The 54,749-nt window shown below is 62.9% G+C and carries 57 protein-coding genes and 1 tRNA gene (2 of these 58 running past the window's edge); 26 read left to right on the top strand and 32 right to left on the bottom strand.

The genetic code is table 11. The features are described from left to right. Nucleotides 1–768: the 3' portion of a hypothetical protein gene (locus tag AC1D0O_RS00825; protein ID WP_477651657.1), read on the top strand. 36 nt of this gene lie to the left of the window's left edge; 768 of the gene's 804 nt are visible here — the last part of the coding sequence; its start codon lies beyond the left edge, outside the window; the stop codon is at nt 766–768. Nucleotides 769–850: 82 nt separating this feature from the next. Next, the gene (locus tag AC1D0O_RS00820) at nt 851–1,810 is read left to right on the top strand and encodes a ComEC/Rec2 family competence protein (RefSeq protein ID WP_477651656.1); all 960 of its coding nucleotides are present in this window, start codon (nt 851–853) and stop codon (nt 1,808–1,810) included. Nucleotides 1,811–1,889: 79 nt separating this feature from the next. On the opposite strand, the gene AC1D0O_RS00815 is transcribed toward AC1D0O_RS00820, so the two are convergent. The 6 genes from AC1D0O_RS00815 to AC1D0O_RS00790 all read right to left on the bottom strand — a co-directional run bounded on the left by AC1D0O_RS00815 (nt 1,890) and on the right by AC1D0O_RS00790 (nt 4,900). Continuing rightward, the gene (locus tag AC1D0O_RS00815) at nt 1,890–2,435 is read right to left on the bottom strand and encodes a CcdC protein domain-containing protein (RefSeq protein ID WP_477651655.1); all 546 of its coding nucleotides are present in this window, start codon (nt 2,433–2,435) and stop codon (nt 1,890–1,892) included. A 67-nt stretch (nt 2,436–2,502) separates the two neighbouring features. Further along, nucleotides 2,503–2,916, bottom strand: a complete 414-nt coding sequence (locus tag AC1D0O_RS00810) for a type II toxin-antitoxin system PemK/MazF family toxin (protein ID WP_477651654.1) — start codon at nt 2,914–2,916, stop codon at nt 2,503–2,505. Between the two features lie 37 nt (nt 2,917–2,953). Next, nucleotides 2,954–3,439 carry an ankyrin repeat domain-containing protein gene (locus AC1D0O_RS00805; RefSeq protein ID WP_477651653.1) on the bottom strand — a complete coding sequence of 162 codons (486 nt, stop codon included), beginning with the start codon at nt 3,437–3,439 and terminating at the stop codon, nt 2,954–2,956. A gap of 24 nt (nt 3,440–3,463) precedes the next feature. Next, entirely contained in the window at nt 3,464–3,928 is a 465-nt protein-coding gene (locus AC1D0O_RS00800; RefSeq protein ID WP_477651652.1) for a hypothetical protein, read from the bottom strand. A 142-nt stretch (nt 3,929–4,070) separates the two neighbouring features. Beyond that, nucleotides 4,071–4,574 carry a hypothetical protein gene (locus tag AC1D0O_RS00795; protein WP_477651651.1) on the bottom strand — a complete coding sequence of 168 codons (504 nt, stop codon included), beginning with the start codon at nt 4,572–4,574 and terminating at the stop codon, nt 4,071–4,073. Nucleotides 4,575–4,576: 2 nt separating this feature from the next. Next, complete coding sequence (locus tag AC1D0O_RS00790) at nt 4,577–4,900, bottom strand: DUF6172 family protein (RefSeq protein ID WP_477651650.1); 324 nt, start codon at nt 4,898–4,900, stop codon at nt 4,577–4,579. A 194-nt stretch (nt 4,901–5,094) separates the two neighbouring features. Here AC1D0O_RS00790 and AC1D0O_RS00785 point away from each other — a divergent pair, with 194 nt between their 5' ends. After that, entirely contained in the window at nt 5,095–5,619 is a 525-nt protein-coding gene (locus AC1D0O_RS00785) for a hypothetical protein (protein WP_477651649.1), read from the top strand. Here the strand turns inward: AC1D0O_RS00785 and AC1D0O_RS00780 are convergent. After that, a complete protein-coding gene (locus tag AC1D0O_RS00780) occupies nt 5,616–6,176 on the bottom strand; it encodes a helix-turn-helix domain-containing protein (RefSeq protein WP_477651648.1) in 561 nt (186 codons plus the stop codon). The two genes, AC1D0O_RS00785 and AC1D0O_RS00780, sit on opposite strands and share 4 nt — an antisense overlap. A gap of 96 nt (nt 6,177–6,272) precedes the next feature. Between AC1D0O_RS00780 and AC1D0O_RS00775 the strand changes: the two genes are divergently transcribed. Then, nucleotides 6,273–6,794 carry an N-acetyltransferase family protein gene (locus tag AC1D0O_RS00775; protein ID WP_477651647.1) on the top strand — a complete coding sequence of 174 codons (522 nt, stop codon included), beginning with the start codon at nt 6,273–6,275 and terminating at the stop codon, nt 6,792–6,794. A 6-nt stretch (nt 6,795–6,800) separates the two neighbouring features. On the opposite strand, the gene AC1D0O_RS00770 is transcribed toward AC1D0O_RS00775, so the two are convergent. The 4 genes from AC1D0O_RS00770 to AC1D0O_RS00755 form a co-directional block, all read right to left on the bottom strand. Then, complete coding sequence (locus AC1D0O_RS00770; RefSeq protein WP_477651646.1) at nt 6,801–7,352, bottom strand: DsbA family protein; 552 nt, start codon at nt 7,350–7,352, stop codon at nt 6,801–6,803. A 117-nt stretch (nt 7,353–7,469) separates the two neighbouring features. Continuing rightward, nucleotides 7,470–7,718 (bottom strand): hypothetical protein, encoded by a 249-nt coding sequence (locus tag AC1D0O_RS00765; RefSeq protein ID WP_074574576.1) that lies wholly within the window; start codon nt 7,716–7,718, stop codon nt 7,470–7,472. Next, nucleotides 7,705–8,070 (bottom strand): hypothetical protein, encoded by a 366-nt coding sequence (locus AC1D0O_RS00760; RefSeq protein WP_477651645.1) that lies wholly within the window; start codon nt 8,068–8,070, stop codon nt 7,705–7,707. The genes AC1D0O_RS00765 and AC1D0O_RS00760 overlap by 14 nt, the downstream gene beginning before the upstream one ends. A 230-nt stretch (nt 8,071–8,300) precedes the next feature. After that, entirely contained in the window at nt 8,301–9,203 is a 903-nt protein-coding gene (locus tag AC1D0O_RS00755) for a LysR family transcriptional regulator (protein ID WP_477651644.1), read from the bottom strand. Nucleotides 9,204–9,367: 164 nt separating this feature from the next. Here AC1D0O_RS00755 and AC1D0O_RS00750 point away from each other — a divergent pair, with 164 nt between their 5' ends. The 3 genes from AC1D0O_RS00750 to AC1D0O_RS00740 are packed head-to-tail and all read left to right on the top strand — an operon-like array spanning nt 9,368 to nt 12,663. Then, nucleotides 9,368–10,324 carry a hydroxymethylglutaryl-CoA lyase gene (locus AC1D0O_RS00750; RefSeq protein WP_477651643.1) on the top strand — a complete coding sequence of 319 codons (957 nt, stop codon included), beginning with the start codon at nt 9,368–9,370 and terminating at the stop codon, nt 10,322–10,324. 53 nt (nt 10,325–10,377) lie between these two features. Further along, entirely contained in the window at nt 10,378–11,586 is a 1,209-nt protein-coding gene (locus tag AC1D0O_RS00745) for a CaiB/BaiF CoA transferase family protein (RefSeq protein ID WP_477651642.1), read from the top strand. A gap of 45 nt (nt 11,587–11,631) precedes the next feature. Beyond that, nucleotides 11,632–12,663: a Bug family tripartite tricarboxylate transporter substrate binding protein gene (locus AC1D0O_RS00740; protein WP_477651641.1), complete on the top strand. Its 1,032-nt coding sequence runs from the start codon at nt 11,632–11,634 to the stop codon at nt 12,661–12,663. Nucleotides 12,664–12,739: 76 nt separating this feature from the next. On the opposite strand, the gene AC1D0O_RS00735 is transcribed toward AC1D0O_RS00740, so the two are convergent. Further along, nucleotides 12,740–13,321, bottom strand: coding sequence for a MarR family winged helix-turn-helix transcriptional regulator (locus AC1D0O_RS00735; protein ID WP_477651640.1), 582 nt, complete (start codon nt 13,319–13,321; stop codon nt 12,740–12,742). Nucleotides 13,322–13,376: 55 nt separating this feature from the next. On the opposite strand from AC1D0O_RS00735, the gene AC1D0O_RS00730 reads away from it, so the two are divergent. Continuing rightward, entirely contained in the window at nt 13,377–14,186 is an 810-nt protein-coding gene (locus tag AC1D0O_RS00730) for an SDR family NAD(P)-dependent oxidoreductase (RefSeq protein WP_477651639.1), read from the top strand. A 92-nt stretch (nt 14,187–14,278) separates the two neighbouring features. Continuing rightward, nucleotides 14,279–15,355, top strand: coding sequence for an alkene reductase (locus AC1D0O_RS00725; RefSeq protein WP_477651638.1), 1,077 nt, complete (start codon nt 14,279–14,281; stop codon nt 15,353–15,355). A gap of 69 nt (nt 15,356–15,424) precedes the next feature. On the opposite strand, the gene AC1D0O_RS00720 is transcribed toward AC1D0O_RS00725, so the two are convergent. The 8 genes from AC1D0O_RS00720 to AC1D0O_RS00685 all read right to left on the bottom strand — a co-directional run bounded on the left by AC1D0O_RS00720 (nt 15,425) and on the right by AC1D0O_RS00685 (nt 22,743). Beyond that, the gene (locus AC1D0O_RS00720; RefSeq protein ID WP_007869745.1) at nt 15,425–15,640 is read right to left on the bottom strand and encodes a TOBE domain-containing protein; all 216 of its coding nucleotides are present in this window, start codon (nt 15,638–15,640) and stop codon (nt 15,425–15,427) included. Between the two features lie 49 nt (nt 15,641–15,689). Then, entirely contained in the window at nt 15,690–16,592 is a 903-nt protein-coding gene (locus AC1D0O_RS00715; RefSeq protein ID WP_477651637.1) for an ATP-binding cassette domain-containing protein, read from the bottom strand. An 18-nt stretch (nt 16,593–16,610) separates the two neighbouring features. Continuing rightward, complete coding sequence (gene ssuC / locus AC1D0O_RS00710) at nt 16,611–17,507, bottom strand: aliphatic sulfonate ABC transporter permease SsuC (protein ID WP_477651636.1); 897 nt, start codon at nt 17,505–17,507, stop codon at nt 16,611–16,613. A 15-nt stretch (nt 17,508–17,522) separates the two neighbouring features. After that, nucleotides 17,523–18,686: an FMNH2-dependent alkanesulfonate monooxygenase gene (gene ssuD, locus AC1D0O_RS00705; RefSeq protein WP_477651635.1), complete on the bottom strand. Its 1,164-nt coding sequence runs from the start codon at nt 18,684–18,686 to the stop codon at nt 17,523–17,525. A gap of 43 nt (nt 18,687–18,729) precedes the next feature. Further along, nucleotides 18,730–19,740: a sulfonate ABC transporter substrate-binding protein gene (locus AC1D0O_RS00700; protein ID WP_477651634.1), complete on the bottom strand. Its 1,011-nt coding sequence runs from the start codon at nt 19,738–19,740 to the stop codon at nt 18,730–18,732. Between the two features lie 17 nt (nt 19,741–19,757). After that, complete coding sequence (locus AC1D0O_RS00695; protein WP_477651633.1) at nt 19,758–20,810, bottom strand: sulfonate ABC transporter substrate-binding protein; 1,053 nt, start codon at nt 20,808–20,810, stop codon at nt 19,758–19,760. Between the two features lie 143 nt (nt 20,811–20,953). Continuing rightward, nucleotides 20,954–21,553 carry an NADPH-dependent FMN reductase gene (ssuE, locus tag AC1D0O_RS00690; protein ID WP_477651632.1) on the bottom strand — a complete coding sequence of 200 codons (600 nt, stop codon included), beginning with the start codon at nt 21,551–21,553 and terminating at the stop codon, nt 20,954–20,956. A gap of 140 nt (nt 21,554–21,693) precedes the next feature. Further along, nucleotides 21,694–22,743 (bottom strand): sulfate ABC transporter substrate-binding protein, encoded by a 1,050-nt coding sequence (locus AC1D0O_RS00685; protein WP_477651631.1) that lies wholly within the window; start codon nt 22,741–22,743, stop codon nt 21,694–21,696. A gap of 157 nt (nt 22,744–22,900) precedes the next feature. Between AC1D0O_RS00685 and AC1D0O_RS00680 the strand changes: the two genes are divergently transcribed. Both AC1D0O_RS00680 and mnmC read left to right on the top strand, forming a co-directional pair. Then, a complete protein-coding gene (locus tag AC1D0O_RS00680) occupies nt 22,901–23,179 on the top strand; it encodes an oxidative damage protection protein (protein ID WP_436154848.1) in 279 nt (92 codons plus the stop codon). 9 nt (nt 23,180–23,188) lie between these two features. Further along, entirely contained in the window at nt 23,189–25,078 is a 1,890-nt protein-coding gene (gene mnmC, locus AC1D0O_RS00675; RefSeq protein WP_477651630.1) for a bifunctional tRNA (5-methylaminomethyl-2-thiouridine)(34)-methyltransferase MnmC2/FAD-dependent 5-carboxymethylaminomethyl-2-thiouridine(34) oxidoreductase MnmC1, read from the top strand. 3 nt (nt 25,079–25,081) lie between these two features. Here the strand turns inward: mnmC and AC1D0O_RS00670 are convergent, their stop codons facing one another. Both AC1D0O_RS00670 and AC1D0O_RS00665 read right to left on the bottom strand, forming a co-directional pair. Further along, nucleotides 25,082–25,876, bottom strand: a complete 795-nt coding sequence (locus tag AC1D0O_RS00670) for a response regulator (protein WP_477651629.1) — start codon at nt 25,874–25,876, stop codon at nt 25,082–25,084. A gap of 121 nt (nt 25,877–25,997) precedes the next feature. Beyond that, entirely contained in the window at nt 25,998–27,218 is a 1,221-nt protein-coding gene (locus AC1D0O_RS00665; RefSeq protein WP_477651628.1) for an ABC transporter substrate-binding protein, read from the bottom strand. 261 nt (nt 27,219–27,479) lie between these two features. Here AC1D0O_RS00665 and AC1D0O_RS00660 point away from each other — a divergent pair, with 261 nt between their 5' ends. The 8 genes from AC1D0O_RS00660 (at nt 27,480) to AC1D0O_RS00625 (ending at nt 35,049) form a co-directional block, all read left to right on the top strand. Continuing rightward, nucleotides 27,480–28,271, top strand: a complete 792-nt coding sequence (locus AC1D0O_RS00660) for a sulfite exporter TauE/SafE family protein (RefSeq protein WP_477651627.1) — start codon at nt 27,480–27,482, stop codon at nt 28,269–28,271. A 65-nt stretch (nt 28,272–28,336) separates the two neighbouring features. Next, nucleotides 28,337–30,148 carry a nitrite/sulfite reductase gene (locus AC1D0O_RS00655; protein ID WP_477651626.1) on the top strand — a complete coding sequence of 604 codons (1,812 nt, stop codon included), beginning with the start codon at nt 28,337–28,339 and terminating at the stop codon, nt 30,146–30,148. A gap of 11 nt (nt 30,149–30,159) precedes the next feature. Then, nucleotides 30,160–30,555 (top strand): DUF934 domain-containing protein, encoded by a 396-nt coding sequence (locus tag AC1D0O_RS00650; protein WP_477651625.1) that lies wholly within the window; start codon nt 30,160–30,162, stop codon nt 30,553–30,555. 5 nt (nt 30,556–30,560) lie between these two features. Beyond that, nucleotides 30,561–31,181: a phosphoadenosine phosphosulfate reductase domain-containing protein gene (locus AC1D0O_RS00645; RefSeq protein WP_477651624.1), complete on the top strand. Its 621-nt coding sequence runs from the start codon at nt 30,561–30,563 to the stop codon at nt 31,179–31,181. Nucleotides 31,182–31,188: 7 nt separating this feature from the next. Further along, entirely contained in the window at nt 31,189–32,145 is a 957-nt protein-coding gene (gene cysD, locus AC1D0O_RS00640) for a sulfate adenylyltransferase subunit CysD (protein WP_477651623.1), read from the top strand. Then, nucleotides 32,145–33,458: a sulfate adenylyltransferase subunit 1 gene (locus tag AC1D0O_RS00635; protein ID WP_477651622.1), complete on the top strand. Its 1,314-nt coding sequence runs from the start codon at nt 32,145–32,147 to the stop codon at nt 33,456–33,458. Before cysD ends, AC1D0O_RS00635 begins: the two co-directional genes overlap by 1 nt. 101 nt (nt 33,459–33,559) lie before the next feature. Continuing rightward, nucleotides 33,560–33,889 carry a ferredoxin FdxA gene (gene fdxA, locus AC1D0O_RS00630; RefSeq protein WP_477651621.1) on the top strand — a complete coding sequence of 110 codons (330 nt, stop codon included), beginning with the start codon at nt 33,560–33,562 and terminating at the stop codon, nt 33,887–33,889. A 56-nt stretch (nt 33,890–33,945) separates the two neighbouring features. Then, nucleotides 33,946–35,049, top strand: coding sequence for an NAD(P)/FAD-dependent oxidoreductase (locus tag AC1D0O_RS00625; protein ID WP_477651620.1), 1,104 nt, complete (start codon nt 33,946–33,948; stop codon nt 35,047–35,049). A 51-nt stretch (nt 35,050–35,100) separates the two neighbouring features. Here AC1D0O_RS00625 and AC1D0O_RS00620 read toward each other — a convergent pair whose 3' ends face one another. After that, nucleotides 35,101–37,599: a DEAD/DEAH box helicase gene (locus tag AC1D0O_RS00620; protein WP_477651619.1), complete on the bottom strand. Its 2,499-nt coding sequence runs from the start codon at nt 37,597–37,599 to the stop codon at nt 35,101–35,103. Between the two features lie 282 nt (nt 37,600–37,881). Here AC1D0O_RS00620 and AC1D0O_RS00615 point away from each other — a divergent pair, with 282 nt between their 5' ends. After that, nucleotides 37,882–39,183: a purine-cytosine permease family protein gene (locus tag AC1D0O_RS00615; RefSeq protein ID WP_477651618.1), complete on the top strand. Its 1,302-nt coding sequence runs from the start codon at nt 37,882–37,884 to the stop codon at nt 39,181–39,183. Here the strand turns inward: AC1D0O_RS00615 and thiD are convergent. Continuing rightward, entirely contained in the window at nt 39,167–40,012 is an 846-nt protein-coding gene (thiD, locus tag AC1D0O_RS00610) for a bifunctional hydroxymethylpyrimidine kinase/phosphomethylpyrimidine kinase (protein WP_477651617.1), read from the bottom strand. The two genes, AC1D0O_RS00615 and thiD, sit on opposite strands and share 17 nt — an antisense overlap. Nucleotides 40,013–40,359: 347 nt before the next feature. On the opposite strand from thiD, the gene AC1D0O_RS00605 reads away from it, so the two are divergent. After that, entirely contained in the window at nt 40,360–41,028 is a 669-nt protein-coding gene (locus AC1D0O_RS00605) for a class I SAM-dependent methyltransferase (RefSeq protein ID WP_477651616.1), read from the top strand. A 33-nt stretch (nt 41,029–41,061) separates the two neighbouring features. On the opposite strand, the gene AC1D0O_RS00600 is transcribed toward AC1D0O_RS00605, so the two are convergent. Further along, nucleotides 41,062–42,063 carry a glycosyltransferase gene (locus tag AC1D0O_RS00600; protein WP_477651615.1) on the bottom strand — a complete coding sequence of 334 codons (1,002 nt, stop codon included), beginning with the start codon at nt 42,061–42,063 and terminating at the stop codon, nt 41,062–41,064. Between the two features lie 171 nt (nt 42,064–42,234). On the opposite strand from AC1D0O_RS00600, the gene AC1D0O_RS00595 reads away from it, so the two are divergent. From AC1D0O_RS00595 to AC1D0O_RS00580, 4 genes are all read left to right on the top strand, one after another. Then, nucleotides 42,235–42,310: transfer RNA gene (locus AC1D0O_RS00595), tRNA-Asn, on the top strand. A 176-nt stretch (nt 42,311–42,486) separates the two neighbouring features. Beyond that, a complete protein-coding gene (gene aat / locus AC1D0O_RS00590) occupies nt 42,487–43,254 on the top strand; it encodes a leucyl/phenylalanyl-tRNA--protein transferase (protein ID WP_477651614.1) in 768 nt (255 codons plus the stop codon). Then, nucleotides 43,251–44,030, top strand: coding sequence for an arginyltransferase (locus AC1D0O_RS00585; RefSeq protein ID WP_477651613.1), 780 nt, complete (start codon nt 43,251–43,253; stop codon nt 44,028–44,030). Before aat ends, AC1D0O_RS00585 begins: the two co-directional genes overlap by 4 nt. A gap of 73 nt (nt 44,031–44,103) precedes the next feature. After that, entirely contained in the window at nt 44,104–44,883 is a 780-nt protein-coding gene (locus AC1D0O_RS00580; protein ID WP_436154868.1) for an IclR family transcriptional regulator, read from the top strand. Nucleotides 44,884–44,923: 40 nt separating this feature from the next. Here AC1D0O_RS00580 and pbpG read toward each other — a convergent pair whose 3' ends face one another. From pbpG to AC1D0O_RS00545, 7 genes are all read right to left on the bottom strand, one after another. Further along, nucleotides 44,924–45,991 (bottom strand): D-alanyl-D-alanine endopeptidase, encoded by a 1,068-nt coding sequence (pbpG, locus tag AC1D0O_RS00575; protein ID WP_477651612.1) that lies wholly within the window; start codon nt 45,989–45,991, stop codon nt 44,924–44,926. A 203-nt stretch (nt 45,992–46,194) separates the two neighbouring features. Beyond that, the gene (locus AC1D0O_RS00570) at nt 46,195–47,733 is read right to left on the bottom strand and encodes a 2-isopropylmalate synthase (RefSeq protein WP_477651611.1); all 1,539 of its coding nucleotides are present in this window, start codon (nt 47,731–47,733) and stop codon (nt 46,195–46,197) included. A gap of 20 nt (nt 47,734–47,753) precedes the next feature. Then, entirely contained in the window at nt 47,754–49,454 is a 1,701-nt protein-coding gene (leuA, locus tag AC1D0O_RS00565) for a 2-isopropylmalate synthase (protein WP_477651610.1), read from the bottom strand. A gap of 163 nt (nt 49,455–49,617) precedes the next feature. Beyond that, nucleotides 49,618–50,430 (bottom strand): CDP-diacylglycerol--serine O-phosphatidyltransferase, encoded by an 813-nt coding sequence (pssA, locus tag AC1D0O_RS00560; RefSeq protein ID WP_477651609.1) that lies wholly within the window; start codon nt 50,428–50,430, stop codon nt 49,618–49,620. 255 nt (nt 50,431–50,685) lie between these two features. Then, nucleotides 50,686–51,702 (bottom strand): ketol-acid reductoisomerase, encoded by a 1,017-nt coding sequence (gene ilvC / locus AC1D0O_RS00555; protein ID WP_477651608.1) that lies wholly within the window; start codon nt 51,700–51,702, stop codon nt 50,686–50,688. Between the two features lie 127 nt (nt 51,703–51,829). Then, entirely contained in the window at nt 51,830–52,321 is a 492-nt protein-coding gene (ilvN, locus tag AC1D0O_RS00550) for an acetolactate synthase small subunit (protein WP_007869681.1), read from the bottom strand. 111 nt (nt 52,322–52,432) lie between these two features. Further along, nucleotides 52,433–54,211: an acetolactate synthase 3 catalytic subunit gene (locus AC1D0O_RS00545; RefSeq protein WP_477651607.1), complete on the bottom strand. Its 1,779-nt coding sequence runs from the start codon at nt 54,209–54,211 to the stop codon at nt 52,433–52,435. A 320-nt stretch (nt 54,212–54,531) separates the two neighbouring features. On the opposite strand from AC1D0O_RS00545, the gene AC1D0O_RS00540 reads away from it, so the two are divergent. After that, a protein-coding gene (locus AC1D0O_RS00540; protein WP_477652237.1) for an RNA polymerase sigma factor crosses the window boundary here: on the top strand, nt 54,532–54,749 show its beginning. 349 nt of this gene lie beyond the right edge of the window; the window shows 218 of its 567 coding nt (coding positions 1–218); it begins with the start codon at nt 54,532–54,534; the stop codon falls past the right edge of the window.

The following is a 54,749-nucleotide window of genomic DNA, read 5'->3' as shown; positions in this document are numbered from 1 at the left end:
CCGTATGAGAAAAAAGCCAGAGTTTTTCCGGGGCTTTTGGTTTTGATGCCTCTACTGGTCCCTTTGCTATGGATTTTTGGTCCTAAAAATCCAGTGCTCACGGCCCTACTGGGGCTCATCGGTAGCTGCGGTGTCATTTACGCGCTTGCAAGTATCTCTCGCGGAATGGGCAAACGCCTAGAAGAGAAACTGGTCGCGCAATGGGGAGGAATGCCAACCACATTAATACTGCGGCATCGGGATTCCTTTTTAGACAATCACAGCAAGCGCCGTTACCACGATGAGATAAAACTAAAGCTGGGTATAGAGCTACCCAGCGCCGCAGACGAAGATGCGAATCCGACGGCAGCTGATGACACCTACGCAGGAGTAACGCGCCAACTAAGAGAGCTCACTCGCGATAAATCACATGCGCTTCTGCTCAAAGAGAACATTGCGTATGGATTCCACCGGAATATGCGAGCAATGCGGCCAATTGGCATATTCAGTTGCCTAGTAGGAGGCGCTCTCGGATTGGTGCTGAGTGGGGTCATCCAACTTAAACCAATACTCGTCGATTTTTCCAATCTCGCAGAACCAGGATTGCCTGGTGGAATCACTCTTGCCGTTGCAATTAGCTTATTGGTTGCATGGGTGTATTTCGACGAGTCTGCGGTCAAAAGAATGGGATATGTATACGCCGAAAGATTGTTTGAATCTCTCAAATCCCTGCCCAATAGCCGCAAAGTTACGGCGGCGCGAAACAAAAACAACCAGGACCATAGTTGAGTTTCTGACTAGTTGCGTAGTCAGACTATCAACCAATGTTCAACAAGCACGCCTGTCCTCCATCATTTCAAAAGGGCTTTAAATGCTACGCGTTCATTTTTTAAATGTTGGGCACGGCGATTGCACGATCATTAAGCATCCATCTGGAAACCTCACAGTTATTGACATAAATAATTCTCAAAACTACGACCCTGAAACTATGAAGGAAATCGTTTCAGAGGAACTTCAGAAGACGCCTCGAGCCTCTTTGGGATTGCTAGCGTATATTGCCGCCGAGGCGAGAATAAAAGAAGTTGCAAATAGCGAGTTGACTGACCCTATTGAGTTTCTCAAAGCTCACTATCCAAATGAAACCCCTTTTCGCTTCATCCTCACACATGCAGATCTTGATCACATGCGCGGCATAAAAAAACTATATGAGCATGTTGGATTTACAAATTTTTGGGACACGCGTCATACAAAACCAACACCTACTTTCCAAAGTGAGAGTGACAAGGAGAACTGGGAGTTTTATACAAACCTGCGCGAAGGGAAAATCACAGGTATCTCTCCACGGTTTTATACCCGCGGTGACCGCATGTTTGCATTTGGCACAAATAGCGATGGGCAACCAGGCGGGGATCGGATAGAAATTCTTTCCCCGACTCCTTCCTTAGCAGAGGCTAGCAACATCGCTCAAAACTGGAACAACCATAGCGTCGTAATCAAAGTTTCCCATGGAGGCTGGAGCTGCTTATTACCCGGTGACGCCGAAGACAATGCCTGGGAAATTATGGCTGACCACTACGGAGGAGACTTAAAGTCAAATGTTTTAAAGGCCAGTCATCATGGTCGCGATAGTGGCTTTTTTTTGAAGGCTGTACAGTTGATTTCTCCCGACAGAACCATAGTATCCGTTGGAAAAAAACCTGACACAGACGCTTCAAACAAATACAGACACCACTCTAAGTCCGTGTCTTCAACGAGGTACCACGGCAACATTGAATATCAGGTACAGGATGATGGAAGCAGTAGATGTTTCGTAGATCGAAACTGGGACTAGCTCCGATCTATTGGTTTTTTTGTCGAGATTTTTTCGGTGAAAAGTCATGCCCGAGTCAATCTAGCAAGTTGGTGAGGTCTTAAGCATCTCGCCCCAGCGCTTCACGCACCCTCTTCGCCCGCAGAACACCCAAGCGCCACCGGACAAGGCCGATTGCGTAGCGGATGTAGTAGCCCGCCAGCAAGCCAAAGACAGCCAGTGTGAGCGGGCTCCGTGCGAAATCACCGACGCCGTTCGGCATCCCCGGTGCGATGAGGTAGACCTCGAACAGGCGATAAATAATGCGGCCAACGAACAACAGTGACAGCGCAATGCCCAGGTGCGCATTGGGCGTGTAAAACAGGCCTTCGGGTGTCGGTTCGAAGCGCGTCTTGCGCAGCCCGAAGGTGCCGAGCAAAACGCCAAGGCCCAGGCCGCCCGCAAGCCAGCCCAGCCGGTCAAGATGCGCATGCGCGGCGAAGCCCAGCAGGACGATCAAGACGGGAAAGATTGCCAGCGTGATCCACGGGCGAATCCTCGACAGGCGCTGCCGCCCCACCATGCGGCGAAAACGGGCGTAGACGCGCCACGCGACCAGTGGAAGAAGCACAAGCAACGTGATGGTGGAGGAGCCCGGTGCTGGCATGGTGTTGGCCTTCAGGTGTCAAGCATGGATGCGGACGGCGGGACGTATCTGGAAGATGAGACGGAGGCTAACGATTGAGAAAGGATGCCTGCAAGAAGCGCATCCCCGCCAGTATCTGCTGAACCCGTTCATCCGACAACGACCCTATGTGCGCGCCCAATCGTGTCTTGTAAACCGAAGACAGCTGCGACACCACCACCACGCTCTGTTTCTCGAGGTTCCCTTCGCCGGGCTCCAGCAAGACATTGCCCGGCTCCGTCGCGCGGTTGAGGTTGGAGGTCAGCGCGCAAACAACCACGGTGCTGATGCGCGAGCGGTTGAATACGTCGTCTTGCACGATGACATGGGGATGCGGGGAGCCTGGGATGGAACCGCGCGAGGGGTCGGCTTCAATCCAGAATATGTCGCCCTGCTTGAAGGTGTCGGGGAATGGGCCTGGCGGGGCTTGTGGGTCTCTGTCCATAAGGTCGTAGTTTCTCACCGCGGACGTCCGCCGCTTCAGGCGATGCGGCCCGACATCAAGGAGTCGCTCCCGCCTTAATCAACAGCTTGGCCACTCTACCGTGGCCTGCTTCACGCGCCTGGGCCAAAGCGGTGTCGCCCCACTTCGAAACTTCATTGAGACTCGCACCCGCTTTGACAAGAAGTTTGACAGCACGAATGTGGCCACGGCTGCTTGCCTGCATCAGGGGCGTCTGCGTATCACCATCCGCGCTGTTCACGTCGGCGCCCGCACCCAGAAGAAGCTGAAGTATTTCCGTCCGGTCGTGGGAAGCGGCGAAGGTCATGAAGGTGGGCGATGCGCGGCTGTCCTTGCGCAGGTTGGGATCAATCTTGCCGGCAATCAAGGCTTTGACCTGAACCACGTCATTGCGCTCTATGGCTCGCATCATCAAATCGTAGTTGTCGGCCGCGGCGACTACGGTTGCGAAAAACAGGCCCAACAGAAAAAACACGAATCGCTGCAGGCGCTTTTTTTGGCTACGGCTCAATGGGAGCAACATTTTCTGCTTTCGAGGGTTGGGCGCCTATTGGCTTTTACGTTCCTTGAGCGCGTTCTTTTTGGCGACGATGTCCTTGCACTTCCCGGCGAGCGCCTGCCAGGCAGCGCCGTCACCGGCAACACGCACCCACCTGGCTCCGCGCAGATCGGCCTCGCCGAAAGAGCTCCGGACACGCGCGAAGTCTTCCTTGTGCAGCCGGGCAAACACGGGTGGGTTCTTCTCATCGCATCCGGAAGTAAGCTCACCTGAATAAGAACTGCAGCCGCGAAGTACCAGCACGCCCTTATTCAAGTCCGCGGCGCCGCTGGCAGCGTAAGAAGATCCCCACTCGGCCGTCCATCGATAGCCGCCGCCCTCACGGTCCACCGATAGCAGTGTGTGGCTCCAGGGTGATGCGGGATCACAGGAAATCCACGCACCCGATAAATCCGCCGCGCGTGCAAATGCCGGCAGCATCGCCAGCAAGAGCGCTGCGGCAGTTGCCTTCATGAAACTTGCCTTATTCCCCGTCAACCCAATCATCATCACCCCCCATTGCGTACCCTGGCGACCCGCACCCCACCCTTCACCACCACTTCCACATAAAACTCCGGCCCGTCTTGAGCGGACTTCGCCCTCCTGCGGGAGCGGCTTAGGGACGGGCGTCTTTAGGTGCGTCCGGCTTGGGCACATCCTTCACCCGCACAAAGTATTCACGCAGATGAAGACTCGCCGAGTTGTCTTCGCCTCCTGCGTACACCCACAGCATGTCCGGGCTGATGAAGTTATAGACAATGATGGCGTCCCTGCCGGTCACTGGCGCAACGGTTTTGATGGCAACCGAATCCGAAGCAACGCCCAGGACACGGTAGGGATGGGTTTCGCGAAAGCCTGTCAATGGCCTCTTTCGGCCCTCCTGCGTTCGCGTCTCCAAATCTGGCAGATCAAAAGTAAGGGTATCCGCCGTAAAGGTCAGGGTGAGATGACCCATTATCTGGGAGAGAAACAGGGCCGTCTTGCTCTCAAGCTTTGCGCGTTCTGTATTGAAGCGCATGCTGATATCGGAGTCGGACTTCCACTGGCCGACAAGATTCGGGTCCGCATTCGCCGCCGTGGCAAATGCCATCATCAGCAGGAGTGCAAAGAGCCTGCGCATGCTTATTCGACGTCGGCGAAATCATCCTCACCCTCGTTGCGCGCCCGCGGGACTTTGACCCCGCCCTTGGCCAGCACCTCCACATAAAACTGCTCGCCGCCGTCCTTGACGATCTCGTCAATCGACTTGATCAGGTCGGCCACGGAGACCACAGCCGCAGAGGCTTCGCTATAGCCTGACTTGCAATCGAAGTCCCAGAAGTCGATGCCCGTGGGCAGGGCCTTGGCGCGTTCGCGTTTGAGGTATTTGCGGATGTCGTGTTTGGCGGCTTCGAGCAGGCGCTCGCGGTTCTTGCCTTCGACCTTCAATTGGAAAGTTTTTTTCATAGTACTTTGGTGTCAGTGCGCGGCCTGTTGTGGCCACGCTTGCTACCGATTATCGGGCCGTAGCCACATGGCCCGCAAAACCGTAGGCAAAAGCAGTGCCGCGGGCCACAATTTGCGCGGCATGGCGTTTGCTTGCTGCGAAGGCCTGCTTATTCAACCCACGGCCTGGCCTTGCCGGGCACCAGGAGATTCCGATGATCTATGGTTTGACCTACCTCGGTGTGATCCACACCGCCATCAGCCTGGTGGCCGTCGCGGCCGCGCTGATCGCCTTTTTTCGCGACAAGGAAATCATTGCCGCGTCCACCCTGGGCAAGGTGTATATCTGGACCACGGTGCTGACCTGCCTGACGGCCTTTGGCATCTTCCAGCATGGCGGCTTCGGCAAGCCGCATGCGCTGGGCATCATCACCTTGCTGGTGCTGGGCATTGCCTGGGTGGCGGGCACCACCAAGGTGCTGGGCCGGGCCTCGGCCTATGTGGAGACGCTCAGTTATTCGATCACCTTTCTGTTACACATGATCCCGGCGATCACCGAGACCTCGACGCGCCTGCCACTCGGTGCGCCGCTGCTGGCCAGCCCCGAGGCGCCTGAGCTCAAGGCGGCCACGGGCGTGCTGTTGCTGCTGTACATCATTGGCGGGGCGCTACAGGTGCGGCGCATACGGGCACGGAACGCGGCGCAGGCGGTTTCACTGCCGGGTTCAGCGGCGGTCTAAGCTCCGGGGCTGATGACCAGCAAATAGCGGCAGCCGCTGCGCCCCAAAGTTTTGAAGACCAGCGGGCGGTCCACGCCGAAATCCAGGCAGTCGCCGGGTTCGAGTTCAAAGACCTCGTCGCCGTAGTCAATGCGCAAGCCGCCTTCGACCAGCCAGAGGCGCTGGCGGTAGGGCTGGCCTGTCCAGCGCGGGTAGGCGACGCGGGTGGAACGCGGCAGTTCGACCTCGACCATCTCGGCGCCCTCCCCGGTACCGCGCTCGGCGACCTGGCGGCGCAGGTAGCCGGCTTCGGGGTCCCGCCAGACCTCCTGGTCCGCCTTCTTGCGCAGCCGGCGGCCGGCGTCCTTGTCTTCTTCAGTGAGCAGTTGTGCGAGCGGCACGCCCAGGCCGGCGGCGAGGCGGCCCAAAATCATGGCGGTGGGGCTGCTTTCGGCGCGCTCGACCTTGGAGATCATGGCCTTGCTGACGCCCGAGACCTCGGCCAGTGCAGCCAGGCTCAGGCCCTGGGCCTGGCGCAGGGCCAGCAGCCGGGAGGCGATCAGGGCGTCAATCGTCATGGCGGTCCTTGGGTAAAAATCTAACGTCTATCATAAGGGATTAATAATCTCTTATAGTAGACGAATCCCAATCCCTCCTTCCGAAAGGATTTCCCCATGCATCCCGTCCTGTGCACCGAAGAACGCCATGCCGGCCAGATCCTGGCCATCTTCAACGAGGCCATCGTGAACTCCACGGCGCTCTACGACTACAAGCCGCGCGCGCCCGAAAGCATGGCGGCCTGGTTCGCCACCAAGCGCGCGAACGGCTTTCCGGTGATCGGCATCGAAGACGACGGCGGCAAGCTGCTGGGCTTTGCGAGCTATGGGACCTTCCGCGCGTTTCCGGCCTACAAGTACACGGTCGAGCATTCCGTCTATGTGGAGAAAGACAGCCGCGGCCAGGGGCTGGGGCGCAGGCTGCTGGAGGCGATTGTCGCGAAGGCCGAAGAGCAAGGCATGCACGTGCTGGTGGGCGCGATAGACCTGGACAACACGGCAAGCATGGAGCTGCACAAGCGCCTGGGCTTTGAGCACTGCGGCACGATCAGGCAGGCAGCTTTTAAATTCGGCCGCTGGCTGGATTTGGCGTTTCTGCAGAAGACCTTAAAGACACCTCTACAACCTGTCGACGGTTGAGAGGCTCTAGGCTTGCTGCCCCAGGGCTTTGTCAATCGCCTCATGCAGATGTTGCAGCCCAAAAGACACATCGCAGAACACGCCGTTGACGTAAAACGCCGGCGTTGAGCGCACGCCGAGGTGGCGGCCGGTTTGCATGTGCTCCTGCACGCGCTGCAGGTAGACGTGGTCGCTCATCTCGTTCTGGTAGCGCGCCATGTCGAGGCCGACCTGGGTGGCGTAGTCGAGCAGGTTTTTGTCCTTGAGGTGCTGCTGGTGGGTGAAGAGCAGCTCGTGCATGGGCCAGAACTTGCCCTGGGCGCCGGCGGCCTCGGCCGCTTCGGCGGCGAGCTCGGCGTGCGGGTGCACTTCGCGCAGCGGAAAGTGCCGGAAGACAAAACGCAGTTGCTGGCCGAAGTGCGGCAGCATGACCTTGAGGGCCGAATGGGCCTGGAAGCAGGAGGGGCACTCAAAGTCGCCGTACTCGACCAGCGTGACCGGGGCGGACGCGCGTCCGCGGATGTGGTCTATGGCGTCGTCGGGTTCAAGCACCGGGTCCGGCGTGGGCAGGGAGGCCATGGAATCACCTTTCTTCAACTGTTCAATGGAGTATTGGCACAGTATGGCCCCGGGCCGCGGCGTGATCAAGGCGCCACGCCGGCCAAAGGCAGGAAGCGGTGAAACAGTCTGTGTAGGTCAGCCCTGGTTGGCCGCGTTTTCGAGGGCTTCGTCGAGCGCCTTGCAGGAGGGCGAGCACACGGCCTGGGACTTGCCCAGCACCTTGCGCGTGCCCATCAGGGAACGGGCGCGGTGCTTGCCGCACATAAAGCACGACATGGTGGCCGCGCCGAACGAGGTGGTGGCGGCGAACGGGGAGCCCGAGACCTTGGACTTGTAGCGCAGGCCGTCTGCGAGGACAGCGGTTTTGGCGTCAGCTCTTGCCATGGTGTGGATCTTCCTTCGGTTGGGGGTTTGGACGGTTCATGGCCTTGTCGATGGCCGCTTTGGCCTGCTGCTCGGCGGCGAGCGAGGCATCCAGCGCGGACCGGCACAGGCCGGCGTACTGGTAGTTCACGTTTTCATACAGCTCGGCGGCGGCCGGATGGGTGTCCAGCAGCGCGCCCAGCGCCATACCCGGCTCCACGTCGCCCAGTTCGTTGACGAGGTGCAGCACGACGGAGCGGTATTGCTCGGCGCCTACAGGCACCGCGCTGTGCTCCAGGCGCTCGAGCAACTCGGCCAGCACGTGGGTGACCGTGAGGTCGGTCTTGTGGGGATGGGAATGGGTGGCGTTCATGCAGTGAATTTGGGGCTTCCTTCCCCAAAATCAAGCGCCGTGGCCGGCCAGGACGCCGGCCTTTCGGCGGCTGCCGGACCCGTTTGGGCCTAGCCTGGATCAGCCCTGCACGCTATATTTTCTATAGCTGGTGACGCTTGTCTGCCGTGGGTTGGAGGCTTATTTTAACGCAAAAGGACGGCGGCCGCTTTCACCGCCCCTCGAGAGGGGGTTTTAAGGGCCTGCGCCGCTCAGGCCGTCGAGGTATCCGCCAGGTGCCTGACCAGCAGCCTGGCCGCGGCCGACAGGCCCGCCTCGTCGCGAAAGCAGATGGCGAAACGGCGCCTGGCCCAGGCATCGGTCAGCGGCAGCACGCGCAGGCCGTAGGTGCGGGCATAGGGCTCGGCGACCTCGCGCGGCACCACGCTGATGGCCAGGTTGGCGCGCACCACGCGCAGCGCAGCTTCGAAGTTGGAGACGATGACGCGATGCACGACGGCCTTGCCCTTGAGCGCGGCCGCGCGCTGCAGCAGCACCTGCACCGCGCTGTGCGCTGGCAGGCTCACGTGCTCGTGGTCCAGCGTCTGCTCGAAGCTCAAACTCTCGTGGCCGGCCAGCGGGTGCGAGGGGTGCAACACGATGCCGAGGTGGTCATGGCGATAACCGCAGGATTGCAGGCCCGACAGGTCGGCCGCGTCCCAGCAGATGCCGACCGAGGCCACGCCCTCCTTGATGCCGCGAATCACCTCAGGGCTGACGCGCTCTTCCATGGTGACGCGGATGTCGTGGTGCGCCTGGACCTGCAAAAAAGCCGCCACGTCGTCGGCCAGCGATTCGGCCATGACGGACGCCGTGGCCAGGATGCGCACCTGGCCGCGCACGCCCAGCGCATAGGCGCCCATGTCGCGCTCGATCTGGTCGGCGCTGGCGAGAATGGCGCGTGCATGCTCCAGCAGGCTCTCGCCGGCCGGTGTGGGCTCCACGCCATGGCGGCGGCGCAGCAGCAGCGGCGTGCCGACCGTGTCTTCAAGCTGGGCCAGCCGCTTGCTGATGGCCGAGCCGACGATGTTGGCCTGCTCAGCCGCCCGGGCGATGCTCCGGGCGTCGCAGACGGCGGCAAAGAGGCGCAGGGTGGTCATGTCGAGGTCTCTCATGCCTTGTCTCCTGAGGGTGTTTGTGGTGTTTGCGGTGGCTAGATGTTCCCAACAGGAACACCATAACTTCCAAAATTGCAAAACCAAACGTTTCAGGAAATTCTAAACTGAGGCACAGCCCCCAGAACCCTGCAGAACCCCTGCATTCTTCGGAGACAAGCCCAGTGAATACCGCATCCACCCTGCCCCAGCGCGTCAGCATCCGCGAAGTCGGCCTGCGCGACGGCCTGCAAAGCATTGCCGCCGTCATGCCCACCGCCCGCAAGCTGCAGTGGATCCGGCAAGCCTACGACGCCGGCCAGCGCGAAATCGAGGTCGGCTCTTTTGTGCCCGCGCGGCTGCTGCCGCAACTGGCCGACACCGCCGAACTGGTGGCTTTTGCGAAAACACTGCCCGGCCTCACGGCCTCGGTGCTGGTGCCCAACCTCAAGGGGGCCGAGCGCGCCATCGAATCCGGCGCGCACCTGATGCTGCTGCCGATCTCGGCCAGCCACGCCCACAGCCTGGCCAACCTGCGCAAGACGCCCGATGAGGTGGTTGCGGAGATCGCCCGCATACGCGACCTGCGCGATGCCTCGGGCAGCGCCATTCGTATCGAAGTGGGCTTCAGCACCGCTTTCGGCTGCACGCTGCAAGGCCGCGTCGAGCCCGCCGAGGTGCTGCGGCTGCTGCAAGCGGTGCTGGACGCCGGCGCCGACTGCGTGGGCCTGGCTGACACCGTCGGCTACGCCGACCCGGAAATGGTTCGCGCCTTGTTCGAACAGGCCCTCCCTATCGCCGGCGAACGGCTCAACTGTGGCCACTTTCACGACACGCGCGGCATGGGCATCGCCAATGTGTATGCGGCCCTGCAAAGCGGTATCACGCGTTTTGACGCCTGCCTGGCCGGCATAGGCGGCTGCCCGCACGCGCCCGGCGCCAGCGGCAACGTGGCCAGTGAAGACCTGGCTTATATGTTCGCCAGCATGGGCATTAAAACCGGCATTGCCTTCGACAAACTGATGGCCTTGCGCGGCCAGGTCGCGGGCTGGCTTGAAGGCGAGAGCCTGCACGGCACGCTGTGGCGCGCGGGCCTGCCCAAAACCATGCGGCCGGCTGAAACGGCTTCGGCAACGGCCTAAACTCATTGCTTGCCCACCCGGCCAGCGCCTTGCTTTCCTCACCTGAACACTGCATGCAAAACACCGCTTCCTCCACCCCACCCCAGCCGCTGGCCGGCCTGCGCGTCGTGGAGTTCACCCACATGGTCATGGGCCCGACCTGCGGCATGGTGCTGGCCGACATGGGCGCCGAGGTCATCAAGGTCGAGCCCATAGACGGCGACCGCACGCGCCATCTGCTGGGCGCGGGCTCGGGCTTTTTCCCGCTGTTCAATCGCAACAAGAAGAGCATTGGGATTGACCTGCGCGATTCGGCCGGCGCCGAAGTGGCGCGCAAGCTCTGCGCCAGCGCCGACGTGGTGGCCGAGAACTTCAAACCCGGCACCATGGCGAAATACGGCCTGGACTACACCGCGCTGAACGCCGTCAACCCGCGCGTCATCTACGTCAGCCACAAAGGCTTTTTACCCGGCCCGTATGACCACCGCACCGCGCTGGATGAAGTCGTGCAGATGATGGGCGGCCTCGCCTACATGACCGGCCGGCCCGGCGACCCGCTGCGCGCCGGCACCAGCGTCAACGACATCATGGGCGGCCTGTTTGGCGCGATTGGCGCGCTGGGCGCGCTGATCCAGCGCGGCATCAGCGGCAAAGGCATGGAAGTGCAATCGGCGCTGTATGAAAACAATGTCTTCCTGATGGGCCAGCACATGCTGCAGTACGCCATGACGGGTAAACACCCCGCCCCCATGCCGGCGCGCGAAAACCCCTGGGCGGTGTACGACGTCTTCACGGTCCGGGACGGCGAGCAGATCTTCCTGGCCGCCGTCAGCGATGCGCAGTGGCAGACCTTTTGCACCGTGCTGGGGTTCGACGACCTGAAAGCCGATGCCGCGCTGGCCACCAACAACCAGCGCGTCGTGCTGCGCCCGGCCCTGTTGAAGGATCTCACCGCACGGCTGGCCACACGCAGCGCGGCCGAGCTGTCGGCCGTGATGGAAAAAGCCGGCCTGCCGTTTGCGCCCATCCGCAGGCCGGAAGACCTGTTCGATGACGAGCATTTGCTGGCCACCGGCGGCCTGGCCGATGTGCGCCTGCCCGACGGCCCGAAAGCCGGGCAGACGGTCAAGACCACGCTGTTCCCCATCACCCTGCAGGGCCAGCGGCTGGGGGTTCGCCTGCACCCGCCCACGCTGGGCGAGCACACGCGCGAGTTGCTGGCCGGGCTGGGTTACGGCGCCGCTGAAGTGGATGACCTGCACCGGCAGGCTGCAGTGAGTTGAACCTGCCGGCCGATTTGCGCGACTTACGACAATGAAGGAGACAAAATGACCCAACAGATGATCCGCGATACCTCGGCCTTGAGCAATAAATCCGCGACCCGGCGCCAGGCCCTCTGGGGGCTGGGCGCCCTTTTCGTCGGCGGTACCTTCCTGGCTTCGCCGCGCAGCTTGCTGGCCCAGACCACCGACAAAGTGCTGCGCTTCATCCTGCCGGTGGGCGCGGGCTCGGGCGTGGACACCATCGTCCGCGCGGCAAGTGTTGCGCTGGGCAAGACGCTGGGCCACCCGGTGGTGATTGAAAACCAGCCCGGCGCGGGCGGCATTGTCGGCACCTCGGCGCTCGTCAAGGCGGCGCCCGACGGCATGACGCTGAGCGTGGTGTCCAACAACCACGTGATCTACCCCAGCGTCTACAAGTCGCTGCCGTTTGACCCGATCAACGACATCACGCCGATCACCGTGATCGGCAGCACGCCCATGGTGCTGGTGGTCAACCCCACAAAGCTGCCGGCCACCAACGTGAAGGAACTGGTCGCGCTGCTCAAGGCCAAACCCGACGCCTACAACTACGCCTCGTCCGGCAACGGCACCATCCTGCACCTGGCCGCGCAGATGTTTCTCGACGAAGCGCAGGTCAAGGCCAAACACATTCCCTACAAAGGCGTGGGCCCCATGGTGGCCGACATGATTGGCGGGCAGGTGGACATGGGCGTGCTGGCGCTCCCCGCCGTGCAGGCGCACCTGAAAAGCGGCGCCCTGCGCGCCATCGGCGTCGGCGGCAGTGCCCGCTCGGCGGCAGCACCCGAGATCCCGACCATTGCGGAACAAGGCCTGCCCAACTACAACATGGAAGGCTGGTTCGCGGTGATAGGCCCTGCAAAACTGCCCGCGGCCGATGTCAAGCGCATCCAGGCCGCCGTGGCAGCGGCCTATGCCACGCCCGAAGTGAAGGAAGCCATGCTCAAGCAGGGCAACACCATCAACCCCGGCAGCCCGGAAGCCGCCGCGCAGTACTTTCGCAGCGAACTGGTGAAGTATGCGCAGCTGGTGAAAAAGGCGGGCGTCGAACTGCAGTAAGGCCAGAGCGCAGGCTGCCTCCGCAGCTCTTTTTGCGCTGCCAATCTGGCCGGGCAAGCTTGTAGTTGCTATATTTTTATAGCTGCTTATAGGCAAGCAGAAACGCGTCGGAAGCCACCTGATCGGCCAGGGCCCTCAAGTTCGCAGCCGAGGCAGCACCCAAAACGAGCTCCACCTGGTCGTTGACTGCAGCCCAGTGCACTATGCCTTCTGAAAGCCGCGCCTTGCCAAGCGAGGTGAGAACGCTGTGTTTGGTCCGGCGGTCTTGGGCGTCCTGGCGCAACTCCACAATTCCGTCGCGCACCAGAGGCCTTAGCGCATGGGTCAGCGCGGAAAGTTGAATGGCGAGCAGGGCCGCCAGCTCCTGTAGCGTCGGTCCTTGTTGATCGGCGCCCGTGAGCCTGTGTATTCCGGCGATGAGCGCGAGTTGCGTGGCTTTGAGGCCCAACGGCGCCAGCGCTTCGTCATACAGCTGCTCAAGTCGGCGAGTCGCGAGCCGCAGCGGTGTGACCGTACAGGCCCGTCCACCCAGGATGTCCCACTCATCTGCGGCGGACCTATCCGGGCTGCTTTTCGCATCAACGAGGTTTGTGGCAATTCCCATATTAACAAAATGGTTGAGTACTGCACTATCGATTGATTTTATGCAATCGATCATACATTTGAGCCCTCAACCTTTTAGTTGAGTACTCAATTTTATTGGAAAACCATCAATGACAAATCCCAACTCCAAGAAAGTCGCTCTTGTCACAGGGGCTTCCTCCGGCATCGGAGCCGTCTATGCGGACCGCCTCGCCGCGCGTGGATACGATCTTATCCTCGTCGCCCGGCGCGCTGATCGCCTGGAAGCGCTCTGCGCACAGGTCTCAAAGGCGCACGGTATCAAAGCTGAACCTGTCGTGGCCGACCTGACCAAAGATGAGGATCTGACGCGGATCGAGACGATCCTGTCCACCCGTGCCGATGTGCGAGTCCTGGTCAACAACGCCGGCATTGCGCGGCTGGGGCCGCTTGCCCAGAGGTCCGCAGACGACGCGCTGTCGCAGATTGCGCTCAACATCACCGCGTTGACGCGCCTGACCCAAGCCGTGGTGCCCGCGTTCATCGGCAGAAGCCAGGGCCTGATCATCAATATCGCCTCCGTCCTGGCTATCCATTCCCTGCCCATCAGCGCCGTCTACAGCGGCACCAAGGCCTTCGTACTGCAATACAGCCGGGGCCTGCAGGAAGAACTGGCCGGCACCGGGGTGAAGATCCAGCTGGTGCTGCCCGCATCGACAGCCACCGAGATCTGGGACCTGTCGGGCGTTCCGCTGGCGGCCCTGAACAAGGAGGCCCTGATGACGACCGAGCACATGGTCGATGCGGCGCTCGCGGGCCTGGACCAGGGCGAAACGATCACTTGGCCCTCGGTCGCCGATGCAAGCCTGTGGGAAAAGTACGACGCAGCCCGATCCGAACTGTTCGCGAATACCCAGGTTGGAAGGCCGGCTCCCCGCTACAAGGTTGTGTCAGTCCAGTGAACTGAACGTTACTGCTCCCTTTTCTCTTCCTTCTCTCCCCTCTCCCCCTTTCCTCCCACTTCTCTCTTTCTCCATTTCCCCAAGGACAGCCCATGCTTTTCGATGCATTCCCCCTGCGCGCGACCCCACTCAAGAACCGTGCCGTGATGTCGCCGCTGACGCGCAGCCGCGCGGTCGACAACAACACGCCTAACAGCCTGATGGCCACCTACTACGCCCAGCGCGCGAGCGCCGGCCTCATCATCACCGAAGGAACTTCACCCTCGCCCAACGGCTTGGGCTATGCCCGCATCCCCGGCCTCTTCAATGATGCCCAGGTACAAGGCTGGAAGCTTGTGACGGACGCCGTCCATGCCAAGGGCGGCAAGATCGTCGTGCAGCTGATGCACACCGGCCGCGTGACCCACCAGGCCAACCTGCCGGCCGGCGCCGAAGTGCTCGGACCTTCACCCGAGACCTGCCCCGGCGAGATGTGGACCGATACGCAAGGCAGCCAGCCGCACTCGCCGCCGCGCGCCATGACCGAGGCCGACATCCAGGCCGTGGTCGGCGAGTACACAACGGCCGCGCGCCTTGCCATCCAGGCCGGCTTTGACGGCATTGAATTGCACGCAGCCAACGGTTACCTGCTTGAGCAATTCCTGAACGCCAACGTCAATCGCCGCACCGATGGCTACGGCGGCACGCCCGAAGGGCGCAACCGGCTGGTACTGGAGGTCGCCCGTTCCGCCGTGAAGGAAATCGGCGCGGAGCGAGTCGGCATCCGCCTGTCGCCTCACGGCGTGGTCAATAGCACCGGCACATTTGAAGGCGTGGACGAACAGTACCTGGCGCTGGTGAAGCAACTCTCCGGACTCGGCCTCATGTACGTTCATGTCCTGGACCATTCGGCCATGGGCGCCCCGCCTGTCCCGGCAAAGCTGAAGGCCGACTTGAGAACTGCGTTCGACGGCCCCTTTATCCTTGCCGGCGGACAGGACAAAGCCAGCGCACAACAGGCACTGAGCGACGGCCGCGCGGACCTGATCGCCATAGGCAGGCCTTTCATCGCCAACCCTGACCTGGTCGAGCGCTGGCGCCAGGACGCGCCCTTGAACGCACCTGCCCCGGACACGTTTTACACACCCGGTGCGAAGGGCTACACGGACTATCCGACGCTCGCGGCTTGAGCATCAGACATCCCCAGTCAGCACCGCCAGGCAGAGAGGCCTTGCCTCCCGGATGCCTGCGCGGATTGTCTAAAGCTTGGCGATGGACACCTCGGTCGACTTGACGAGCGCCACGACTTCGCTGCCCACAGCGAGTTCCAGCTGGTCGACCGAGCGCGTGGTGATCACCGAGGTCACGATGCCCCAGGGCGTTTCGACGTCGATTTCGGACACGACGTCGCCGCGGATGATTTCCTTGACCTTGCCGCGAAACTGGTTGCGGACGTTGATGGCTTGGATGGACATAAAGGTTCTCCTGGAACTGGGTTGAAAAATCGTTGAAGGGGTAAAAAACTCAGACCGCCCAGCGCACGCCGTGCACCGGCGTGTTGGGCCATAGCGGTTCGCTCGGGGAAATCGCCTCGCCGGGCTGCTGCAGCACGCGGTCCAGGATCTTTTTCTCGATCTGGCCGAACAGCGGGTTGCTGCGCTCGCGCGGCCTGGCGATGGACACGCGCTCGTCGAGCGCGATGCGGCCGTCCTCGATCAGGATCACGCGGTCGGCCAGCGCCACGGCTTCCTGCACGTCGTGCGTGACCAGCAAGGCGGTGAAACCATTGCGCTGCCACAGGCCTTCGATGAGCTGGTGCATTTCGATGCGGGTCAGCGCGTCCAGCGCGCCCAGCGGTTCGTCGAGCAGCAAGAGGCGCGGGTTGTGCACCAGGGCCCGGGCCAGTGACACGCGCTGGCGCTGTCCGCCCGAGAGGCGCGCCGGCCAGTCGGGCTGGCGGTCGCCCAGGCCCACCTGGGCCAGCACGTCGGCCGCGGCCGCATGGCCGCCGGTCGGCAAACCCAGCGCCACGTTGTCGATCACGCGGCGCCAGGGCAGCAGGCGCGAATCCTGGAACATGATGCGCGTGTCTTCACGCAGGCCGGTCACGTCCTGGCCGTCCAGCCGGATGCTTCCCTGCGTGGCGGCCTCCAGGCCGGCCACCAGGCGCAGCAAGGTCGATTTGCCGCAGCCGCTGCGGCCCACGATGGCGACGAACTCGCCGGGCTCGATCACGAGTTCGGTGTGCTGCAGCACCTGGCGCTTGCCGTAGCGTTTGGAGAGGCCGCGTATTTCAAGGCGCACGCCGCGGTCTTGCGATGAAAGCGGTGCTCGCGGCGGCAGCGTGTCATGCGCGGTGATGGCGCGCCCGGATTCCGCCGCGAGATAGGCCTGGGAAGACTCAAAAGAGACTTGGGGATGCAGCATGGTGTTTCCTCAGTCGGTTCAGGCTGCAACCGATTGGTAACCGGGGTGCCAGCGCAGCCAGTAGCGCTCCAGCCCGCGCGCGAACACGTCGGCCAGCTTGCCCAGCAAGGCATACAGCAGGATGCCGACCAGCACGATGTCGGTCTGCAGGAATTCGCGGGCGTTCATGGTCAGGTAACCGATGCCGGCCTGCGCCGAGATGGTTTCGGCCACGATCAGGATCACCCACATCAGGCCCAGCGAAAAGCGCAGGCCCACGAGGATGGACGAGAGCGCGCCGGGCAGGATGACCTCGCGGTACAGCTGCCAGCGTGTGAGGCCGTAAGTGCGGCCCATCTCGATGAGCCCCGGATCCACATTGCGTATGCCGTGGAAGGTGTTGATATAGATCGGGAAGAACACCGAGACCGCGATCAGGAACAGCTTGGCGGTCTCGTCGATGCCGAACCACAGAATCACCAGCGGGATCAGCGCCAGCGCCGGGATGTTGCGCACCATCTGGATGGTCGAATCGAGCAGGGTTTCAAAAAATTTGACCGAGCCGGTCAGCAGGCCGAAGGCCAGGCCCAGTCCGCCGCCTATGGCCAGGCCCGCGAGCGCCCTGCCCGCGCTGACCTTCACATGCGTCCACAACTCGCCGGAGGCCGACAGCGTCCAGGCGGCCTTGAGCACCTCGGACGGCGCCGGCAGCACGCGTGTCGACAACCAGCCCAGCGAAGATGCAATCTGCCACAAGGCTACCAGACCGACCGGCACCACCCAGGGCAGCAGGCGCTGGCCGAGGTCGCGCAGCACGGCGGCCCATTGAAAACGCGGCAAGGCAAAACCCGAGCCCAGCGGCAAAAAGCCCAGGCCGGGGGCGTCCACGGTGTCGGGCACCGGGGTCACCTGGAGTTCACGAAGGGAATCTGTCATGGCGGGGCTCCGGGTTCAGCTTTGCGAGACGCGCGGCAGGTAGTCGTTGGCCACGACTTCGCCGAAGGGGCCGTTGAGCACGCGGCCGGGCAGCTTCTGGCGCAGCTTGCGTGGCAGCAGCGGGAAGACCAGCTCGGCAAAGCGGTAAGCCTCCTCGAGGTGCGGATAGCCCGAGAACACAAAGGTGTCCAGGCCCAGGGCCGCGTATTCCTCGATGCGCGCGGCGACGGTTTTGGGATCGCCCACCAGCGCGGTGCCGGCGCCACCGCGCACCAGGCCCACGCCGGCCCAGAGGTTGGGGCTGATTTCGAGTTCGGCGCGCGTGCGCTTGCCGCCGCCTGCATGCAAGGCGGCCATGCGGCGCTGGCCTTCCGAATCCATGCGAGAGAAGGCTGCCTGCGCGCGGCCCACGGTGTCGTCGTCGAGTTTGCTGATCAGGCTTTCGGCGGCGCGCCAGGCTTCATCGTCGGTCTCGCGCACGATGACGTGCAGGCGTATGCCGAACTTGACGGTGCGGCCGTGCCTGGCCGCCCTCGCCTTCACGTCGGCGACTTTTTTGGAGACCTCGGCGGGCGGCTCGCCCCAGGTCAGGTAGGTGTCGACCTGCTCGGCGGCCAACTCATGGGCCGGGGCCGAGGATCCGCCGAAGTACACGGGAGGGTGCGGTTTTTGCAGCGGCGGGTACAGCAGCTTCGCGCCTTTGACGCTCAGGTGTTCGCCCTGGAAGTCATAACTTTCGCCGGCATGGCTACGCGCGAGGATTTCGCGCCAGATGCGGATGAATTCGGCCGACTGTTCATAGCGCTGGGCGTGGTCCAGGTAAACGCCGTCGCCTTCAAGCTCGGCCTGGTCGCCGCCGGTGACGAGGTTGATCAAGAGGCGCCCGCCCGAAAGCCGGTCAAAGGTGGCGGCCATGCGCGCGGCCAGGCTGGGCTGGTGCAGGCCGGGGCGTACTGCCACCAGGAATTTGAGGTTTTTGGTGACGGGCAGCAGGCTGGAAGCCACCACCCAGGGGTCTTCGCAGGAACGGCCGGTGGGAATCAGCACGCCTTCATAGCCCAGGGTGTCGGCGGCCGTGGCGACCTGCTTGAGGTAGTCGTGGCTGACCTCGCGCGCGCCTTCGCCGGTGCCCAGGTAGCGGCTGTCGCCATGGGTGGGAATGAACCAGAAAACCTGCATGAAGAACTCCTTGTGTGCTGCGTCTTGTGTCTTGCGTAGGGACTTATTTGCGCGCGACCTGCGTGGCTTCAGGCCGCCACACGATGTCGGCTACTTTCACGGGCCGCGGGATCAGGCCCAGGCGCAAAAAGGCGTCGGCCACGCGCTGCTGGTCGGCGATGGCCGTGGCGTTGAGCGGCCCCACGGGCGACACCGGCCGGCGCTGGATGAACAGGCTCACCACGCCGGCATCCAGCCCGCTGAACTCGGACACCAGCTTGATGGCCTCCTTGCGATCGCTTTGCACCAGCGCGTCGGCGCGGCTCAGCTCTTCGAACAGGGCGGACAGCGTTTGCGCATGCTGGGTGACAAAGGGGCGCGAGGCCAGGTAAAAAGAGTTGTTGCTCGACAGCTCGCGCCCGGTGGCCAGCACACGCGGCTTGATGGCGAGTTCGATCGCGGCGTAGAACGGGTCCCAGATGGCCCAGGCGTCCACGCTCTTGCGCTCGAAAGCGGCGCGCGCGTCGGCGGGCGCCAGGTAGATGGGCTGGATGTCGTCCCACTTGAGGCCGGCCTTGTCGACCGCGCGCACCAGCAGGTAGTGGGCGCTGGAGCCTTTTTGCAGCGCGATCTTTTTGCCCTTGAGGCCGGCCAGGTTGCGGATGGGCGAATCGCCCAGCACCAGGATGGCCGAGCTGTCGGGCTTGGGCGGCTCGACGCCGACGTAGACCAGGTCCTTGCCGGCGGCCTGCGCGAACACGGGCGGCGAGTCGCCGGTCAGGCCGAACTCCAGGCTGCCGACCGACAGCGCTTCGAGCAGCTGCGGCCCGGCCGGGAATTCGGCCCAGGTGATTTTGGTATTGGGAAAGCGCTTTTCGAGCACGCTTTTCTGCTTGAGGATGACCAGGTTGACGGCGGACTTCTGGTAGCCGATGCGCAACTGCTCGGGGGCTTTTTCAGTCTTGGCGGCGGACTGCGCGTTGGCGCGCGGAAAGCCCAGGCCCCACAGCGAGGCGGTGGTGGCGACGATCTGCAGGAAGCGGCGGCGCAGTTGGAGGGGTGTGGAGGTGTTCATGGTGCGGTGTCTTTGTTTCACGGCGCCGGTTTGTAGGCGGCGTCGCTGACGGCGATGGCCTTGGGGATCAGCTTGAGTTCGAAGAAGGTGTCGGCGAGTTTTTGCTGGTCGGCGATCACGCTGGCGGGCACGGGTTGGACCTTGAACTCATAGCGCTTGAGGCTGAGCTCGACCACGTCGACCGGCAGGCCTTGCAGCGGCGCGATCAGTTCGGCAGCCTTCTTGAGGTTGGCCTTGAGCCAGGCGCCGCGTTCCACCGAGTCGTCAAACAGGGCCTGGATGACCTTGGGGTTTTTGGCGACGAAGTTGCGCTCGGCCAGGTAGTACTGGTAATTGTTGACCACGCCTTTGCCGTCGGCCAGCACGCGTGCGCCTATGGCTTTTTCGGCGGCGGCGGTGAAGGGGTCCCAGATCACCCAGGCGTCCACGCTTTTGCTTTCGAAGGCGGCGCGCGCATCGGCGGGCGGCAGGTAGACGGGCTGGATGTCGCTGAGCTTGAGCTGGTTTTTCTCGAGCAGCTTGACCAGCAGGTAGTGGACGTTGCTGCCCTTGTTGAGGGCGACTTTTTTGCCTTTGAGCTCGGCTACCGATTTGATGGCCGAGTCCTTGGGCACGACGATGGCTTCGGCCTCGGGCGCGGCCGGGTCGTAGCCTATGTAGGCGAATTTGGCGCCGGCGGCCTGGGCGAAGATGGGCGGCGCTTCGCCCACATAACCGACGTCGACCGAGCCCAGGTTCAGGCCTTCGAGCAGCTGCGGGCCGGCCGGGAACTCTACCCACTTGACGCTGGCGTTCAGCGGCAGCAAGCGTTTTTCGAGCGTGCCCTGGGCTTTTTGCAGCACAAACAGGCTCGCGGCCTTCTGGTAGCCGATGCGCAGTTCGACTTTCTCTTGTGCATGGGCCACGGGCAGGCTCAGCAAGGTGATGACACCCGCGAGCAGCGCGGCCAGCAACAGGCTCAGCGTGAAGTCGAGCCAGGCGCGTGCCTTGGGCGTTCGTTGATCCGGAATGCCGGGTGAAACACTGGGCTCAATGTTCGATGCGTAGTCGGAAGTAATGCTCATATTCATGTCCTTTTCAAGGGTGTCTTTTCCGGATGCGCGGCGGCGAGGGGCAAAGCCTCTCCCCGGCCGCCTGCGAGGCGGTTTAAAAATCTGCGTCTTGGGATTCGGGGCTGCAGGCTATCCATCAGCCCGCAAGCCCCGGTGCGGCATCAGACGCTACATCGCACCCGGGAAAAATGCACCGGCTCAAAACCGGCCGTGGCCGGCAGGCGAAAGCTTTCGGCCAGCAGGGTCAACACCGCGTCGTCCAGCCGCACGGCGATGTCGGGACCGACCTCGTAGCGCTTGTCGGCCGACTGCGGCACCTGTGAATCGGTGGCGTACACACCGGGCAGGATGTGGCGCGCCGCCAGTGCCTGCAGCACCGGGCGCAGCGCATAGTCAAGCGCCAGCATGTGGTGCGGGCTGCCGCCGGTGGCCAGCGGCAGCACGGTTTTTTCTTTCAGCGCGGTCTGCGGCAGCAGGTCGAGCAGCACCTTGAGCAGGCCGCTGTAAGCCGCCTTGTAGACCGGCGTGGCCACGACGACGGCGCGCGCCCTGGCGATCTGCTCAATCGCCTTGACGATGGCCGGATGACCCCATTCGGCCAGCAGCAGCGCCTGTGCCGGCAGTTCGCGGATGTTGAGGCGCTCGACCACCAGGCCGCCGCGCAAGGCCAGCCTGTGGCTAACTGAATCAAGCAGCGCCGACGAGCGCGACTGCTCGGATGGGCTGCCGGCAATCAGCAGGATGGATTGTTGTGCGGACATTTTTAGAGTTCTTCCTGATCTGCCTTAGCGGCCAAGCGAGATATGCGAGGTCTTCCCAACCAGTGCCGGCGCGGAACCGGCTTTGCCGGGCCGCAGCGGGCGCCCCCTGGGGGGAGGCGGCCAGAGGCCGCTTCGGGGGGTTACTTCCTGGTATAGATCTGGTCGAAAGAGCCGCCGTCGGCAAAGTGCTCTTTATCCGCCTTGGTCCAGCCGCCGAAGGCCTGGTCAATGGTGAACAGGTTCAGCTTGGGAAACTGCTTGGCGTACTTGGCAATGGCTTTTTGCGAGACGGCCGGGCGGTAGAAGTTCTTGCCGGCGATGTCCTGGCCTTCTTCGGAATACAGGTACTTGAGGTATTCCTCAGCGACGGCGCGCGTGCCCTTTTTGTCCACGTTCTTGTCGACCACGGCGACGGCGGGCTCGGCCAGGATGCTCAGCGAGGGTGCGACCACGTCGAACTTGGCGCCGAATTCTTTCTCGAGCAGGTAGGCCTCGTTCTCCCAGGCGATCAGCACGTCGCCCTGGGCGCGCTGGGCAAAGGTGATGGTGGAGCCGCGGGCGCCGGTGTCGAGCACCGAAACATTGCCGTAGAGCTTGGCGACAAATTCCTTGGCCTTGGCGTCGCTGCCGTATTTGCGTTTGGCGAATTCCCAGGCGGCCAGGTAGTTCCAGCGGGCGCCGCCCGAGGTCTTGGGGTTGGGTGTGATCACGTTGATGCCGGGCTTGATCAGGTCGTCCCAGTCCTTGATGCCCTTGGGATTGCCCTGGCGGACGGCCAGCACGATGGTGGAGGTGTAGGGCGAGGAATTGTGCGGCAGCTTCTTTTGCCAGTCGGCCGCCAGCCAGCCGCCGTTTTTGACCAGCGCGTCGGTGTCGCCGGCCAGGGCCAGCGTGGCGACGTCGGCGTCCAGGCCGTCAATGATGGAGCGCGCCTGCTTGCCGGAGCCGCCGTGCGACTGCTTGATGGTCACGTCCTGGCCGGTCTTGGCCTTCCAGTATTTGCTGAAGGCGGCGTTGTATTCGACGTAAAACTCGCGGGTCGGGTCGTAAGAGACATTGAGCAGCGTGACGGGTGGCTTGGGCGGCTGCTGGGCCTGGGCCGTCAGCAGTGACCCTGCCAGCGTCAAACCCAAACCCAAGGCGGCGGCGGTTCGGGTGGAAACATTGATAAAGTTGCGGCGTGAAGTCATGGTTGCTCTCTTTTCCAGAAAAATGCAGGTAAATGCGAACAAAATGGATTCTGGAAGCAGCACTTGAAAACCGGAACGAATAAAAACTCAGTTCTTTATTCTGTAAACATCCTTAGACTCCTCTTAAATTCCCCCGATACACGAAAGAACTCTCGCCATGGCACGCCTCGTCAAATGCATCAAGCTCGGTAAAGAAGCCGAAGGCCTGGACTTTCCCCCCTACCCCGGTCCCTTGGGCAAACGCCTCTGGGAAGAAGTCAGCAAGGAAGCCTGGGCGGAATGGATGAAGCAGCAAACCATGCTGGTCAATGAAAACCGCCTGAACCTGGCCGACGCCCGCGCCCGCCAATACCTGGCGCGCCAGATGGAAAAGCACTTCTTTGGCGACGGCGCCGACGCAGTACAAGGCTACGTCCCCCCTACCCCCGCCCCCTGATCCGGCGGCATGCCCGAGCGCATTGAGTGGCTGGACGACGGCACAGCCGGCGGCAGCCCCTTCAGCCCGCGCTTCGGCGACCGCTACCGCAGCGAACTGGGCGGGCTGGACCAGGCCCGCGAGGTCTTCCTCAAAGGCTGCGGCCTGCCTGAAGCCTGGAGTGGCCAGCCGCAATGGACGGTGCTGGAAACCGGCTTCGGCCTGGGCCTGAACTTCCTCGTGACCTGGGCCGCCTGGAAGGCCGACCCGGACCGCCCCCGCCTGCTGCATTTCGTCTCGACCGAGGCCTTCCCGGCCAGCGCGGCCGACGTGCTGCGCAGCGCGCAGACGCATCCTGAACTGGTCCCCTTCGCCGAACAGTTGCAGACCCAGCTCTGGGGCCTGTTGCCGGGCTTTCACCGCCTGGTGTTTGAAGGCGGCCGAGTCTTGCTGACGCTGTGCATAGGCGACGCCAAGGCCATGCTGCGCGAACAGTCGTTTGAGGCCGATTCGGTCTACCTGGACGGCTTCAGCCCGCAGCGCAACCCCGACATCTGGGACCTGCACACCTTCAAGGCGGTGGCGCGCTGCTGCCGGCGCGGCACGCGCATCGCGACCTGGACGATTGCGCGCAGCGTGCGCGACGCGCTGGCGCAATGCGGTTTTGTGGTGAAGAAGGTGCCGGGCATACCGCCCAAGCGCGACAACCTGCGGGGCGAATTCAACCCGGCCTGGGAACCCAAAAAGGCACAGCCCTCTCCCCAGCGGCAGACGCCCTCAAGCTGCGTGGTGATAGGCGCGGGCTTGGCCGGCGCGGCTGTGGCGGCCAGCCTGGCGCGCCGGGGCTGGCAGGTGCTGGTGCTCGATGCGGCCGAAGAACCGGCCGCCGGTGCATCCGGCCTGCCCGCCGGGCTGCTGGCGCCGCACGTCTCGCCCGACGACAACCCGCTCTCGCGCCTGTCGCGCCACGGCATTCGCGCCACGCTGCAGCAAGCGGAAGCCGAGCTGCCGGCCGGCGATTGGGGCCGCACCGGCGTACTCGAGCATGAAGTGGAGCACCCACGCAAACGGCCCGAGGCCTGGCAGGCGGAGTGGGCCGATGCCGCCGGCGATTGGTCACGGCCGGCCGACGCGGCGCAGCTGGCGCAGTGCGGCCTCCCGGCAGACGCACCCGCGCTGTGGCATGCGCGGGCCGGCTGGGTACGCCCGGCCGCGCTGGTCGACGCTTGGCTGGCCGTCCCGGGTGTGCAATCGCAGGGCCGCTCAACGGTGAGCCGCCTGAGCCATGCCGCAGGCCAGTGGCAAGTTCTGGATGCGCAGGGACGGGAACTTGCCCGCGCCGAGCTGGTCGTGCTGGCAGCCGGGTTTGCGAGCCGGGCGCTGGCCGCTGACACCGATGGGGGGGCCGGCGAGCTCGCGCTGCAAGCCATACGCGGCCAGGTCAGTTGGGGCCGTCACGAGCCCGGCACGGCCGGTGCCATGCCCGCCTTTCCGGTGAACGGCCACGGCAGCCTGGCGCCCGCCGTACCGCTGCCAAGTGAAGCCGGCGGCCTGGCCTGGGTCATGGGCTCCAGCTTTGAGCGCGACAACGCCAGGCCCGAAACGCGGCCCGAGGACGACCAGCACAACTTCAGCCGGCTGCAGGCCCTGCTGCCGCGAGCGGCCCAGGCGCTGGCCTCGCAGTTTGAGGCTGGACAGGTCCAGAGCTGGGCCGGCGTGCGCTGCGCCACACCCAGCCGCCTGCCCGCACTGGGGCCACTGGCGCCGGGCTTGTGGGTCTGCAGCGGCATGGGATCGCGCGGGCTGACCTTTGCCGCGCTGTGCGGAGAGTTGCTGGCCGCGAAGCTGCAGGCGGAGCCTTTGCCGATGGAGCAGCGCCTGGCCGATGCGCTGGCGCCGCAGCGCGTGCACGCCAGTTAATGCCTAGCGAGCGCTGCGCAGCAGGTATTTGAGTTTGCCGGGATGCAGGGGTTTGCTGAGGCTGCCGCGCGCGCCGGCAAACCAGCCGCGCACCGCATCGAGCGGCGACAGGCTGTTGCCGGTCAGGATCAGGAATTCCACGGGCGGCTGCGTGGCTGCCACGCGCTTGACCATCTCCCAGCGTTCCATGTCGGGCAGGTCCATGTCAAGGATGACGAGTTTGTACAGGCGCGTATCCATGAGCTTGAGCGCTTCGGTGCCGGTGGCGGCCTCGTCGACGAGCAGCATACCGGCCATGGCCAGCCGGGCCCGCAGATACAGGCGCGCATCGCGGTCGGCGTCGACCACCAGCACCTGGGCCTGTTCCGGCGGCTCGGTCGGAGGCCCTTCCAGCGGCGACGGCGCGGTGGGAGCTTCGGAGTCAAAGTCGAGATCCAGGTCCAGCAGCGCGGTGGACTCGGACAGCAGGTCCAGGTCGAGGTCGGCCCCGGGGGTTTGCGACGAATCGGCCGCAAGCAATATGTCCAGGCCTTCGATCACGGCCGCCCATTGCAGCGGGCGCTTGACCACCAGGCTGGCTCGGGCCGGTGCGTTGTCGCCTATCCAGATCAGTTTGAGCTCGTCGTGGGCGGGGTTGGCCAGCTCCAGCGTGGCTTCCCAGCTGTCGCCGTCTATCAGGGCCATGCCGGCCTCTTCAGGCGCCGCGGCGGTCCACAAGGCGTAAGCCGTGGGCCTGGTTTCGGAAAGGCGAAACACCGTGTTCAGGGCGTGACGCTCGACGTCATCAAACCCAAACACTTTTACAAAAATCCGCTTGACAGCCTCACCACCCGTATTCGTCATTGGGCCTGATTATGCGGGGATTCGGCACGCCGCTTTTCATGATTCCCCTGAAATTGGCGTGCGCGTTGCCAAAAGGTCACTTCATGGCTTCGGCCGGACGGCGGGCCTTGACATAGGCGTCATTAGGCAAATAGGCCTTGCCGTCGGCGTAACGCCACTGCACCATGGTGCCCTTGTTGCCGCGCAGGTCCAGTTTGCCGACATAGGCGCCCATGGTGGACTGGTGGTCGATGGCGCGGAATTCGGCCGGACCGAAGGGAGTGGAGAACTTCAGGCCGCGCAGCGCCGTCACCAGCTTCTCGTTGTCGGTGGAGTTGGCTTTCTTGATGGCGGCAAAAATCGCCTGCATGGTGGCGTAACCCACCACCGAACCGACCTTGGGGTATTCGCTGAAGCGGCGGTAGTAGTTGGCGGCAAAGCTGGCATGCTCACGCGAGTCGATCTGGTCCCAGGGGTAGCCGGTCACGATCCAGCCCTTGGGCGTCTCGTCCTTGAGCACGTCCAGGTACTCGGGCTCGCCCGACAGCAGCGACACCACAGGAGTTTTCGGGAAGATGCCGCGCTGGTTGCCTTCGCGCACCAGCTTGGCCAGGTCGGCGCCGAAAGTCACATTGAAGATGGCATCGGGCTTTGTCTGCATGATGGCCTGCAGCGTGGTGCCGGCGTCCAGCTTGCCGAGCGCGGGCCACTGCTCGCCGACGAATTCCACGTCGGGGCGTTTTGCCTTGAGCAGTTCCTTGAAGGCCGCGACGGCGCTGGTGCCGTATTCGTAATTGGGGGCGATCACGGCCCAGCGTTTGGCCGGCAGCTTGGCGGCCTCTTCGACCAGCATGGCGGCCTGCATATAAGTACCGGGGCGCAGGCGGAAGGTGTAGCGGTTGCCTTTGTCCCAGATCAGGGCATCGGTCAGCGGCTCGCTGGCGATGAACACCTTTTTGTTCTTCTGGGCATGGTCGGCCAGCGCCAGGCCGACATTGGACAAAAAGCCGCCGGCCAGCACGTCGACCTTTTCCTTGGAGGTCAGCTCAATCGCGTGGCGCAGGGCCTCTTCGGGCTTGCCGGCATCGTCGCGGGCAATCACCTCGACCTTGCGGCCCAGCAGGCCGCCGGTGACGTTGATCTCTTCCACGGCAAGCTGCCAGCCCTGGCGGTAAGGCTGGGTGAACTGGGGGATGGTCGAATAGCTGTTGATCTCGCCTATCTTGATGGGCGCTTTCGAGCCACCCTGCGCCAGCGCCAGGGTGGCCGTAAAAGCCAGGAACAAACCGCCCAGCAGGGCAGATTTCGCAAATTTCACGGTTTTCTCCAAAAAGTGAGCGATGCCATCCGTCGAGCCGGCGCATACGGATACGGGGGCGGCCAGCCGGGAAAAGCAGGGACTGTACCAGTGCATTGTGAATACCGGGGTGCTGGATGCGCGATTGTGGACTTCCTTTAAGCCGCCCACGCCTCAAATTCACAGGAAACCCGCATGAATTCTCGCGAATAAGCTTATCCAGATAACGGCAGAACAAATGTGTAGTTTGTTTTTATAAGCGGCGCACTTACATTTTCCGGCATGCATGAATTTGCCTTCGTATTTGCCGGCTTTGCCGTAGGTTTGGTGGTGGGCCTGACCGGGGTGGGCGGCGGCTCGCTGATGACGCCGCTGCTGATCTTCTTTTTTGGCATCAAACCGCACCTGGCCATAGGCACCGACCTGCTGTTCGCCGCCTTCACCAAGATGGGCGGCACGGTGAGCCTGGCGCGCGCCAGGGTGGTCGACTGGAAAATCGTCGGCCAGACCGCCGCAGGCAGCATCCCGGCCTCGCTGGCCACTCTCTATATGTTGCAGCGCCTGGGGCCGGCCAATCCAGCTACCCAGGCAATCATGACCACCACGCTGGGCCTGGCCCTTCTGCTGACGGCCGGCGCCACTTTCTACAAGGTTTTGCGCGGCAAGACCGCTCCCACCACCATCGCCCCTGAACAGATAGACCAAGCCACGCGCGCGCGCCACTGGTCGCTGCCGCTGCTGTTCGGCGCAGTCATCGGCACGCTGGTCACGCTGACCTCGGTCGGCGCGGGCGCCATCGGCGTGATCGTGCTGATGCTGCTTTACCCCACCCTGCCCCTGCCGCGCATCGTAGCGGCCGACATCGCCCACGCGGTGCCGCTGACGCTGGTGGCAGGCCTGGGCCACGCTTCCATCGGTTCGGTCGACTGGTCGCTGCTGATCAAGCTGCTGGCCGGCTCCCTGCCCGGCATCTGGCTGGGCTCGCACCTGGTGCACAAGACGCCTGACCGCGTGATCCGCTCGCTGCTCTCGGTGCTGCTGGCCTATGCCGGCGTGAAGCTGATCTCGATCTGACTTTGATCCGGGCAGCCTGAAACTATTTTCCCCAATAAAAATCCCACGTTTGAATCCCGACAGCCATGTACCAATACACAGAATTTGACCGAGAGTTCGTCCAGGCCCGCGCCAACCAATACCGCGACCAGCTGAGCCGCTGGCAGGCCGGCAGGCTGCCCGAAGACGAGTTCCGCCCGCTACGCCTGCAAAACGGCTGGTATGTGCAGCGCTACGCGCCCATGCTGCGCGTGGCCGTGCCCTACGGTGAACTCTCCAGCGCGCAGGTGCGCGTGCTGGCCAAAATCGCCCGTGAATACGACCAGCCCAACGCCGCGCTGTTCAACGAAGCCCAGGCCAAGCAGGACCAGCTCGGCCCCGTCAACCTTAAAAGCGGCCTGTCGGTCAGCTCCAAGCTGACGACCGGCTACGCCCACTTCACGACGCGCCAGAACGTGCAGTACAACTGGATCCCACTGGACAAGTCGGCCGATGTGATGGACCTGCTGGCCAGCGTCAACATGCATGGCATCCAGACCAGCGGCAACTGCATACGCAACATCACCAGCGACGAGCGCGCCGGCATTGCCGTCGACGAGATCGCCGACCCGCGCCCCTTCGGCGAAATTCTGCGCCAGTGGAGCACGCTGCACCCCGAGTTCGCCTTCCTGCCGCGCAAGTTCAAGATCGCCATCAGCGGCGCCCGCGAAGACCGCGCCGCCACGGCCTGGCATGACGTGGGCCTGCACCTGGTGCGCAACGCCGAGGGCGAGCTGGGCTTCAAGGTGCTGGTAGGCGGGGGCATGGGCCGCACGCCGGTCATCGGCACGGTGATCCGCGAGTTCCTGCCCTGGAACCAGATCATGAATTACCTGGAAGCCGTGGTGCGCGTGTACAACCGCTACGGCCGCCGCGACAACATCTACAAGGCCCGCATCAAGATCCTGGTGAAGGCCGAGGGCCAGCGCTACATCGACGACGTCGAGGCCGAGTACAAGCAGATCCTCGAGCACGACGGCGCGCCGCACACCATCACGCAGGAAGAACTCGACCGCGTGACGGCCTCCTTCGTGCCGCCCACGCTCAACTGCGACCGCAAGAGCGCCGACGCCAAGATCGCCAACATCCTGCGCGCCGCCGCCGAGGACGATATTGAATTCGGCCGCTGGCTGCAGCGCAACGTGGCGCCGCACCAGAACCCCGACCTGCGCGCCGTGACGCTGTCCTTCAAGCGCCTGGGCCAGGCCCCCGGCGACGCGACGGCCGACCAGCTCGACATCGCCGCCGACCTGGCCGACCAGTTCAGCGCCGGCGAGGTGCGCGTCACGCACGACCAGAACCTGCTGCTGCCCTGGGTGCGCTGCGACGAGCTGCCCGAGCTCTGGCGCGCCGCCCGCAAGGCCGGCTTTGCCAAACCGAACATCCACCTGCTGACCGACATGATCGCCTGCCCCGGCGGCGATTTCTGCTCGCTGGCCAATGCGCGCTCCATCCCCATCGCCGAGGCCATCACCGAGCGCTACCAGGACATGGACGAGCTGCACGACCTGGGCGAGATCGACCTGCACATCAGCGGCTGCATCAACTCCTGCGGCCACCACCACAGCGGCCACATCGGCATCCTGGGCGTCGACAAGGACGGCCTGGAGTGGTACCAGGTTTCGCTGGGCGGCTCCGACGGCTCCACGCTGAGCGGCGCCTCGGTGGCCGGCAAGGTCGTAGGCCCCTCGTTCACGGGCGCCGAAGTGCCCGAAGTCATTGAGGCGGTGCTGGATACCTACCGCCAGCTGCGCGAGGACGGTGAAACATTCATCGCCACCTTCCGCCGCGTCGGCATCGAACCGTACAAGGCCGCCGCCAAGGCCGCGCGCTTTGCCCCCAACACCGTTGCGCACTGAAAGGAGCCACGATGAAACTACTGCCTTTCGCCGAACACCATGGCGCCGACCAGGCCGGCGTGCTGGTGCTTGCCAACGATAGCGATCCCTTTGAAGTCTCCTTGGACGGCATCGCGCGTATCGACCTGCATTTCCCGAAGTTCACCGACGGCCGCGCCTACAGCCAGGCTTTCCTGCTGCGCCGCCGCCGCGAGTTCAAAGGTGAAATCCGCGCCACCGGTGACGTGCTGGTGGACCAGCTGGCGCAAATGGAGCGCAGCGGCTTTGACACCGCGGTGCTGCGCGCCGACCAGGACATGGCCATCGCGAAGCGTGTGCTGGCCAGCTACCCCGGTTACAGCGCGGGCAAATACCAGGGCGATGCGGTCGACGTGCAACCCCACTTCAAGGAAGCGGCTACCGCCTGAACACCATGAGCCTCGACCTTGCAAAAATCAACGCAGAACTCGGCCACAACGCGCAGGGCCTGGTGGGCTGGGCCGTGGGACTGGGCCGGCCCGCCATCGTCACCACCAATTTCCGCCCCTTCGAGGCGGTGATACTGCACATGGTGACGCGCGCCAATCCCCGCGTTCCCGTGGTGTGGATGGACAACGGCTACAACACCGAGGCCACCTACCGCTTCGCCGACGAAGTGACGAAGCTGCTCAAGCTGGATCTGCATATTTACCTGCCGCGCCGCTCCCGTGCGCACCGCGAAGCCGTGGAAGGCCTGACCCCGGCGCTGGACGATCCACGCCATGCGGCCTTCACGGAAGAAGTGAAACTCGAGCCCTTTGCCCGCGCCCTGCGTGAAACCGCGCCCCAGGTCTGGTTCACGGCCCTGCGCGCCACCGACACCGCGGTACGCGCCCAGATGGACCCGGTCAGCGTCAACCCCGACGGCCTGATCAAGGTCGCGCCGCTGCTGCACTGGTCGTCCAAGGACCTTTACCAGTACTGTGAAATCAACGGCCTGCCCAACAACTTCGACTATGTGGACCCTACCAAGGGCGAAGACAACCGCGAATGCGGCCTGCACCTTGCGCACTGACTGACCTATGAACGCCCGCACACCCTCCCACCTGCTGCCAGCCGACCCGGCGACCTCCATCGCGCGGCTGTCCAACTCCCACCTCGATGCGCTGGAAGAAGAAACCATCTTTATCCTGCGCGAAGTGGCCGCCGCCTTTGAGCGCCCGGCCCTGCTGTTTTCGGGCGGCAAGGACTCGCTGGTGATGCTCAAGTGCGCCGAAAAAGCCTTCGGCGTGGGCCGCATCCCCTACCCGCTGCTGATGATAGACACCGGCCACAACTTCCACGAAGTGACCGACTTCCGTGACCTGCGCGCGAAAGAACTGGGCGCCGAGCTGATCGTGCGCAACGTCGAGGACTCCATGAAACGCGGCACCGTGCGCCTGGCCCACCCGGGTGAGTCGCGCAATGTGCACCAGTCGGTCACGCTTCTCGAGGCGATTGACGAATTCCGGTTTGACGCGCTGATCGGCGGCGCGCGCCGCGACGAGGAAAAAGCCCGTGCCAAGGAACGCATCTTTTCGCACCGCGACAGCTTCGGCCAGTGGCAGCCCAAGGCCCAGCGCCCGGAGCTCTGGACGCTGTTCAACACGCGGCTGCAGCCCGGCGAGCATTTCCGGGTGTTCCCGATCTCCAACTGGACCGAACTCGATGTGTGGCAATACATCGAACGCGAAAAGATTGCCCTGCCGTCGCTCTATTACGCGCACCAGCGCAAGGTGGTCGAGCGCAAGGGCTTGCTGGTGCCGGTGACCGAGCTCACGCCAGCCCGCGACGGCGAGCAGGTGGTCGAAAAGACCGTGCGCTTTCGCACCGTCGGCGACATCACCTGCACCTGCCCGGTCGACAGCCCGGCCGCCACGGCCGCCGAGATCGTGATCGAGACGCTGGCCGCCGACGTCAGCGAGCGCGGCGCCACACGCATGGACGACAAGACCTCCGACGCTTCGATGGAAAAGCGCAAGAAAGACGGGTACTTTTGATGAGCACGACTGATTTGATCGCCGGCGACACCAAGCTCGCAACGGTTCCCGGCCAGAACGACCTGAAGCCGGCACTGAAATTCATCACCTGCGGTTCGGTCGACGACGGCAAGAGCACGCTGATCGGCCGCCTGCTGGTGGACAGCCGCGCGGTGCTGCAAGACCACCTGGCCGGCGTGCAGCGCGGCGGCGAGACCGACCTGGCCCTGCTGACCGACGGCCTGTCGGCCGAACGCGAGCAAGGCATCACCATCGACGTGGCCTACCGCTACTTCGCCACTGAAAGCCGCAAGTTCATCATCGGCGACGCACCCGGCCATGAGCAGTACACCCGCAACATGGTGACGGCCGCCTCCAGCGCCGACGCCGCCGTGGTGCTGGTCGACGCCACCAAGCTCGACTGGAAAAACCCCGCGCTCGAGCTGCTGCAGCAAACTCGCCGCCATTCACTGCTGGTCAACCTGCTGCGCGTACCGTCCATCGTGTTCGCGGTGAACAAGCTCGATGCGGTGGAAGACCCGGTGCTGGCCTTCAAGAACATCGCCGCAGCGCTGGCGGCTTTCGCCCAGGCCGCGCGCATCCCGGTGAAGGCGACGGTGCCGGTGTCGGCCCTCAAGGGCTACAACGTGGTCGACGCCAAACCCGGCTGGTGCGGCTATGAAGGCCTGTCGCTGCTGCAGCTGCTGGAGCACCTGCCCGCCACGAGCGCCGAGAGCACCGAAGCCTTTTCATTCCCGGTGCAGTGGGTCGAGAAGTTCTCGTCCTCGTCCGACACCTCGCAAGGCCGCCGCGTCTTCTGGGGGCGCGTCGCCACCGGCGGCGTGCAGCCGGGCCAGAGCGTGACCATACTGCCCAGCGGCAAGACGGCGGTGGTGGCCCAGGTGCTGGACCATACCCGCGAGCCCAGGACCATCCTGGCCGGCCATAGCGCGGGCATCGTGCTGGACCGCGAAGTCGACGTGTCGCGCGGCGACTGGCTGCTGGCCGTGGACACTTTCGAGCCCTCGCGCGAAATCTCGGCCACCGTGGCCTGGATGGACGACGAGCCGCTGGTGGCAGGGCGCGTCTACTGGACGCTGCACGGCCACCGCTGGGTCAAGGCCAAGGTCAAGCGCATCGTGCACAAGCTCGACGTGAACACCCTGGCCGAGGAAGACGCCAGCGAGCTGCCGCCCAATGCCATTGGCCACATCGAACTGAGCCTGCAGGAGCCGCTGGCCACCCTGCCCTACGCGCGTTCGCGCATCCTGGGCTCGCTGGTGCTGGTGGATACCGCCTCGCACAGGACCTCGGGCGCCGCGCTGGTCATTTGAGCCAGCCTTCATGCGGGGCGCCCGGCGCTTCGCGTCTTTGATAACCCTGTTGGCGGAAACCTCTTAAAATCAAGGGTTTCCACCGACTAGCCTAGAAAAACATGACTCACATCGTCTCCGAATCGTGCATCCGCTGCAAATACACCGACTGTGTGGACGTCTGCCCGGTGGACTGCTTCCGTGAAGGCCCCAACATGCTGGTGATCGATCCGGATGAATGCATAGACTGCGCGGTCTGCATTCCCGAATGCCCGGTCAATGCCATCTATGCCGAGGAAGACGTTCCGGCCGACCAGCTCGCCTTCATCAAGCTCAATGTCGAATTGAGCCGCGCCGAGGGCTGGAAAAGCATTACCAAGCGCAAGGACGCCCTGCCGGACGCTGAGGAATGGAAAGACAAGACGGGCAAACTGTCCGAACTGGTCCGCTAAGCCAGCCCAGGCCCCCTCCGGGGCCGCCATGCGCTTCGCCAGGCGCCCCAGGAACCATGGAACCCCAACTGAACCAAGAAGTGATCAACACCGCAGCGCAGCACGACGGCCCCATCGAAACCGATGCGGTCATCGTGGGCGCCGGGCCGGTGGGCCTGTTCCAGGTGTTCGAACTGGGCCTGCTGGAGATCAAGGCCCACGTGATCGATTCGCTGGCCTACCCAGGCGGCCAGTGCATAGAGCTCTACCCCGACAAGCCGATTTACGACATTCCCGCCGTCCCCATGTGCACAGGCAGGGAACTGACCGACAACCTGCTCCGGCAGATCGAGCCCTTCGGCGCAACTTTTCATTTCGGCCAGGAAGTGAGCGTGGTCGAAAAGCAGCAGGACGGCCGCTTTTTTGTGGAAACCTCCAAGGGCACGCGCTTCCTGACCAAAACCATTTTTATCGCGGCGGGTGTGGGCGCCTTCCAGCCCAAGCTGCTGCGCGTCGACGGCCTGGAGCAGTTTGACGACAGCCAGCTGTTTTACCGCGTCAAGAACCCGGCTGACTTTGCCGGCAAAAACCTGGTGGTCGTGGGCGGCGGCGATTCCGCGCTCGACTGGGCCCTGAATTTCGCCGCCGAAGGCCCAAACAAGGCCGAAAGCGTGATCCTGATCCACCGCCGCGACGGCTTCCAGGCCGCGCCCGCCAGTGTCGCCAAAATGCGCGAGTTGTGCGAGGCCTATGAGATGCAGTTCATCGTGGGCCAGGTCACCGGCTACGAAGAGAAAGAAGGCCGCCTGACTGGGGCCAAAGTCACCGGCTCGGATGGTGTCACGCGCGTGGTGCCGCTGGACGTGCTGCTGGTGTTCTTCGGCCTGTCGCCCAAGCTTGGGCCCATCGCCGGCTGGGGCCTGGACATCGAGCGCAAGCAGATCCAGGTGGACACCGAGAAGTTCTCCACCAACATTCCCGGCATCTTCGCGGTGGGCGACATCAACACCTATCCCGGCAAGAAAAAACTGATCCTCAGCGGCTTTCACGAGTGCGCACTGGCGGCCTTCGGTGCCGCGCCCTTCATCTTCCCGGACAAAAAGATCCACCTGCAATACACCACGACCAGCCCCAAATTGCACAAGGTGCTGGGCGTGGAGTCTCCGGTGTTCGACGACTGAGCCGTTTTAAGGCTCCCGCCCGAAAGCCCGCCTCGCGCGGGCTTTTTGCCGTCAGGCCGGCGGCACGGCACCGGCCGGATCGAGCGGCGCCAGCAAAGCCTGCAAGTCTTCGGGCGTGAACTTGCCGGCCCCCTCGCCGTCGCTGCCCAGCACCCCTTCGGCGAGGGCCGCCTTGCGCGCCTGCAGTTCCAGCATGCGCTCCTCAATGCTGCCTTCCACCACAAGTTTGTAGACAAACACCGGCTGGTCCTGGCCGAGGCGATGGGCGCGCGCCGTGGCCTGCGCCTCAACCGCGGGGTTCCACCAGGGGTCCACATGGATCACGGTGTCCGCCGCGGTGAGGTTGAGCCCGACACCGCCGGCCTTCAGGCTGACCAGCAGGATGGGCACGGCCTTCGCCTGGAATTTGCGGACCAGCGCACCGCGCTTTTGCGGCGAGGTGTCGCCCGTCAGCGAAAGCCATGGCAATTGCAGCGCGTCGAGTTCGGCCTCAATCAGCGACAGCATGCCGGTGAACTGCGAAAACACCAGCACGCGCCGGCCTTCCGCGACCAGTTCGGGCAGCATGCCCCGCAGCAGTTCGAGCTTGGCGCGCGTCATGGTCCTGACGGGCTTCACGCCCTTGAGCAGGTAGGGGTCGCAGCAGACCTGGCGCAGCTTGAGCAGCGCATCCAGGATGGTGATCTGCCCGCCGGCAAAGCTGTTGCGCGCCAGGACGCGGCGCACCTGGATGTCTGCCGCCGCCCGCACGCTCTCGTACAGCTCGCGCTGGCGGCCCTGCAACTGCACGCGCTTGACGACTTCGGTGCGCGGGGGCAGTTCGGCGGCTACGTCTTCCTTGCGCCGGCGCAGGATGAAGGGGCGCACGCGCTGGGCCAGCAACTGGGCGCGCAGCGTTTCACCGTTGGTCTCTATAGGCTTGCGCCACTGGCGCGCGAAGCTGCGGGCATCGCCCAGGAAGCCGGGCATCAGGAAATCGAATTGCGTCCAGAGTTCGCCCAGGTGGTTTTCCAGCGGCGTTCCCGTCAGGCACAGGCGGTGGCGGGCGTTCAGCCGGCGCAGCGCACGCGCGCTGCGGCCGGCGGCATTCTTCACCCACTGGGCTTCGTCGAGGACCAGCAGGTGAAAGCGCTGGCGTTCCAACGCATCCACGTCGCGCCACAGCAGCGGATAGGTCGTCAGCACCACGTCGTGTTCCGCCATGCGCAAAAACGCGGTGTCCCGGGCCGGCCCCTGCAAGACCAGCAGGCGCAAGCCGGGTGCCATGCGGGCGGCCTCGGCCTGCCAGTTGAAGACCAGCGAGGTGGGCACCACCACCAGCGAGGGCTGCGTCATGCGGCCGGCCTGCTTTTCGAGCAGCAGGTGCGCCAGGGCTTGCGCGGTCTTGCCCAGGCCCATGTCGTCGGCCAGGATGCCGCCCAGTTGCTGGGCGCGCAGGTATTGCAGCCAGGCCAGGCCCTCGAGCTGGTAGGGCCGCAAGCTGACACCCAGGCCTTCCGGCGCCGGCACGGACTGCGGCTCACCCGCTTGTTTGAGTTGCCGCGCCAGCGTGCGCAGCCCGGCATCGCCCTGCCACTGCCAGGCGCCCTGCAGGCCGGCGCGCCCGGCCCCGGTGTCCAATGAGTCAAGGCGCCAGGCGTCCCAGGGCGACAGCCGCAGCGGCCCGTCCCCGTGTCCGCGTTGCGGGTCGGTCAGCAAATCCAGCATGGCGCCCACAATGGCCTTGAGCAGGGCGGCCGGCGCCTCGATGCGCTTGCCGCCGGGCGCGCGCAGCAGGATCACGGCCGCGTCGTCGATCGCAAAGACCCGGCGGGCATTGAGCCAGCGCTGGTCGCGCCGCAGCAGGTCGGCCAGCATGGGCGCGAGGTCCAGGGTCTGGCCGTCGACCTCAACGCCCAGCGTCAGCAACCATGAGCCTTCACGTGCCGGCAGGCCCAGCGCGGTCACGGCTGGCGCGCGGCCGCGCAGGGGCCCCGCCACCTCCTTGCCCAGCACCTCGCCGGTGTCCGGGCTGACGATGAGGCGCCAGGCGTCCACCGGCACACTCTCGTGCGCAAAGCCCGGACGGACCACCACGGCCCAGCCCTGGGCCTGCAGGGCGGGCAACCGGTCGGCCCAGAAATCACCGAAAAAATCTTCCTGCAGCAGCGACCACAGGTGCTCGTGGCCGATGGCGGCGTCATCGCTGCGCCATTGCAGGCTGCTGGCCGGCACGGGATGAAGGCCCAGTGTCCAGAGGCTGTCCAGCGCCTCGGCCTCGGCCGCCAGGTCGCGCTGCATGAGCACTTCCCTGCCCTGCGCGTCTTCCAGCGCCTGGAGGGGTGCGGCGCGGCTGTTGAGCACGGTGTTGGGAGCCGGCGTTTCCCAGCGCAGGCCACCTTCGGTGGCATAGGTCCAGTCCACGCGCGCGACGGTGACACTGTCGCCGCGCGGGCCGAAGGGGCCGGCGGGTTTCATGCCCAGCAAGCCGTCGCCGCGCGTAAGGGTCTGCAGCGTGAGGCGCGGGCGGAACCGGCCCGGCACCGGGGGCTGGCGTTTCACCGCGGCCATGGCATGTGTTGGCAAAAATGCATGGGCCTGATTGTCCACGCGGCCGTGGCATGCCGGGCGTAGTCAAGACCACCGGAATGAATCCGCCTACAATTTGCGCAGTGCCCGCAAGGGCGCTTTCGCTGGGGGTGTTGCTGTGGTTCGCAAGCGCGGACGGCGGCGGCTGAGAAAGTCCCTTTGAACCTGATTGAGGTAATCCTCGCGCAGGGAAGCATGTTCCGGCGCCCGCTGTTCCCGCGGGCTTCAAGCAGGCCGACCTCGCATTGTTGATCGGAGCTGCTGATGACCACGCCTTCTCTTTCCACGCCCGCCGCCGGCAACACCGCGCTCGCGCCATTGCCCGCGGGCGAGCGTCTGTTCGGCTGGAGCGACCATGCCGCGCTCTGGCTCAGCCTGGGCGTGGGCCTGCTGGTCATGCAGATAGGCGCTTACCTGGTGCCGGCCCTGGGCACACAGACGGCGCTGGCGGTGATCGTCTGCGGCTCCATCCTGGGCGCGGGCCTGCTGGCCTGGACGGCCAAGATCGGCTGCGACAGCGGGCTTTCGAGCGCCGGGCTGATGCATGCCGCCTACGGCAGCAGTTTCGCGCGCCTGCCGGTGCTGCTCAACATCGTGCAGCTGATTGGTTGGACCACTTTCGAGCTCGTGGTGATGCGCGACGGCACGCTGGCCATCGCACGCCAGTCCGGCGGTTTTACTGGAGTCCTGTGGCCTCTGCTGGCTACCTTGCTCTGGGGCGCGGTGCTGCTAGCGCTGCTGTCGGGCTCCATGGTCAAGCTGGTGCGCAAATTCATAGGCCGCTATGGCTTGCCGCTGGTCATCGCTTCATTGTTCTGGCTGAGCTGGCAGTTCCTCGTCAAAGCCGATGCGCAAGGATTGGCCGCGCTCTGGAACCGCCCCGGCACAGGCGGCATGAGCACGCTCTCCGCATTGGACCTGGTGATCGCGATGCCGGTCTCGTGGCTGCCGCTGGTGGCGGATTTCGCGCGCCATGGGCGTGACGGCAAGAGCGCGCTGCGCGGCACCTGGCTGGGTTATGCCATCGCCAATATCTGGTGTTACGCGCTGGGCGTGTTGGTGGCCGTCACCACACCCAGCACCGACCTGGTCGCGGCGCTGCTGCTGGCGCAGGGCGGGCTGGTCGCGCTGGGACTGATTTTGATCGACGAGGTCGACAACGCTTACGGCGACCTGTACTCGGGCTCGGTGGCGGGCCACAGCCTGAAGCCGGCCTGGAGCGTGCGCCGCTGGGGCGTGGGCTTGGCCCTGCTGTGCACCGCGCTGGCGCTGGTGCTGCCCATGCACAGCCTGGAGCCGTTTTTGCTGATGCTCAGTTCGGTGTTCGTTCCTTTGTATGGCGTGATTCTGGCGCGGCTGGCCGGCACGGCCAATATCGCCTCGCTGGTGGCCGGGCGCAAGGTGAACACCAGTGCCGTCGCGATCTGGCTGCTGGGCATTGCCTGCTACCACCTGTGCGCGAAGTTCGCGCCCGACTGGGGCGCTGCACTGCCGACGCTGGTATTGACTTTTGCCTTGGCGCGATTCACCCGCGCCAACTCCCTGGGAGTTAGCGCAGCGGCTTGAGCCGCATCGCGATGGGCGCGTGGCCATGGTTCAGCGGCCCGCTGCCCGCGCCTGTGCGCACTCTGGCGCCGGCCGCCATCGCCGCGCGCACAAAGTCGCGCGCCAGCTGCACGGCCTCCAGCAGGGGCTTTCCGAGTGCCAGATGCGCGGCAATCGCGGACGACAGCGTGCAGCCGGTGCCGTGCGTGTTGGGACTGGGAATGCGCGGCCCGCGCATCCAGTGCAGGTCGCCGCTTTGCGTCGCCAGCAGGTCGCTCACCACATCACCGGGCAGGTGCCCGCCTTTGAGCAGCACGGCGCGCGCGCCTTTGGCCAGCAGTTCCTGCGCGGCGGCCTGCATCGCCTCTTCGTTCGTCAGCGGCCGGCCGACCAACAGCGAGGCTTCGTCGAGGTTGGGCGTGACCAGGACGGCGCGCGGGAACAGTTCGCGCACCAGGACGGCAATCGCCGGGTTGTCGATCAGCACCGCGCCGCTGGTCGCGACCATGACCGGGTCCAGCACCACGTTCGGCAGCGCGTGGCGGTCAATCGCCTCGGCCACGGTCAACACGATGTCAGGCGCATGCAGCATGCCTATCTTCACCGCGTCCGTGCCTATGTCTTCGATGACGGCATCTATCTGGTCGCGCAGCATTTGGGGCGGGACGCCATGGATGGCGCGCACCCCGCGCGTGTTCTGGGCAGTCAACGCGGTGATGGCCGTCATGCCGTAGCAGCCCAGCGCGGCGAAGGTCTTGAGGTCGGCCTGGATGCCGGCCCCGCCGCCGCTGTCGGATCCCGCGATGCTCAGCACGCGGGGGTATTCTTGGTCAAAAAGAGAGTCCGTCATTCGTTTGTCCATGGCCTCAAGCTGGGTTGGGGCGCGCCAGTTACATCATGTGCACTGCGTGACTGGCCGCGCCGATGAAGGCTATGCGCAGTCGATTATCGCGGCATGACCCACAAACTATGTGGTCGCTCGTCTCCTCGGCGGGACTGCGGCCATCGCGATGCGCTCCGATTGATATCACGAGTGCCGGGAGTATGCATGTCTTTTTTTGCGGGCACAGCTTGCTTTCCGTCGTGAAGCCGCGACAGGAAACATAGAATGAACCTCCTCCAGGCTTTGCGTTATGCTTTTCAAAGCTTATTCGCAACTCCCCTCCAGATAGCTGGCCGCACTTAGAGCCCATACTTATGAATCACACTCCGGTTCACGAAGACCATAACCCCGACCTTCTGGATATTATTCCTTGGGGCGCCAAAAAGTTGATTGAGGTGGGATGCAGTTCGGGCGCCCTGGCAAGGGAGTTCAAGAAACTATCGCCAAGCTGCCACTACCTTGGCATTGAGATAGATCCAGCCTACGCAGAACTTGCACAGCGCTACTGTGACCAAAGCCAGGTCCTTGACATCGAAACCGCAGGCGATGCTTTCTGGCAGGAAAATGCAGACAGGGACTGCTGGATCTTCGGCGACACTCTCGAGCACCTCAGGGATCCCTGGAAGGTCCTGCGCCAGGTACGCAGCATCATGCCAAAAAACGCCTGCATTGCCGCTTGCATTCCCAATGTGCAGCACTGGTCCATACAGGCCAAATTGAGCATTGGCGATTTTCGCTACGAGGACACCGGCCTTCTGGACAGAACCCATTTGCGGTTTTTCTCCAGGCAGACTATTTTGGAAATGTTCCATGACACCGGGTTTACCGTCACCGCTTGTATACCCAGAATCTTTGCGGACCCTAGCAGGGAGCAGTTTCTACCCCTCATCGAAGCCTTTGCAAAGCTGATAGGCGCCGACCCGCAAATGGCGGTGAACGATGCAATGCCGGGGCAATACGTCATAAGCGCCATACCCCGATAGACTGGCCGCGGTACCGTTCAAACCGGGAAACGGCTAACCCCAGACTTTCCACATTTGTGCGTGGGTGACGTTCAGATAGTCGGACTGCTCGCATATGCCGTCACTCGTTTTCTCCGGCAGGTGGTCTTTGTATTTTTCCCAAAATTTTCCCGCATAGGTCTTATAACTACCCCCAAAATCCCCACCCGATTTATGGGCAATCAAAATATCCTTACACACCGCCAATTCAAACCCGCTTAAAAAAGCAGCATACGTAAAGTCCGTGTCGTACACATGAAAGCCGTCAAACGTTTCTTCATCGAAACGTATCGACTCGACGACACGGCGATTGGCGGCGATAAAAACCCCGTCCAATGCCTGGACACCGCCAATCTGCGTCACCTCCGGGCCACCCCACATCGACACGTGAAAAAGATCACTCGGCCATGCCTTAGCAGCGGGATAGGCAATCACGCCGCAGATATAAGGGTCACCACTGCTCATCCATCGGCTGTCCTTCAGCCGAACCGTGCCGGTACACCCGATGACATCAAAGGTTCGCAAATGCTCGCGAACCAGGCTGACAAATCTCAGTGAAATGATCTCAATGTCATCGTGACAAAAAATCAGGATCTCGCCTCGGCTTTTCGCGACACCCCTGTTGTAACCTTCGCACAAGGACTTGGCATCATGGATGCCGATCACCTCATACGGTGAATCACCAAAACGCTCCCTGAGATTGGCGCAGACCAGTTCATACTTGACTGGATCGATGCTGCAGATGATGACGGAGATCAAGGAGTTCGTCTTCGCCTCACTACGTCCAACACCAGCGCCAGCGGTGGCTGGGGCTTGGCGATTTCTTGCACGATGGGCAATCGCAAGAAAAACTCCCCCTATGAGGCAAAGTCCGGCGAGGATGACTGCACCAACCAGGTACCTTTGCCAAAGCAACCATGAAGCCAGTGCGAGTGCGCAACAAGCCAGGGATATTCCATGAGTGATTTTGCGACTTACCCGGGCCTGGCTCTGGGTATCGATCTGGTTGGGTTGCATAGTGAGGCAGGAGGTTATCACCAATGAGAACGTCACTCGCCCCTCGGCGCCGGGCAGTGCCCTTGCACCTCCACGCTCGCTACTGCGATGCTTCGACCAACAAGAAGCCATTGGAGGAAATGCCTCGGGCTTAAAAAATGCAAAAAATGACGCTATAATCTAAGGCTGTATTCCTCAATAGCTCAGTTGGTAGAGCGCCGGACTGTTAATCCGTAGGTCCCTGGTTCGAGCCCAGGTTGAGGAGCCAGTTAATTCCGAAAATGGGCACTCTTGTAGTGCCCATTTTTTTTGCGCCGCCGGGCCCCGCAAAACCTGAGCATCAGGCCACGCCATCGCTCGCCGGCCTTGCCACCAAAATCCGCTCAGCTACCATGGCGCATGCCCTTCCCGGCCCGCCGTTTCATGCCGATGCGCTTTTAAGCCATGGGAAAACTACCACGTCCCGTGCCCTGGCTTGCCCCCGGTGAAAGCTTTCCACCGCTGGAAGAAGCCTGGGGCCATCACGACCCTGCCCCCGGCCTGCTGGCGGCCGGCGCCGCGCTGGATGTACCCACGCTGATCGAGGCTTATTCCCACGGCATCTTCCCGTGGTTCAGCCTGGGCCAGCCCCCTCTCTGGTGGAGTCCCGATCCCCGCATGGTCTTGCAGACCCGGTATTTCAAACTGCATCGCTCGCTGCGCAAAACGCTGACCCGCTTTCAGGAGCAGGCCGCTTGCGAAATTCGCTTTGACAGCGCTTTCGAACGCGTCATCAATGCCTGCGCGAGCAAGCCGCGCGCCGGACAGCCGGGCACCTGGATTGTTCCCGACATGGTGCAGGCCTACACAAGCCTTCACAGGGCGGGCCATGCCCACAGCGTGGAAGCCTGGGTGGACGGCGAACTGGCCGGCGGCCTTTATTGCGTCAACCTGGGCCGCATGGTGTTCGGCGAATCGATGTTCGCCCACCAGACCGATGCCTCCAAGGTCGCGCTGGCGGCACTCGTTGCTTTTTGCCGCGCCCAGGAGATGGCCATGATCGATTGCCAGCAAAATACCCGGCACCTGGCTTCACTGGGGGCGGGCGAAATCACCCGACAGGAATTTGTCTCCCACCTTGCCCTGAACGTGGACAAAACCGCTCCCCTTTGGGAGTTCAAACCCGTATACTGGAACCAGCTTCTGACGACGGGAATGACAGACCTACCGTGACGCACCTCAAAGACCTGCCCCTGCAAACCTTGCAGTTTTATGCAACGGCGCCCTATCCCTGCAGCTACCTGCCAGGCAAACAGGCCCGCTCGCAGGTCGCGACGCCCAGCCACCTGATTCACAACGACGCTTACTCGGACCTGGTGACCAACGGCTTCCGGCGCAGCGGCATGTTCACCTACCGCCCCTATTGCGACGGCTGCCAGGCCTGCGTGCCGCTGAGGGTGCCCGTCGAGCTCTTCAGCCCGGACCGCAGCCAGCGCCGCGCCTGGAACCGGCATCACGCGCTGCACGCACGCATCCTCAAGCTCTGCTTCATGCCCGAGCATTACCAGCTCTACCTGCGCTACCAGAACGGCCGCCATGCGGGCGGCGGCATGGACCATGACAGCATCGACCAATACACGCAGTTCCTGCTGCAAAGCCGGGTCAATTCACGCCTGGTGGAATTCCGCGAAACCCTGCCCAACGGCGAGCCGGGTGCGCTCAAGATGGTCTCTATCCTGGACGTCCTGGAAGACGGCATTTCGGCGGTCTACACTTTTTATGAACCGGACACCCGCGCGAGCTACGGCAACTACAGCGTGCTCTGGCAAATCGAGCAGGCGCGGCGCCTGGAACTGCCTTACGTTTACCTGGGCTACTGGATCGCCGAAAGCCCGAAGATGAACTACAAGGCAGGGTTCAAACCCAATGAAGTGCTGATGGACGGCCGCTGGGTGCTGTCCTCAACACCTTCCGCCACCACATCAGAGGGCAGCACCGGCCCCACTTAAGCCCGGGTCTCCGCGAGCGTCACCAGACGCTTTTGCATTTCACAGGGTAAAATTTGCAGCAGAAAGCCTGCACATGAAAAAGCCCGATTCCGCCCTCCCCGCCACGCCGACCGTCCAGGTCATTGAACGGATGTTCACGCTGCTTGAAATCCTGGCGAATCGCGAGGAAGCGCTGTCACTCAAGGAAATCAGTGAAAAATCGGGCCTGCATCCTTCCACGGCGCACCGCATCCTGAACGACCTTGCCACCGGCCGCTTTGTCGATCGCCCGGCCGCCGGCAGCTACCGGCTGGGCATGCGCCTGCTGGAACTGGGCAATCTCGTCAAGGCGCGCCTGGATGTGCGCGACGCCGCGCTGATCCCTATGCGCGAGTTGCACAAGATCACCCAACAGCCTGTGAACCTCAGCATGCGCCAGGGCGACGAAATCGTGTATGTGGAGCGCGCCTACAGCGAGCGATCCGGCATGCAGGTGGTGCGCGCCATCGGTGGCCGCGCACCGCTGCATTTGACGTCCGTCGGCAAGCTGTTCCTGGCCTTTGACGACCCCCAACGCCTGCGCACCTATGCGACGCGAACCGGGCTTTCGGGGCAGACGCGCAACAGCATCACCCAATTACCGGTGCTCGAACGCGAGCTTTCCAAGGCACGGCAGTACGGCATCGCGCGCGACAACGAAGAGCTGGAACTCGGGGTGCGCTGCATGGCCGCAGGGATTTACGACGACCAGAACAAGCTGGTGGCGGGCTTGTCGATTTCAGCGCCGGCGGACCGGCTTGATGAGCACTGGCTGCCCAAGCTGCAGGCAACGGCCAATGAGATTTCAGCGGCGCTGGGCTACAGGCCCAAATAAAACCCGACTGCTTTTTGAGCGCGGCCGCAAGGGCCAACAATCAACCGTTCGCCTGCTTGGCAGAGGCGCTGACGTTGAGCTTGGGCTCGGTGCTCACGGGGTTGGACTCCACCCAGCGGCGCACACGCTCTGCGTCGCCCAAGCGGCTCAGCTTGCCGGCGGAATCCAGGAACACCATGATCAGCTTGCGGCCCGCGATCTTGGTCTGCATGACCAGGCACTGGCCAGCTTCGGAGATGTAGCCGGTTTTCTGCAGGCCGATGTCCCACTCGGGGTTCTTCACGAGGCGATTGGTGTTGTTGTACTGCAGCGTGCGGCTGCCAACGGCCACCTGGTAACCGGTGGAGGTCGACAGCTCACGCAGCATGGGGTCGCCATGGGCCGCGTTGACCAGCGTCGCCAGGTCCTGTGCGCTCGACTGGTTGCGGCTGGACAGGCCGGTGGGCTCGACATAGCTGGTATCGGTCATGCCCAGCATCTTGGCCTTGGCGTTCATCAGGCTCACGAAGGTGCCCATGCCGCCGGGATAGGTGCGGCCCAGGGCGTGCGCCGCGCGATTTTCGCTGGACATCAAGGCCAGGTGCAACAGTTCGCCGCGGGTCAGCGTGGTGCCGACCTTGAGGCGCGAGCTGCTGCCCTTTTCGGTGTCCACGTCATCCTGCGTGATGGTGATCAGTTCGTCCATAGGCAGCTTGGCGCCGCTGACAATGACGCCAGTCATCAGTTTGGTGAGGGATGCAATCGGCAATACAGCATGGTCGTTTTTGCTGAACAGCACTTCACGTGTGTCCTGGTCGATCACCAGCGCGACGCTGGACTTGAGCTCAAGAGGATCCTGCGAGCCGTGCAAACCAGCAATCTGACCAAACGAAGGTTTGGCGGGAATGGACGCGCGAATGATGCTTCTGCGTTTTGTACCTGCAACAAAACGTACGCTCTTGCGCGTGGAAATAACTTTTTTGGAAGCCGACGCCTTGGAGGAGGCGTGCTGCTTTTTGACAATGGTGTTTTTGGCGGCCGCCGCATTGGCGGCAGGTACTGCAAAGGCGGCTATCAGAGCAACGAATCCAACGATTTTTAATGCGCGATTGAAAATCTGATGAGACATGGTGAATATTGCCTGCGTGGATTGCAATGAGTGGGATGGCTGGAGTGTATACAAATAGAAAAAGTCACGCAATATCAAAAACTTGCGTGACTTTCCTAAAAACACACTCACTTGTGCGATTTTTAACGCTCAAAGCCCTATCCGCACTCAGACCCAACGCTAAGTCATTGAATATAAAGGATTTTATTTTCCGACTTGTTACATTATCCCTGCGCGGCAACCCGGTCGGCTTTACTTTGGAGTTTGTTCAAGGCGCTCAAGTAGGCTTTGGCGGACGCCACCACGATGTCCGGGTCGGCGCCCACGCCGTTGACCACCCGCCCGCTGTTCTGCAGGCGCACCGTCACTTCCCCCTGGCTTTCCGTAGACCCGCTGATGGCGTTCACGGAGTAAAGCACCATCTCGGCACCGCTTTTGACGTGTGATTCGATGGCCTTGAGGGAGGCGTCCACGGGACCGTTGCCGTCGGACTCGCCTTTGACTTCCTTGCCGGCCACCGTGAACACGACGCTGGCCTGGGGGCGCTCGCCGGTTTCGCTGTGCTGCGACAAGGACACAAAGCCGTATTGCTCGTTGTCGTGGGAAGCGCTTTCATCGCTGGCCAGCGCCAGGATGTCTTCGTCGAAGATTTCGCTCTTGCGGTCAGCGAGTTCCTTGAACTTGGCGAAGGCGTTGTTGACGTCCGCCTCGCTTTCCATGGCGACACCGAGCTCAAGCAGGCGTTGCTTGAAGGCATTGCGCCCGCTCAGCTTGCCCAGCACGATCTTGTTGGCGCTCCAGCCCACGTCCTCCGCGCGCATGATTTCATAGGTGTCACGCGCCTTGAGCACGCCGTCCTGGTGGATGCCTGATGCATGCGCGAACGCATTGGCGCCGACCACGGCCTTGTTCGGCTGCACCACAAAACCGGTGGTCTGGCTCACCATGCGGCTGGCGGCCAGGATGTGCTGCGTGTCTATGCCCAGGTCAAGGCCGAAATAATCCTTGCGGGTCTTGACGGCCATCACCACTTCTTCCAGCGAGCAGTTGCCGGCACGCTCGCCCAGGCCGTTGATGGTGCATTCCACCTGCCGCGCCCCGCCGATCTTCACGCCGGCCAGCGAGTTGGCGACCGCCATGCCCAGGTCGTTGTGGCAATGCACCGACCAGACGGCCTTGTCGCTGTTGGGGATGCGTTCACGCAGGTCCTTGATGAAGTTGCCGTAGAGCTCGGGGATGGCGTAGCCCACGGTGTCGGGCACGTTGATGGTGGTGGCACCTTCCTTGATCACGGCTTCCAGCACACGGCACAGGAAGTCCGGATCGGAGCGATAACCGTCTTCAGGGCTGAACTCGATGTCACCCATCAGGTTTTTGGCAAAACGCACCGAGAGCTTGGCCTGCTCGAATACCTGGTCGGGCGTCATGCGCAGCTTCTTTTCCATGTGCAGCGCGCTGGTCGCCAGAAAGAGGTGCAGACGCCCGGAGGCTGCCGGCTTCAAGGCCTCGGCGGCGCGGGAAATGTCCCTGTCGTTGGCGCGGGCCAGCGAGCAGACGGTGGAGTCCTTGATGACCTCCGAAATGGCCTTCACACATTCGAAGTCGCCGTTGGAGCTGGCGGCAAAGCCGGCCTCGATCACGTCGACCTTCAGGCGCTCCAGCTGGCGTGCGATCCGCAGCTTTTCATCCCGTGTCATGGAGGCACCGGGCGATTGCTCGCCGTCGCGCAGAGTGGTGTCGAAAATAATGAGTTTGTCGGTCATGGTGGGCTCCTGAAGAATTTTTAGCTGGACGGGGCCAAAGCGGCGCGAGATGTATTTTCGCCGGAAGGAACGCGCATTTGCGCACGCTGCCATCCGGACAGGATTGCCTTCAAAGACGCCGAGACGATATTCGCGTCCATGCCGACGCCAAATACCGTATACCGTTCGTCAATGCGCAGCTCAAGGTAGGCCACAGCGCGGGCATCGGCTCCCGAGCCCAGGGCGTGCTCATGGTAGTCCAGCACGCGTACCGTCGTGCCCAACGCGGCGTTCAAGCCGTTCACGAAGGCCTCGATCGGCCCGGCCCCTTGTCCCGCAATCTGTTGCGTTGCGCCGGCCATTTGCACCTGTGCCGTCAAGGCCACGCCGCCCGCCGACACGGTTTGCTGTACCTGAGGTGCCTCAGTACTGGCCAAACCGTATTCCTCGTCGAACAGCTGCCACAAGTCTTGCGCCGTCAGCTCCTTGCCCGCGTTGTCCATCACCGCTTGGACGGCCTGGCTGAACTCGATCTGCAGGCGGCGCGGTAATTCAAGGCCGTATTCGCTTTCCAGCAAATACGCGATACCGCCTTTACCCGACTGGCTGTTGACGCGAATGACGGCCTCATAGCTGCGCCCCAGATCTTTGGGGTCGATTGGCAGATAGGGGACCGCCCAGGCGGCATCCTCCTTTTGAACGGCGAACGCTTTTTTGATGGCGTCCTGGTGCGTACCTGAAAACGAGGTATAGACCAGCTCGCCGACATAGGGATGGCGCGGGTGCACCGGCAACTGGTTGCAATGCTCCACCGTGCGGCGAATCTCGTCGATATTGGAGAAGTCAAGATTGGGCGGCACACCTTGGGTGTACAGGTTGAGTGCCACGTTGACGATGTCAAGATTGCCGGTGCGTTCACCGTTGCCGAACAGACAGCCTTCTACGCGCTGTGCGCCGGCCATCAACGCCAATTCAGCCGCTGCCACACCGGTACCGCGATCATTGTGGGGATGTACCGACAACACCACAGCGTCTCGCCTCGCGATGTGCCGATGCATCCACTCGATCATGTCGGCAAAAACGTTGGGCGTTGAATGCTCCACCGTCGTTGGCAGGTTGATGATGCAAGGGTGGTCGGCCGTGGGCTGCCATACCTCCGTGACGGCATCCACCACACGCCTGGAAAATGCCAATTCCGTTCCGGAAAAGTGTTCGGGCGAATACTGAAAAGTCCACTGCGTATCGGGTTGAGCACGCGCAAGATCCTGAATCAGCCGCGCATGGCTGGTGGCCAACTCCACGATCTGATCCGGATCCATACCCAGGACCACCTCCCGCATCAAGGGCGAGGTGGCGTTGTACAGATGCACGATCACTCGCCGGGCCCCCATCACCGCCTCCATCGTGCGTCGTATCAACGGTTCCTTGGCGGGTGTCATTACCTGGAGCGTGACATCGTCGGGAACCATATCGTTGTCGATCAGGTGGCGTAAGAAATCGAACTCAACCTGCGACGCAGCCGGAAAACCGACCTCGATCTCCTTGAAGCCGATCCGCAGCAGCTGTCCGTACATCCGCAGCTTGCGCGCAACGTCCATAGGCTCTATCAACGCCTGGTTGCCGTCACGCAGGTCGGTGCTGAGCCAGACAGGCGCTTGTGTCAGCACAGCGTCGGGCCAGGTGCGGCCTTGCAAGGCGATGGGTGCGAAAGCGGGGTACTTGCTGGCGGGTTGCTTCAACATGGTTTTCCTCTCGATCAAAAAACCAGCAACCCCAAGAAAAAACGGCCCGTTGCTGGTGCAAACGGGCCGTTGAATCAGGTGTACGCGTGCGCTACCGTCTCCGCCCGTTGGCAGATAGCAGTAGTGCTAGCGAAATTTGTTTCATCTGTTCAATGTACCACAATTATTTATGGAGGCCGCGCTCGTCCGGCTCATCTGTGGAGGTCGAGATCACACTGGTCTGCTGGCCCTTGGCCTTGCGCCAGCCATACAGCACGTAGCCTGAAAAGCCATAAAGAACGAACAGGCCGAACATGACGGTCGGCGGATGGATGTTGATGACGGCGATCCCGAGCGCAATCAGCACGATGGCGGCAAAAGGCACGCTGCGCTTCATCTGCACATCCTTGAAGCTGTAAAACGGCACATTGGTGACCATGGTGAGGCCCGCATACAGCGTGAGGGCGAAGGTGACCCAGCGCACTTCCAACCCGCTGATGCCGGCGTCTGTCATCAGCCAGATAAAACCCGCCACCAGGGCAGCCGCTGCGGGCGACGGGAGCCCCTGGAAGAAGCGCTTGTCGACCACCGCCGTATTGACGTTGAAACGGGCCAGGCGCAACGCGGCGCAGGCGCAATACACAAAGGCGCCTATCCAGCCCCAGCGTCCCAGGCTGGTCAGGGCCCAGACGTAGGCGATCAGGGCCGGCGCGGCGCCGAAAGACACCATGTCCGAGAGCGAATCCATCTGCTCGCCGAAAGCACTTTGCGTATTGGTCATGCGGGCCACACGTCCGTCCAGGCTGTCGAGCACCATGGCGCAAAACACACCGATGGCGGCCTGGTCGAAGCGCCCATTCATGGCCATCACGATGGCGTAGAACCCGCCAAACAGGGCGGCCAGCGTAAACAGGTTCGGCAATATGTAAATGCCCTTGCGGCGCTTGCGTACCATCACCGTCGGATTGTTGCCCGCGGACTCTTCGCCATCATGCATAAAAATACTCCTGAAGCACAACTGGTGCGCGCAAACAGCTATTAAATTCATAGCATCCGAGGACACCACCGAGGAGCCGGTCCGCCCCGCCTGGGGCAGGCAATTGCCGGCTCAAGGCGCCAAGGATACCAAGATCGGCACCACAAAATGGCCGCGCGGCGCGAATCACTCTCGAATTTGCTCCCGTCAGTAAAAAAGCCGCGCAGGAAGTTTGCGCGGCTTTTTGCAGGACAAGGCCCCTGACGGGCGCCTACATCAGTTGCGGGTCTGGTCAACCAGCTTGTTTTTGGCGATCCAAGGCATCATGGCACGGAGTTTTTCGCCCACGATTTCAATCTGGTGCTCGGAATTCAAGCGGCGGCGGCTCAGCAGGGTTGGTGCGCCGGCCTGGTTTTCCACCAGGAAGCTCTTGGCGTATTCACCGGTCTGGATGTCTTTCAGGCACTTGCGCATGGCGTCCTTCGTGGCCGAAGTCACAATGTTGGGGCCCGTCACATACTCACCGTACTCGGCGTTGTTCGAGATCGAGTAGTTCATGTTGGCGATGCCGCCTTCATAGATCAGGTCGACGATCAGCTTGAGCTCGTGCAGGCATTCGAAGTACGCCATCTCGGGCGCGTAGCCGGCTTCCACCAGCGTTTCGAAGCCGGCCTTGATCAACTCGACAGTGCCGCCGCACAGAACGGCCTGCTCGCCGAACAGGTCGGTCTCGGTCTCTTCGCGGAAGTTGGTCTCAATGATGCCGGCCTTGCCGCCGCCATTGGCCATGGCGTAGCTCAGGGCCAGGTCGCGGGCCTTGCCGGACTTGTCCTGGTGCACGGCCACCAGGTGGGGCACACCGCCGCCTTGGGCATAGGTGTTGCGCACGGTATGGCCAGGCGCCTTGGGAGCAACCATCCAGACGTCGAGGTCGGCGCGGGGAATCACGGCGCCGTAGTGCACGTTGAAACCGTGGGCGAACACCAGGGAAGCGCCCTGCTTGATGTTGGGGGCCACGTCGTTCTTGTAGACCGCGCCGATCTGCTCGTCGGGCAGCAGGATCATGACCACGTCGGCGGCTTTGACCGCGTCAGCGACTTCGGCGACCTTCAGGCCGGCCTTTTCGACCTTGGGCCAGGAAGCGCCGCCCTTGCGCAGGCCGACGACCACTTTCACGCCGCTGTCGTTCAGGTTTTGCGCATGGGCATGGCCCTGGCTGCCGTAGCCGATGATGGCGACCGTCTTGCCCTTGATCAGGCTCAAATCACAATCTTTGTCGTAAAAAACTTTCATTTTTCTCTCCAGAATAGGTATTGGCGAAAATGCCCTTCGACAGGCTCAGGGCGAACGGTAACCGCATATCGCCACTCAAAATCCGTTCGCGTTGAGCCTGTCGAAACGCGCGCACGGACAACTCAAATCAAACCCGCAAAATCCGCTCGCCGCGGCCGATGCCGCTGGAGCCGGTTCGCACCGTCTCCAGGATCGCGCTGCGGTCTATGGCCTCCAGGAAAGCATCGTTCTTGGACTGGTCGCCGGTCAGCTCTATGGTGTAGCTTTTTTCGGTGACGTCGATGATGCGCCCGCGGAATATATCAGCCATGCGCTTCATCTCTTCGCGCTCCTTGCCGACAGCGCGCACCTTGACCATCATGAGCTCTCGCTCGGTGTAGGCGCCCTCGGTCAGGTCGACCACCTTGACCACTTCGATCAGGCGGTTCAGGTGCTTGGTGATCTGCTCGATGACGTCGTCGGAGCCCGTGGTCTGTATCGTCATGCGCGACAGGCTCGGATCCTCGGTCGGTGCGACGGTCAGGCTTTCGATGTTGTAGCCGCGCGCCGAAAACAGGCCGACCACGCGGGAAAGAGCGCCCGGCTCGTTTTCCAGCAAAACTGCAATGATGTGTTTCATAAGAAGATTCCTCTTTTCGCCGCCCTCCCCTGCGCACGGTAATGCGCAGGCTCGGCGGGCAATAGATTCGTCAGGTGACGGTGAATGAATGGGTGTGCGGCGGCCTGAGGCCTAGAGGTCTTCCGACCCCAGCAGCATTTCGGTAATGCCCTTGCCGGCTTGCACCATCGGGAACACGTTTTCGGTCGGGTCCGTGCGGAAGTCCATGAACACCGTGCGGTCCTTGAGCTTGCGCGCCTCGCGCAACGCCGGTTCCACGTCCTGCGGCTTTTCGATCAGCATGCCGACGTGCCCATAAGCCTCGGCCAGCTTCACGAAATTGGGCAGCGCGTCCATGTAGCTGCTGCTGTAGCGGCCCGCGTATTCGACTTCCTGCCACTGGCGCACCATGCCCAGGTAGCGGTTGTTCAGCGACACGATCTTGATCGGCGTGTTGTACTGCAGGCAGGTGGAAAGCTCCTGGATGCACATCTGCACCGAGCCTTCGCCCGTGATGCAGAACACTTCCGAGTCGGGCTTGGCCAGCTTGATGCCCATGGCATAGGGAATGCCGACACCCATGGTGCCCAGACCGCCCGAATTGATCCATCGGCGCGGCTCGTCGAACTTGTAGTACTGGGCGGCCCACATCTGATGCTGGCCCACGTCCGACGTGATGTAGGTGTCGGCGTCCTTGGTGAGATTCCACAGGGTCTCGACCACGTGCTGGGGCTTGATGACGTCGCCCTTGCCCATGCTGTATTTCATGCAGTCGCGCTTGCGCCAGCCTTCGATCGTGTCCCACCAGCCGCCCAGCGCGTTGGCGTCAGGCTTGAGGCCGGACTCCTTGATCATGCTGATCAGCTCGGTCAGCACGTCCTTAACGTCGCCCACGATGGGAATGTCGACCCGCACGCGCTTGGAAATGCTGGAAGGGTCGATATCGATGTGGATGATCTTGCGTTCGTTCTGCGCGAAATGCTTGGGGTTGCCGATCACACGATCGTCAAAGCGCGCGCCGACGGCCAGCAACACATCGCAATTCTGCATCGCGTTGTTGGCTTCGATCGTGCCGTGCATGCCCAGCATGCCGAGGAACTTCTTGTCGCTGGCCGGGTAAGCGCCCAGGCCCATCAGCGTGTTGGTGCAGGGATAGCCCAGCATGTCGACCAGCGTGCGCAACTCCTGCGAGGCATTGCTGAGCAGCACGCCGCCGCCGGTGTAGATGTATGGACGCTTGGCCGCCAGCAGCAGCTGCAGGGCCTTGCGAATCTGCCCGCCGTGGCCTTTGCGAACCGGGTTGTACGAGCGCATCTCCACGGTTTGCGGGTAGCCGCTGTAGGGAACCTTGTTGAAGGACACGTCTTTCGGAATGTCCACGACCACGGGGCCGGGCCGGCCGCTGCGGGCGATGTGGAAAGCCTTCTTCAGGGTGTCGGCCATCTGCCGCGCGTCCTTGACGAGAAAGTTGTGCTTCACGATGGGCCGGGTAATGCCGACGGTGTCGCATTCCTGGAAGGCATCCAGGCCAATGGCGTGGGTGGGGACCTGTCCGGTGATGATCACCATCGGGATGCTGTCCATGTAGGCCGTCGCGATGCCGGTGACCGCGTTGGTCACGCCAGGTCCGGAAGTGACGAGGGCCACGCCCACGTCGCCAGTGGCCCGGGCATAACCATCCGCAGCGTGCACGGCTGCCTGTTCGTGGCGCACCAGGATGTGCTGGATCGAGTCCTGCTTGTAGAAGGCGTCGTAAATGTGAAGGACCGCACCGCCGGGATAGCCCCAGACGTACTTGACACCTTCAGCCTGAAGCGACTTGATGAGGATTTCCGCGCCGCGGAGTTCCTGGGAATTTGTGTGTGCAGACGCTGCTGCCGCGGAAGCGATTTCCGCCTTGGAGATTTCCATGATGAACCTTTGTGAATTTCTCTAACGAAATACCTTGGGTGCCTCTTCGCCCACTCTTGTGAAGCGGCGTCGAGACTTGAGGCCAGAACCATAAGCGGAAACATAAACCGCCGAGTCATGACCCGTTTGCCTTTTGAATTGCAGGGCATATTATGACATTTCGCGTTGCGCAATGGCCGCAAGGCCCCAAAAAGGGCCAGCCAACACCGGCCATGATGCGATAATTTTCCTGCGGCATCCCAGGATGCATGCTGATCGGCACAGGCCCCGCGAAGACCGCGGCCATCCTGCAGCGCTGGACGAACCGGAACCCCACACCGTTGGCAACTGAACAAGAACTCTCGGATTTCCTGAAAAACGTTGAAAAACGGGCTTTCAAGCGCAGCATTTACCACGTCCGGGACGAAGAAGCTGCTCTCGATATCGTTCAGGACAGCATGATGAAGCTGGCGCAGCACTACGGCGACAAGCCCGCCGCCGAGCTGCCCATGCTGTTCCAGCGCATCCTGGCCAACACCACGCTGGACTGGTTTCGCCG

This window comes from Polaromonas sp. P1_F2, from assembly GCF_056405735.1.
The sequence above is the reverse complement of the archived record's forward strand: the minus strand, read 5'-3'. Positions and strand labels throughout refer to the sequence as shown.

Bases quoted from the DNA above. Each gene is read 5' to 3' on its own strand.
- AC1D0O_RS00820 (WP_477651656.1), top strand. From the start codon at position 851: ATGCTACGCGTTCATTTTTTAAATGTTGGGCACGGCGATTGCACGATC.
- AC1D0O_RS00815 (WP_477651655.1), bottom strand. From the start codon at position 2,435: ATGCCAGCACCGGGCTCCTCCACCATCACGTTGCTTGTGCTTCTTCCA.
- AC1D0O_RS00805 (WP_477651653.1), bottom strand. From the start codon at position 3,439: ATGTTGCTCCCATTGAGCCGTAGCCAAAAAAAGCGCCTGCAGCGATTC.
- AC1D0O_RS00800 (WP_477651652.1), bottom strand. From the start codon at position 3,928: ATGAAGGCAACTGCCGCAGCGCTCTTGCTGGCGATGCTGCCGGCATTT.
- AC1D0O_RS00795 (WP_477651651.1), bottom strand. From the start codon at position 4,574: ATGCGCAGGCTCTTTGCACTCCTGCTGATGATGGCATTTGCCACGGCG.
- AC1D0O_RS00790 (WP_477651650.1), bottom strand. From the start codon at position 4,900: ATGAAAAAAACTTTCCAATTGAAGGTCGAAGGCAAGAACCGCGAGCGC.
- AC1D0O_RS00785 (WP_477651649.1), top strand. From the start codon at position 5,095: ATGATCTATGGTTTGACCTACCTCGGTGTGATCCACACCGCCATCAGC.
- AC1D0O_RS00780 (WP_477651648.1), bottom strand. From the start codon at position 6,176: ATGACGATTGACGCCCTGATCGCCTCCCGGCTGCTGGCCCTGCGCCAG.
- AC1D0O_RS00775 (WP_477651647.1), top strand. From the start codon at position 6,273: ATGCATCCCGTCCTGTGCACCGAAGAACGCCATGCCGGCCAGATCCTG.
- AC1D0O_RS00770 (WP_477651646.1), bottom strand. From the start codon at position 7,352: ATGGCCTCCCTGCCCACGCCGGACCCGGTGCTTGAACCCGACGACGCC.
- AC1D0O_RS00765 (WP_074574576.1), bottom strand. From the start codon at position 7,718: ATGGCAAGAGCTGACGCCAAAACCGCTGTCCTCGCAGACGGCCTGCGC.
- AC1D0O_RS00760 (WP_477651645.1), bottom strand. From the start codon at position 8,070: ATGAACGCCACCCATTCCCATCCCCACAAGACCGACCTCACGGTCACC.
- AC1D0O_RS00755 (WP_477651644.1), bottom strand. From the start codon at position 9,203: ATGAGAGACCTCGACATGACCACCCTGCGCCTCTTTGCCGCCGTCTGC.
- AC1D0O_RS00745 (WP_477651642.1), top strand. From the start codon at position 10,378: ATGCAAAACACCGCTTCCTCCACCCCACCCCAGCCGCTGGCCGGCCTG.
- AC1D0O_RS00740 (WP_477651641.1), top strand. From the start codon at position 11,632: ATGACCCAACAGATGATCCGCGATACCTCGGCCTTGAGCAATAAATCC.
- AC1D0O_RS00735 (WP_477651640.1), bottom strand. From the start codon at position 13,321: ATGATCGATTGCATAAAATCAATCGATAGTGCAGTACTCAACCATTTT.
- AC1D0O_RS00730 (WP_477651639.1), top strand. From the start codon at position 13,377: ATGACAAATCCCAACTCCAAGAAAGTCGCTCTTGTCACAGGGGCTTCC.
- AC1D0O_RS00725 (WP_477651638.1), top strand. From the start codon at position 14,279: ATGCTTTTCGATGCATTCCCCCTGCGCGCGACCCCACTCAAGAACCGT.
- AC1D0O_RS00720 (WP_007869745.1), bottom strand. From the start codon at position 15,640: ATGTCCATCCAAGCCATCAACGTCCGCAACCAGTTTCGCGGCAAGGTC.
- AC1D0O_RS00715 (WP_477651637.1), bottom strand. From the start codon at position 16,592: ATGCTGCATCCCCAAGTCTCTTTTGAGTCTTCCCAGGCCTATCTCGCG.
- ssuC (WP_477651636.1), bottom strand. From the start codon at position 17,507: ATGACAGATTCCCTTCGTGAACTCCAGGTGACCCCGGTGCCCGACACC.
- ssuD (WP_477651635.1), bottom strand. From the start codon at position 18,686: ATGCAGGTTTTCTGGTTCATTCCCACCCATGGCGACAGCCGCTACCTG.
- AC1D0O_RS00700 (WP_477651634.1), bottom strand. From the start codon at position 19,740: ATGAACACCTCCACACCCCTCCAACTGCGCCGCCGCTTCCTGCAGATC.
- AC1D0O_RS00695 (WP_477651633.1), bottom strand. From the start codon at position 20,810: ATGAATATGAGCATTACTTCCGACTACGCATCGAACATTGAGCCCAGT.
- ssuE (WP_477651632.1), bottom strand. From the start codon at position 21,553: ATGTCCGCACAACAATCCATCCTGCTGATTGCCGGCAGCCCATCCGAG.
- AC1D0O_RS00685 (WP_477651631.1), bottom strand. From the start codon at position 22,743: ATGACTTCACGCCGCAACTTTATCAATGTTTCCACCCGAACCGCCGCC.
- AC1D0O_RS00680 (WP_436154848.1), top strand. From the start codon at position 22,901: ATGGCACGCCTCGTCAAATGCATCAAGCTCGGTAAAGAAGCCGAAGGC.
- mnmC (WP_477651630.1), top strand. From the start codon at position 23,189: ATGCCCGAGCGCATTGAGTGGCTGGACGACGGCACAGCCGGCGGCAGC.
- AC1D0O_RS00660 (WP_477651627.1), top strand. From the start codon at position 27,480: ATGCATGAATTTGCCTTCGTATTTGCCGGCTTTGCCGTAGGTTTGGTG.
- AC1D0O_RS00655 (WP_477651626.1), top strand. From the start codon at position 28,337: ATGTACCAATACACAGAATTTGACCGAGAGTTCGTCCAGGCCCGCGCC.
- AC1D0O_RS00650 (WP_477651625.1), top strand. From the start codon at position 30,160: ATGAAACTACTGCCTTTCGCCGAACACCATGGCGCCGACCAGGCCGGC.
- AC1D0O_RS00645 (WP_477651624.1), top strand. From the start codon at position 30,561: ATGAGCCTCGACCTTGCAAAAATCAACGCAGAACTCGGCCACAACGCG.
- cysD (WP_477651623.1), top strand. From the start codon at position 31,189: ATGAACGCCCGCACACCCTCCCACCTGCTGCCAGCCGACCCGGCGACC.
- AC1D0O_RS00635 (WP_477651622.1), top strand. From the start codon at position 32,145: ATGAGCACGACTGATTTGATCGCCGGCGACACCAAGCTCGCAACGGTT.
- fdxA (WP_477651621.1), top strand. From the start codon at position 33,560: ATGACTCACATCGTCTCCGAATCGTGCATCCGCTGCAAATACACCGAC.
- AC1D0O_RS00625 (WP_477651620.1), top strand. From the start codon at position 33,946: ATGGAACCCCAACTGAACCAAGAAGTGATCAACACCGCAGCGCAGCAC.
- AC1D0O_RS00620 (WP_477651619.1), bottom strand. From the start codon at position 37,599: ATGGCCGCGGTGAAACGCCAGCCCCCGGTGCCGGGCCGGTTCCGCCCG.
- AC1D0O_RS00615 (WP_477651618.1), top strand. From the start codon at position 37,882: ATGACCACGCCTTCTCTTTCCACGCCCGCCGCCGGCAACACCGCGCTC.
- thiD (WP_477651617.1), bottom strand. From the start codon at position 40,012: ATGACGGACTCTCTTTTTGACCAAGAATACCCCCGCGTGCTGAGCATC.
- AC1D0O_RS00605 (WP_477651616.1), top strand. From the start codon at position 40,360: ATGAATCACACTCCGGTTCACGAAGACCATAACCCCGACCTTCTGGAT.
- AC1D0O_RS00600 (WP_477651615.1), bottom strand. From the start codon at position 42,063: ATGCAACCCAACCAGATCGATACCCAGAGCCAGGCCCGGGTAAGTCGC.
- aat (WP_477651614.1), top strand. From the start codon at position 42,487: ATGGGAAAACTACCACGTCCCGTGCCCTGGCTTGCCCCCGGTGAAAGC.
- AC1D0O_RS00580 (WP_436154868.1), top strand. From the start codon at position 44,104: ATGAAAAAGCCCGATTCCGCCCTCCCCGCCACGCCGACCGTCCAGGTC.
- pbpG (WP_477651612.1), bottom strand. From the start codon at position 45,991: ATGTCTCATCAGATTTTCAATCGCGCATTAAAAATCGTTGGATTCGTT.
- AC1D0O_RS00570 (WP_477651611.1), bottom strand. From the start codon at position 47,733: ATGACCGACAAACTCATTATTTTCGACACCACTCTGCGCGACGGCGAG.
- leuA (WP_477651610.1), bottom strand. From the start codon at position 49,454: ATGTTGAAGCAACCCGCCAGCAAGTACCCCGCTTTCGCACCCATCGCC.
- pssA (WP_477651609.1), bottom strand. From the start codon at position 50,430: ATGCATGATGGCGAAGAGTCCGCGGGCAACAATCCGACGGTGATGGTA.
- ilvC (WP_477651608.1), bottom strand. From the start codon at position 51,702: ATGAAAGTTTTTTACGACAAAGATTGTGATTTGAGCCTGATCAAGGGC.
- ilvN (WP_007869681.1), bottom strand. From the start codon at position 52,321: ATGAAACACATCATTGCAGTTTTGCTGGAAAACGAGCCGGGCGCTCTT.
- AC1D0O_RS00545 (WP_477651607.1), bottom strand. From the start codon at position 54,211: ATGGAAATCTCCAAGGCGGAAATCGCTTCCGCGGCAGCAGCGTCTGCA.